This is a genomic window from Micromonospora sp. SD19 (assembly GCF_054462275.1).
In genome coordinates this window covers 166,347-223,131 of record NZ_JBTLMN010000011.1, presented here as the reverse complement: position 1 = coordinate 223,131, position 56,785 = coordinate 166,347, and the positions used below count along the sequence as shown (strand labels likewise).

At 71.5% G+C, this 56,785-nt stretch carries 55 protein-coding genes and 2 tRNA genes (2 of these 57 only partly in view); 44 read left to right on the top strand and 13 right to left on the bottom strand.

The genetic code is table 11. The features are described from left to right. The 12 genes from ACX27O_RS28765 to ACX27O_RS28710 all read left to right on the top strand — a co-directional run. Positions 1-533, top strand: partial view of an inositol-3-phosphate synthase gene (locus ACX27O_RS28765; RefSeq protein WP_030330406.1) — the 3' end only. Its footprint begins 631 nt before the window's first position; only the last 533 of its 1,164 coding nucleotides appear in the window; its start codon lies off the left edge, out of view; the stop codon is at positions 531-533. Beyond that, complete coding sequence (locus ACX27O_RS28760) at positions 517-1,494, top strand: SCO3242 family prenyltransferase (protein WP_210865387.1); 978 nt, start codon at positions 517-519, stop codon at positions 1,492-1,494. Before ACX27O_RS28765 ends, ACX27O_RS28760 begins: the two co-directional genes overlap by 17 nt. Then, positions 1,491-2,417: a sugar phosphate isomerase/epimerase family protein gene (locus tag ACX27O_RS28755; protein WP_210860189.1), complete on the top strand. Its 927-nt coding sequence runs from the start codon at positions 1,491-1,493 to the stop codon at positions 2,415-2,417. The genes ACX27O_RS28760 and ACX27O_RS28755 overlap by 4 nt, the downstream gene beginning before the upstream one ends. 20 nt (positions 2,418-2,437) lie before the next feature. After that, entirely contained in the window at positions 2,438-3,046 is a 609-nt protein-coding gene (locus ACX27O_RS28750; protein ID WP_210865388.1) for an EboA domain-containing protein, read from the top strand. A 1-nt stretch (position 3,047) separates the two neighbouring features. Next, positions 3,048-3,905, top strand: coding sequence for a TatD family hydrolase (locus ACX27O_RS28745; RefSeq protein WP_030330402.1), 858 nt, complete (start codon positions 3,048-3,050; stop codon positions 3,903-3,905). Further along, the gene (eboE, locus tag ACX27O_RS28740) at positions 3,905-5,104 is read left to right on the top strand and encodes a metabolite traffic protein EboE (RefSeq protein ID WP_458940403.1); all 1,200 of its coding nucleotides are present in this window, start codon (positions 3,905-3,907) and stop codon (positions 5,102-5,104) included. The genes ACX27O_RS28745 and eboE overlap by 1 nt, the downstream gene beginning before the upstream one ends. After that, entirely contained in the window at positions 5,101-6,516 is a 1,416-nt protein-coding gene (locus ACX27O_RS28735) for an alkaline phosphatase family protein (protein WP_030330400.1), read from the top strand. The genes eboE and ACX27O_RS28735 overlap by 4 nt, the downstream gene beginning before the upstream one ends. Next, the gene (locus ACX27O_RS28730; RefSeq protein ID WP_458940402.1) at positions 6,513-7,580 is read left to right on the top strand and encodes a polyprenyl synthetase family protein; all 1,068 of its coding nucleotides are present in this window, start codon (positions 6,513-6,515) and stop codon (positions 7,578-7,580) included. The genes ACX27O_RS28735 and ACX27O_RS28730 overlap by 4 nt, the downstream gene beginning before the upstream one ends. Before the next feature lie 223 nt (positions 7,581-7,803). After that, positions 7,804-10,656: a PQQ-dependent sugar dehydrogenase gene (locus ACX27O_RS28725; RefSeq protein WP_458940401.1), complete on the top strand. Its 2,853-nt coding sequence runs from the start codon at positions 7,804-7,806 to the stop codon at positions 10,654-10,656. Between the two features lie 75 nt (positions 10,657-10,731). Beyond that, on the top strand, positions 10,732-12,846 hold the full coding sequence (locus tag ACX27O_RS28720) for a ThuA domain-containing protein (protein ID WP_210865391.1): 2,115 nt from the start codon (positions 10,732-10,734) through the stop codon (positions 12,844-12,846). Positions 12,847-13,147: 301 nt separating this feature from the next. Continuing rightward, the gene (locus ACX27O_RS28715; RefSeq protein WP_210865392.1) at positions 13,148-13,651 is read left to right on the top strand and encodes a sensor histidine kinase; all 504 of its coding nucleotides are present in this window, start codon (positions 13,148-13,150) and stop codon (positions 13,649-13,651) included. Between the two features lie 212 nt (positions 13,652-13,863). Next, a complete protein-coding gene (locus tag ACX27O_RS28710) occupies positions 13,864-14,871 on the top strand; it encodes a sugar phosphate isomerase/epimerase family protein (RefSeq protein WP_210865393.1) in 1,008 nt (335 codons plus the stop codon). 64 nt (positions 14,872-14,935) lie between these two features. Here the strand turns inward: ACX27O_RS28710 and ACX27O_RS28705 are convergent, their stop codons facing one another. Beyond that, complete coding sequence (locus ACX27O_RS28705) at positions 14,936-15,340, bottom strand: hypothetical protein (RefSeq protein WP_030330394.1); 405 nt, start codon at positions 15,338-15,340, stop codon at positions 14,936-14,938. Positions 15,341-15,637: 297 nt separating this feature from the next. On the opposite strand from ACX27O_RS28705, the gene ACX27O_RS28700 reads away from it, so the two are divergent. Beyond that, positions 15,638-15,710 (top strand) — tRNA-Asn (locus ACX27O_RS28700). A gap of 158 nt (positions 15,711-15,868) precedes the next feature. Continuing rightward, positions 15,869-17,986 carry an MMPL family transporter gene (locus tag ACX27O_RS28695; RefSeq protein WP_458940400.1) on the top strand — a complete coding sequence of 706 codons (2,118 nt, stop codon included), beginning with the start codon at positions 15,869-15,871 and terminating at the stop codon, positions 17,984-17,986. A 21-nt stretch (positions 17,987-18,007) separates the two neighbouring features. Here the strand turns inward: ACX27O_RS28695 and ACX27O_RS28690 are convergent, their stop codons facing one another. Then, a complete protein-coding gene (locus tag ACX27O_RS28690) occupies positions 18,008-19,156 on the bottom strand; it encodes a class I SAM-dependent methyltransferase (RefSeq protein ID WP_458940399.1) in 1,149 nt (382 codons plus the stop codon). Positions 19,157-19,685: 529 nt separating this feature from the next. Between ACX27O_RS28690 and lxmK the strand changes: the two genes are divergently transcribed. The 18 genes from lxmK (at position 19,686) to ACX27O_RS28600 (ending at position 37,537) form a co-directional block, all read left to right on the top strand. Continuing rightward, positions 19,686-20,768 (top strand): class V lanthionine synthetase subunit LxmK, encoded by a 1,083-nt coding sequence (gene lxmK, locus ACX27O_RS28685; protein WP_030330391.1) that lies wholly within the window; start codon positions 19,686-19,688, stop codon positions 20,766-20,768. Then, entirely contained in the window at positions 20,765-21,724 is a 960-nt protein-coding gene (locus ACX27O_RS28680; protein ID WP_458940398.1) for a T3SS effector HopA1 family protein, read from the top strand. Before lxmK ends, ACX27O_RS28680 begins: the two co-directional genes overlap by 4 nt. A gap of 102 nt (positions 21,725-21,826) precedes the next feature. Continuing rightward, a complete protein-coding gene (locus tag ACX27O_RS28675) occupies positions 21,827-22,009 on the top strand; it encodes a hypothetical protein (protein WP_030330389.1) in 183 nt (60 codons plus the stop codon). Between the two features lie 71 nt (positions 22,010-22,080). Beyond that, positions 22,081-22,269 (top strand): LxmA leader domain family RiPP, encoded by a 189-nt coding sequence (locus tag ACX27O_RS28670; RefSeq protein WP_030330388.1) that lies wholly within the window; start codon positions 22,081-22,083, stop codon positions 22,267-22,269. A gap of 85 nt (positions 22,270-22,354) precedes the next feature. Continuing rightward, complete coding sequence (locus ACX27O_RS28665; protein WP_081883762.1) at positions 22,355-23,371, top strand: methyltransferase; 1,017 nt, start codon at positions 22,355-22,357, stop codon at positions 23,369-23,371. Between the two features lie 24 nt (positions 23,372-23,395). Beyond that, a complete protein-coding gene (locus ACX27O_RS28660) occupies positions 23,396-25,165 on the top strand; it encodes an ABC transporter ATP-binding protein (RefSeq protein WP_458940397.1) in 1,770 nt (589 codons plus the stop codon). Further along, complete coding sequence (locus ACX27O_RS28655; protein ID WP_030330385.1) at positions 25,162-26,127, top strand: LLM class flavin-dependent oxidoreductase; 966 nt, start codon at positions 25,162-25,164, stop codon at positions 26,125-26,127. The genes ACX27O_RS28660 and ACX27O_RS28655 overlap by 4 nt, the downstream gene beginning before the upstream one ends. Further along, complete coding sequence (locus ACX27O_RS28650) at positions 26,124-26,759, top strand: flavoprotein (RefSeq protein ID WP_051708268.1); 636 nt, start codon at positions 26,124-26,126, stop codon at positions 26,757-26,759. The genes ACX27O_RS28655 and ACX27O_RS28650 overlap by 4 nt, the downstream gene beginning before the upstream one ends. Further along, positions 26,756-27,652 carry an aminoglycoside phosphotransferase/kinase family protein gene (locus ACX27O_RS28645; RefSeq protein ID WP_210865397.1) on the top strand — a complete coding sequence of 299 codons (897 nt, stop codon included), beginning with the start codon at positions 26,756-26,758 and terminating at the stop codon, positions 27,650-27,652. The genes ACX27O_RS28650 and ACX27O_RS28645 overlap by 4 nt, the downstream gene beginning before the upstream one ends. 9 nt (positions 27,653-27,661) lie before the next feature. Further along, positions 27,662-30,253, top strand: coding sequence for a M16 family metallopeptidase (locus tag ACX27O_RS28640; RefSeq protein ID WP_358129538.1), 2,592 nt, complete (start codon positions 27,662-27,664; stop codon positions 30,251-30,253). 10 nt (positions 30,254-30,263) lie between these two features. Then, positions 30,264-30,740, top strand: coding sequence for a hypothetical protein (locus tag ACX27O_RS28635; RefSeq protein ID WP_156057406.1), 477 nt, complete (start codon positions 30,264-30,266; stop codon positions 30,738-30,740). Continuing rightward, a complete protein-coding gene (locus ACX27O_RS28630) occupies positions 30,737-31,048 on the top strand; it encodes a transcriptional regulator (RefSeq protein WP_030330380.1) in 312 nt (103 codons plus the stop codon). Before ACX27O_RS28635 ends, ACX27O_RS28630 begins: the two co-directional genes overlap by 4 nt. A 53-nt stretch (positions 31,049-31,101) precedes the next feature. Then, a complete protein-coding gene (locus tag ACX27O_RS28625) occupies positions 31,102-32,253 on the top strand; it encodes a nucleotide disphospho-sugar-binding domain-containing protein (RefSeq protein WP_458940396.1) in 1,152 nt (383 codons plus the stop codon). Beyond that, a complete protein-coding gene (locus ACX27O_RS28620) occupies positions 32,250-33,173 on the top strand; it encodes an ABC transporter ATP-binding protein (protein WP_358129533.1) in 924 nt (307 codons plus the stop codon). The genes ACX27O_RS28625 and ACX27O_RS28620 overlap by 4 nt, the downstream gene beginning before the upstream one ends. Continuing rightward, a complete protein-coding gene (locus tag ACX27O_RS28615; RefSeq protein WP_458940395.1) occupies positions 33,170-34,024 on the top strand; it encodes an ABC transporter permease in 855 nt (284 codons plus the stop codon). Before ACX27O_RS28620 ends, ACX27O_RS28615 begins: the two co-directional genes overlap by 4 nt. A gap of 56 nt (positions 34,025-34,080) precedes the next feature. After that, the gene (locus ACX27O_RS28610) at positions 34,081-34,716 is read left to right on the top strand and encodes a GOLPH3/VPS74 family protein (protein ID WP_210865400.1); all 636 of its coding nucleotides are present in this window, start codon (positions 34,081-34,083) and stop codon (positions 34,714-34,716) included. Between the two features lie 5 nt (positions 34,717-34,721). Continuing rightward, complete coding sequence (locus tag ACX27O_RS28605) at positions 34,722-35,933, top strand: glycosyltransferase (RefSeq protein ID WP_458940394.1); 1,212 nt, start codon at positions 34,722-34,724, stop codon at positions 35,931-35,933. A gap of 308 nt (positions 35,934-36,241) precedes the next feature. Continuing rightward, entirely contained in the window at positions 36,242-37,537 is a 1,296-nt protein-coding gene (locus ACX27O_RS28600) for a helix-turn-helix domain-containing protein (RefSeq protein ID WP_081883761.1), read from the top strand. 121 nt (positions 37,538-37,658) lie between these two features. Here the strand turns inward: ACX27O_RS28600 and ACX27O_RS28595 are convergent, their stop codons facing one another. After that, complete coding sequence (locus tag ACX27O_RS28595) at positions 37,659-37,865, bottom strand: hypothetical protein (protein WP_030330373.1); 207 nt, start codon at positions 37,863-37,865, stop codon at positions 37,659-37,661. A 283-nt stretch (positions 37,866-38,148) separates the two neighbouring features. Here ACX27O_RS28595 and ACX27O_RS28590 point away from each other — a divergent pair, with 283 nt between their 5' ends. The 4 genes from ACX27O_RS28590 (at position 38,149) to ACX27O_RS28575 (ending at position 40,781) form a co-directional block, all read left to right on the top strand. Further along, positions 38,149-38,571, top strand: coding sequence for a hypothetical protein (locus ACX27O_RS28590; RefSeq protein WP_458940393.1), 423 nt, complete (start codon positions 38,149-38,151; stop codon positions 38,569-38,571). A gap of 379 nt (positions 38,572-38,950) precedes the next feature. Beyond that, a complete protein-coding gene (locus ACX27O_RS28585) occupies positions 38,951-39,220 on the top strand; it encodes a LysR family transcriptional regulator (RefSeq protein WP_030330371.1) in 270 nt (89 codons plus the stop codon). A 124-nt stretch (positions 39,221-39,344) separates the two neighbouring features. Beyond that, a complete protein-coding gene (locus ACX27O_RS28580) occupies positions 39,345-40,583 on the top strand; it encodes an FAD-dependent oxidoreductase (protein ID WP_458940392.1) in 1,239 nt (412 codons plus the stop codon). A gap of 121 nt (positions 40,584-40,704) precedes the next feature. Further along, positions 40,705-40,781, top strand: a tRNA-Ile gene (locus ACX27O_RS28575). A 47-nt stretch (positions 40,782-40,828) separates the two neighbouring features. Here ACX27O_RS28575 and ACX27O_RS28570 read toward each other — a convergent pair. From ACX27O_RS28570 to ACX27O_RS28560, 3 genes are all read right to left on the bottom strand, one after another. Then, a complete protein-coding gene (locus ACX27O_RS28570; protein WP_458940391.1) occupies positions 40,829-41,389 on the bottom strand; it encodes an AAA family ATPase in 561 nt (186 codons plus the stop codon). 35 nt (positions 41,390-41,424) lie between these two features. Then, the gene (locus tag ACX27O_RS28565; RefSeq protein ID WP_458940390.1) at positions 41,425-42,216 is read right to left on the bottom strand and encodes an alpha/beta fold hydrolase; all 792 of its coding nucleotides are present in this window, start codon (positions 42,214-42,216) and stop codon (positions 41,425-41,427) included. A gap of 107 nt (positions 42,217-42,323) precedes the next feature. After that, positions 42,324-42,965: a hypothetical protein gene (locus ACX27O_RS28560; RefSeq protein WP_458940389.1), complete on the bottom strand. Its 642-nt coding sequence runs from the start codon at positions 42,963-42,965 to the stop codon at positions 42,324-42,326. Positions 42,966-43,069: 104 nt separating this feature from the next. Here ACX27O_RS28560 and ACX27O_RS28555 point away from each other — a divergent pair, with 104 nt between their 5' ends. Then, on the top strand, positions 43,070-43,777 hold the full coding sequence (locus ACX27O_RS28555; RefSeq protein WP_358134564.1) for a nucleoside/nucleotide kinase family protein: 708 nt from the start codon (positions 43,070-43,072) through the stop codon (positions 43,775-43,777). Positions 43,778-43,788: 11 nt separating this feature from the next. Here the strand turns inward: ACX27O_RS28555 and ACX27O_RS28550 are convergent, their stop codons facing one another. Continuing rightward, the gene (locus ACX27O_RS28550) at positions 43,789-44,220 is read right to left on the bottom strand and encodes a hypothetical protein (RefSeq protein ID WP_458940388.1); all 432 of its coding nucleotides are present in this window, start codon (positions 44,218-44,220) and stop codon (positions 43,789-43,791) included. Between the two features lie 117 nt (positions 44,221-44,337). Then, positions 44,338-44,958, bottom strand: coding sequence for a dihydrofolate reductase family protein (locus ACX27O_RS28545; protein ID WP_357636737.1), 621 nt, complete (start codon positions 44,956-44,958; stop codon positions 44,338-44,340). A gap of 147 nt (positions 44,959-45,105) precedes the next feature. On the opposite strand from ACX27O_RS28545, the gene ACX27O_RS28540 reads away from it, so the two are divergent. From ACX27O_RS28540 to ACX27O_RS28520, 5 genes are all read left to right on the top strand, one after another. Beyond that, positions 45,106-47,877: an AfsR/SARP family transcriptional regulator gene (locus ACX27O_RS28540; protein ID WP_210865459.1), complete on the top strand. Its 2,772-nt coding sequence runs from the start codon at positions 45,106-45,108 to the stop codon at positions 47,875-47,877. 94 nt (positions 47,878-47,971) lie between these two features. After that, positions 47,972-48,691, top strand: a complete 720-nt coding sequence (locus tag ACX27O_RS28535) for a hypothetical protein (RefSeq protein ID WP_210860838.1) — start codon at positions 47,972-47,974, stop codon at positions 48,689-48,691. Between the two features lie 40 nt (positions 48,692-48,731). Continuing rightward, on the top strand, positions 48,732-49,616 hold the full coding sequence (locus ACX27O_RS28530) for a hypothetical protein (protein ID WP_458940387.1): 885 nt from the start codon (positions 48,732-48,734) through the stop codon (positions 49,614-49,616). 152 nt (positions 49,617-49,768) lie between these two features. Continuing rightward, positions 49,769-50,077 (top strand): hypothetical protein, encoded by a 309-nt coding sequence (locus ACX27O_RS28525; RefSeq protein WP_030330360.1) that lies wholly within the window; start codon positions 49,769-49,771, stop codon positions 50,075-50,077. 78 nt (positions 50,078-50,155) lie between these two features. Then, entirely contained in the window at positions 50,156-50,677 is a 522-nt protein-coding gene (locus tag ACX27O_RS28520; RefSeq protein WP_358129503.1) for a hypothetical protein, read from the top strand. Positions 50,678-50,710: 33 nt separating this feature from the next. Here ACX27O_RS28520 and ACX27O_RS28515 read toward each other — a convergent pair whose 3' ends face one another. Together ACX27O_RS28515 and ACX27O_RS28510 are read right to left on the bottom strand one after the other, a co-directional pair. Beyond that, positions 50,711-51,898: an NAD(P)/FAD-dependent oxidoreductase gene (locus tag ACX27O_RS28515; RefSeq protein WP_458940386.1), complete on the bottom strand. Its 1,188-nt coding sequence runs from the start codon at positions 51,896-51,898 to the stop codon at positions 50,711-50,713. Between the two features lie 82 nt (positions 51,899-51,980). Continuing rightward, entirely contained in the window at positions 51,981-52,925 is a 945-nt protein-coding gene (locus ACX27O_RS28510; protein WP_358129498.1) for an RNA polymerase sigma-70 factor, read from the bottom strand. 125 nt (positions 52,926-53,050) lie between these two features. Between ACX27O_RS28510 and ACX27O_RS28505 the strand changes: the two genes are divergently transcribed. After that, positions 53,051-54,226: an epoxide hydrolase family protein gene (locus ACX27O_RS28505; protein WP_210865411.1), complete on the top strand. Its 1,176-nt coding sequence runs from the start codon at positions 53,051-53,053 to the stop codon at positions 54,224-54,226. A gap of 29 nt (positions 54,227-54,255) precedes the next feature. Continuing rightward, positions 54,256-54,849, top strand: coding sequence for an HD domain-containing protein (locus ACX27O_RS28500; RefSeq protein ID WP_458940385.1), 594 nt, complete (start codon positions 54,256-54,258; stop codon positions 54,847-54,849). A 6-nt stretch (positions 54,850-54,855) separates the two neighbouring features. On the opposite strand, the gene ACX27O_RS28495 is transcribed toward ACX27O_RS28500, so the two are convergent. The 3 genes from ACX27O_RS28495 to ACX27O_RS28485 all read right to left on the bottom strand — a co-directional run. Next, the gene (locus ACX27O_RS28495) at positions 54,856-56,079 is read right to left on the bottom strand and encodes an MFS transporter (RefSeq protein WP_210858026.1); all 1,224 of its coding nucleotides are present in this window, start codon (positions 56,077-56,079) and stop codon (positions 54,856-54,858) included. A gap of 75 nt (positions 56,080-56,154) precedes the next feature. Then, positions 56,155-56,634, bottom strand: coding sequence for a hypothetical protein (locus tag ACX27O_RS28490; protein ID WP_458940384.1), 480 nt, complete (start codon positions 56,632-56,634; stop codon positions 56,155-56,157). 9 nt (positions 56,635-56,643) lie between these two features. Then, on the bottom strand, positions 56,644-56,785 hold the 3' end of the coding sequence (locus tag ACX27O_RS28485; protein ID WP_458940383.1) for a GNAT family N-acetyltransferase. 326 nt of this gene lie beyond the right edge of the window; only the last 142 of its 468 coding nucleotides appear in the window; the start codon falls outside the window, past its right edge; its stop codon occupies positions 56,644-56,646.

Below are 56,785 nucleotides of genomic sequence, written 5' to 3'. Positions count from 1 at the left end.
GCAAGACCGGGGAAACCCTGGTCAAGTCGGTGCTCGCGCCGATGTTCGCGATGCGCAACCTGGCCGTGGGCTCCTGGTCCGGGGTCAACCTGCTCGGCGGCGGCGACGGCGCGACCCTCGCCGACCCGGCCGCGAACGCGGCGAAGGTGCAGAGCAAGCAGCGGGTGCTCGGTGAGACGTTGGGCTACGTCCCGCAGGGCGGCACCCGCATCGAGTTCGTCGAGGAGCTGGGCGACTTCAAGACCGCCTGGGATCTGATCACCTTCACCGGTTTCCTCGGCACCGGCATGCGGATGGAGTTCACCTGGCACGGCTGCGACTCGGCGCTGGCCGCGCCGCTGGTGCTCGACCTGGCCCGACTCACCGCCGCCGCGCACGCCGCCGGGCAGGTGGGACCGCTCGTCGACCTGGGCTTCTTCTTCAAGGACCCGCTGGGCGCGCCCACCCACTCGCTCGGCGAACAGTGGGCCCGGCTGACCGCCTTCACCCGGCAACTGCACGGCGAGGACGGTGCCCATGACAACGTTGGCTGATCTTGCCGAGCTGGTCCGCGCTCCGGCGGCGCTCTCGGTGCCCGGTGACGTGATCGCCGGGGCCGCGGCGGCCGGCGCGTTGAGCCCGCGTACCCCGGCTCTGGCCGGCGCCTCGGTGTTGCTCTACTGGGCCGGGATGGCCGCCAACGACTGGGCCGACCGACGCCTGGACGCCGAGGAGCGGCCCGAACGACCGATCCCGAGCGGGCGGGTCACCCCGGCCGCCGCGGTCGGTCTCGCGGCGGGCCTCACCGCCGCCGGCGTGGGCCTGGCCGCCGCCGTGGGCGGTCGCCGCGCCGCCGCGCTCGCCGTGCCGCTGGCCGCCACCATCTGGGGGTACGACCTGCTGGCCAAGAACACCGCCGCCGGCCCGGCGGTGATGGCCGCCTGCCGGGGCCTGGACGTGTTGCTCGGCGCGTCCGGCGGCCGGCTGACCCGGGCGTTGCCGGCGGCGGCGACAGTCGCCGCGCACACCTGGACGGTCACCGCGCTGTCCCGCCGGGAGGTCACCGGCGCCGACGCCACCCTGCCGATGCGCACCCTGGCCGGCACCGCGCTGGTCGCCGCCAGCGCCGCCGTCGCCGCGCCAGGGGCCCGACGCGCCGCCGCTCGTAGCGCTGAACAGGCCGGAGTCACCGACCGAGCCGGAGCCACCGACCGGGCCGAGGCCGTCGGCGAGATCGGGGTGAGCGCGGGCCGCGGCCGCGCGGCCGGGATCGCCGCGGTGCTGCCCGCCGTGCTGGCCGGCTGGTACGCCGCCCGGTACGGCGCGGCCCAGGCCCAGGTTGTCCGGGACCCGTCGGCCGGACGGGTCCGCGCCGCCGTCGGCGCCGGGATCACCGGGCTGCCGGCCCTCCAGGGTGCCCTCACCGCGCGGGGTGGAGCAGGGCTGCTCGGGGTGGCCGTCGCGGCGGCCGCGCCGCTGGGTCGACGGCTGGCCCGGAAGGTCTCCCCGACATGAGCGTCCCCGAGCCTCGACCGGGCGCGCCGGCCGCCGACGCCACGACGCTGCGCCTCGGGTACGGCACCAACGGTTTCGCCAACCACCGGCTCGACGACGCGCTCGCCGTCATCGCCGAACTCGGCTACGACGGGGTGGCGCTCACCCTGGACCACGACCACCTGGACCCGTTCGCGCCCGGGCTCACCCGTCGGGTCGCCGCCGTCGGTCGCCGGCTGGAATCGTTGGGCCTGGCCGTGGTCATCGAGACCGGGGCCCGCTACCTGCTCGACCCGTGGCAGAAGCACGCCCCCACGTTGCTGCACGACGACCCGACCCGGCGCATCGAGTTCCTGCGGCGGGCCGTGCGGATCGGTGCCGACCTGGGCGCGGAGGCGGTCTCGTTCTGGGCCGGCGTCCGACCCGAGGCGGTGCCGCAGCAGTGCGCCTGGGACCGGCTGGTGGCCGGGTGTGCCACGGTGGTCGACGCGGCCGACGCCGCCGGCGTCACAGTCGGGTTCGAACCGGAGCCGGGCATGCTGGTGCAGGACATCGCCGACTGGCGTCGGCTGTACGCCGCCCTCGGCAGCCCGGCCCGCTTCGGCATCACCCTCGACATCGGCCACTGCCGGTGCCTGGAGCCGTGGCCGGTGCCGCAGTGCGTCGCCGAGGTGGCCGATCACCTGGTCAACGTGCAGATCGACGACATGCGCCGGGGCGTGCACGAGCACCTGGAGTTCGGGGTCGGCGAGATCGACTTTCCGCCGGTGCTGGCCGCGCTGCGCGACGCCGGTTACCGCGGCCTGGTCGCCGTCGAGCTGCCCCGCGACTCGCACGCCGCACCCGCCGTGGCCGCCCGGTCGATCGAGTTCCTGCGTGCCGCCGCACTGGCCGGCGGCACGAAGGACGAACTGCCCGCAGACATTCCTGGGGTGCCTGCGTAGCAACAAGGGGAGGAGACGGGATGACACCGGATTCACTACGGGCCGCGCTGGGAGGCGTACCCGATCCCGACTGGCTGGACACGGCGTTGCGCCGGGTCACCACCGAGCCCACCGCGATCACCCGGCTCTTCCCCGCCGTCGGCCGCCGCTGCGGCCGGGCCGCGCTGCCCGACGCCCCCGGCTGGACCGCCGACGACGCGGCCCGGGTGCTGCTGCTGACCAGCCTGCCCGGCGAGCACGCGGAGTACGCCGAGCGCCTCTACCAGCACGGTGACGCGGCCGAGCGGCGAGCCGTGCTGCGGGCCCTGTCGCTGCTGCCGATCGGCGCCGCCGGCGTGCCGTTGCTGCACGACGCGATCCGGACCAACGACACCCGGCTGGTTGCCGCCGCGCTCGGCCCGTACGCCCGGCACCTCGACCCGGCCGCCTGGCGACAGGCGGTGCTCAAGTGCGTGTTCAGCGGCGTCCCCCTGGCCGCGGTGGCCGACCTGGACACCCGGGCCGACGGCGAACTGGCCGCGATGCTGGCCGCGCTCGCCGCCGAACGGCACGCCGCCGGCCGGGACCTGCCCGCCGACGCCACCGACCTGCTCCACCGGCTCACCGCCGCACTGCCCCGGGAGGCGTGACATGCGCATCTTCGACCCCCACATCCACATGACCTCACGCACCACCGACGACTACGAACGGATGGCCGCCGCCGGCGTGCGCGCGGTGGTGGAACCGGCGTTCTGGCTGGGGCAACCGCGCACCAGCGCGGCCTCGTTCACCGACTACTTCGACTCGCTGATCGGTTGGGAGCCGTTCCGGGCCGGGCAGTTCGGGGTGCGCCACTTCGCCACCATCGCGCTGAACCCCAAGGAGGCCAACGACCCGCGCTGCCGTCCGGTCCTCGACCTGCTGCCCCGCTACCTGGACAAGGACGCGGTGGTCGCGGTCGGCGAGATCGGGTACGACTCGATGACGCCCGAGGAGGACGAGGCGTTCGCCGCGCAGCTCGCCCTCGCTGTGGCGTACGACCTGCCGGCGCTGGTGCACACCCCGCACCGGGACAAGGCGCGCGGCTGCGAGCGGACCCTCGCCGTGGTCGCCGAGTCCGGCATCGACGCGGGTCGCGTGGTGGTCGACCACCTCAACGAGGTGACCGTCAAGCTCGTCAGGGACAGCGGCTGCTGGCTGGGCTTCTCGATCTACCCGGACACCAAGATGACCCCGCAGCGGATGGTGGAGCTGCTGCGCGAGTACGGCACGGACCGGATGCTCGTCAACTCGGCGGCCGACTGGGGGCGCTCCGACCCGCTGCTGACCCGGGCTACCGGCGAGGCGATGCTGGCGGCCGGCTTCAGCGACGACGACGTCGACACGGTGTTGTGGCGCAACCCGGTGGAGTTCTACGGGCAGTCGGGGCGGCTCGACCTCAGCGACCTGGACGTCAGTGCCGCCGTGGACCCGCAGACCGGCAACTCGATCCTGCGCGGCGGTAGCTGATGCGGCTGCGACACGCCGGCGGCGAGACCGTCCACCTCGGCTACTGCACCAACGTGCACCCCGCCGAGGACCTCGCCGGCATCCTCGGCCAACTGGACACCTACGCCCTGCCGGTGCGTCAGGCGCTCGGCAGTGACCTGCTCGGGCTCGGCCTGTGGCTGGCCGCCCCGGTCGCCGCCGAGCTGGCCGCCGACCCGACGCTGCGCCGCCGGCTCCGCGCCGAACTGGACGCGCGCGGTCTGGAGGTGGTCACCCTCAATGGCTTCCCGTACGCGGCCTTCCAGGCGCCGGTGGTGAAGCAGGACGTGTACCACCCGGACTGGACCACCGAGCAGCGTCTGACGTACACACTGGACCTGGCCCGGGTGCTCGCCGACCTGCTGCCCGACGACGCGGCCCGGGGTTCGATCTCCACCCTGCCGCTGGCCTGGCGGCAACCGTGGGACACCGGCCGCGCGGACGCGGCGCGACAGCGACTGGACCAGCTCGCCGCCGGCCTGGCCACGGTGCAGCGGGACACCGGCCGTGAGGTGCGCATCGCCGTCGAGCCGGAGCCCGGTTGTGTCGTGGAGAGCACCGCTCAGGCCGCCGCGTTGCTGTCCGGAATGGACACCGACCGGTTGGGTGTCTGTGTCGACCTGGCCCATCTGGCCTGCGCCTGGGAGGAGCCCGCCGAGGCGCTGGAACGGCTGCGGGCCGCCGGCCTTCCGGTGGTGAAGGTGCAGGTGTCGGCCGCCGTCGAGGCCGCCGACCCGGAGGGTGGGGCCGAGGCGCTGCGCCGCTGGGTGGAGCCCCGCTTCCTGCACCAGACCCGGGGCGCCGGTTGTGCCGGTCTTTCCGACCCGGCCGACCCGGCGTACGCGGCCGACGACCTGGACGAGGCGCTGGACCGGGCGCTCCCCGGCCCGTGGCGGGTGCACTACCACGTGCCCCTGCACGCCCCGCCCGAGGAACCGCTCGGCTCGACCCTGCCGGTGCTCCGCGCGGCCCTGAGAGCGCTCTTCGAGGGTCCGACCGCCGGCTGCGACCACCTCGACGTCGAGACGTACACCTGGGGGGTGCTGCCGGCCGCCCGACGGCCCGGCACCGATGCGGAGCTGGCCGCCGGTATCGCCGCGGAACTGGCCTTCGCCCGCGACGAACTGGTCGGCCTCGGCCTGACCGCGCAGCGATCCGTGAGTATGGGAGTGACGCGATGAGCCGGCGACTGGTGGTCCTCGACGTGGTGGGGTTGACGCCCCGACTACTGGCGCACATGCCGCGACTGCGGGGAGTCGCCGACGGCGGCTTCCGGGCCGAGCTGGGCACCGTGCTGCCCGCCGTGACCTGCTCGGTGCAGTCCACCTTCCTCACCGGCGAGCCGCCCAGCGGGCACGGGATCGTCGGCAACGGGTGGTACTTCCGGGAACTGGGCGAGGTGTTGCTGTGGCGGCAGCACAACGCGCTGGTCGGCGGGGACAAGCTCTGGCAGGCCGCCCGCCGGGCCGAACCCGGCTACACGGTGGCCAACGTCTGCTGGTGGTACGCCATGGGCGCCGACGTGAACTGGACCGTCACGCCCCGGCCGGTCTACTACGCCGACGGGCGCAAGGAGCCGGACTGCTACACCGACCCGCCGGAGCTGCACGACGCGCTCACCGGGCGGTTGGGCACGTTCCCGCTGTTCACCTACTGGGGGCCGACGGCCGGATTGCCGTCGTCACGGTGGATCTGCCAGGCGGCCGAGCAGATCCTCGCCGACGTGTCACCCGACCTGACGCTGGTCTACGTGCCGCACCTGGACTACGACCTGCAACGTTTCGGCCCCTCGTCGGCCGAGGCCGCCGCGGCGGCGGCCGAGCTGGACGCCGTCCTCGGCCCGCTGCTGGACGCCGCCCGGGCCCGGGACGCCACTGTGGTGGTGCTGTCGGAGTACGGCATCACCGACGTGTCCCGGCCGGTGGACGTCAACCGGTTACTGCGCGCCGAAGGGCTGTTACGGGTGCACACCCAGGCCGGCATGGAGTACCTCGATCCGTGGACGTCGAAGGCGTTCGCTGTCGCCGACCACCAGGTGGCGCACGTCTACGTCAAGGACCCGGCCGACGTCGCGGCGGTGGCGAAGCTCTGCGCCAACCTGCCCGGGGTGGCCGAGGTGCTCGACGCCGACGGCAAGGCCGCGCACGGGCTGGACCACCCGCGCGCCGGTGAGCTGGTGCTCGTGGCCGAACCGGACGCCTGGTTCACGTACTACTACTGGTTGGACGACGCCCGGGCGCCGGACTTCGCCCGGCTGGTGGAGATTCACCGCAAGCCGGGTTACGACCCGGCGGAGTTGTTCTTCGACCCGGCCAACCCCGGTGCCGCGAAGGCCCGGGCCGGGGTCGCGCTGGCTCGCAAGAAGCTCGGCATGCGCTACCTGATGAGCGCTGTCGGCCTGGACGCCGGCGCGCGGGCGGTGCGCGGTTCGCACGGGCGGCTGCCGGACGACCCGGCCGACGCCCCGGTGCTGCTCTGCTCCGACCCGACCGCGGCCCGCGACAAGATCGCGGCCACCGAGGTCAAGGCGCTGCTGCTGGAGCTGGCCGGATTAGGCGTCGACGGCGCGAGCGGTTCAGGGGAGCGGACATGACGGTGACCGTCGCGCCCACCGACACCAGCGGGCTGCGGGCACGCTTCGACGCGGAACTGGCCGGGTTCCTCGAGCGGCAGGGCCCGGACTGGCCCGACGGCGCACCGCGTGGCGTGTTCACCGCCCTGCAACGGTTCGTGCTGGCCGGTGGCAAGCGGTTGCGACCGCTCTTCTGCTACTGGGGCTGGCGTGGCGCGGGGGCGGCCGACGGCACCCCGATCGTGGTGGCGGCCGCCGCCCTGGAGCTGTTCCACGCGTTCGCGCTCATCCACGACGACATCCTGGACGGCAGCGACCGCCGCCGCGGTGAGCCGTCGGTGCACCGGCTCTTCGCCGACCTGCACGCCCGCTCGTCGTGGCGGGGTGACCCCGAGGCGTACGGCCGCAACACCGCGCTGCTCTGCGGGGACCTCTGCGCCGCGTGGTCGGATCAGATGTTCCACGAGTGCGGGCTGAGCACCGAGCAGGTGCACCGGGGTTACGGCGTGTTCGCGCTGATGCGTACCGAGGTGATCGCGGGGGAGTACCTGGACCTGGTCTCGGGCGTCGGGGACGGCTCGGTGGCCAGCGCGCTCACCGTGATCCGGATGAAGGCCGCCCGGTACACGGTCACCCGACCCTTGCAGATCGGCGCGGCCCTGGCCGGCGCGGGACCGGAGCTGATCGCCGCGCTGGGCGAGTTCGGTGACCCGCTGGGTGACGCTTTCCAGCTCCGTGACGACGTGCTGGGCGTCTTCGGTGATCCGGCGGTCACCGGGAAGTCGGTCCTGGACGACCTGCGTGAGGGCAAGCCGACGGTCATGATGGCGCTGGCCCGCAGCGCCGCCGACCGGTCGCAGACCGTCCGGCTGCGGGAGCTGTTCGGCAACCCGGCGTTGGACGCCGAGGGCGCGGCGGAGTTGCGCGAGATCATCGAGGCGACCGGCGCGCGGGAGCGGATCGAGCAGATGATCCGGGTCCGGACGGCGGCCGCGCTGTCCGCCCTACAGAGCGCGGTGGTGGCCGACGAGGCCCGCGTGGCCCTGGTCGAGCTGGCCGGGCAGGCGATCGACCGACGCGCCTGACCGGCGACTTTCGATCAAATCGACGAAAGTTGATGCTGAACCGCCGGAAGATATAGACACATCGACACATGGGACTTAGTGTCGTGACCAACACGACAATGTTTCGTCGAGGTGAACCGGCGGCGCGGTAACCCATCGACCCCCACCACCGCTACGGCATCCGGCGCGACGGCGCGCGCCCGGCCTGGCAGTCACTCGTCAGGAAGGGGCAGCACAGATGTCCATGAAGGACGTTTTCAGACAACGGTCCCGACGATGGTTCTCCGCCGGATCGGCACTGCTGCTCGCGGTCGCCGCCGGCACTGTCACACTCGCCGCCAGCTCGGCCCCCGCGCAGGCGCACACCATCGTCGCCAGCGACTTCCAGCAGGTCGAGTTGGCCCGCGGCGTGACCGACATGGGTGAGCCGATGTCCCTGGCGGTGTTGCCGGACCGCTCGGTCCTGCACACCGCCCGCAACGGCACCCTGCGCCGCACCGACGCGGGCGGCACCACCAGCGTGATCGGCACCCTGTCGGTCTACACCCACGACGAGGAGGGGTTGCAGGGCGTCGGGGTCGACCCGGGCTTCGCCAGCAACCGGTACATCTACCTCTACTACGCCCCGCCGCTCTCCACCCCCGGCGGTGACGCGCCGGCCACCGGCACCGACTTCTCGGCCTGGAACGGCGTCAACCGGCTCTCCCGGTTCACCCTCAACGCGGACTTCACGCTCAACCAGTCCAGCAAGGTCGACGTGCTCGACGTGCCGGCCAACCGGGGCCTGTGCTGCCACGTCGGTGGGGACATCGACTTCGACGCCGCCGGCAACCTCTACCTGTCCACCGGCGACGACACCAACCCGTTCGAGTCCGCCGGCTACTCGCCGCTGGACGAGCGGACCAACCGCAACCCCGCGTACGACGCGCAGCGCAGCGCCGGCAACACCAACGACCTGCGCGGCAAGATCCTGCGGATCAAGGTGAACGCCAACGGCACGTACTCCATCCCGTCGGGCAACCTGTTCGCCCCCGGCACGGCCAAGACCCGGCCGGAGATCTACGCGATGGGGTTCCGCAACCCGTTCCGGATCAGCGTGGACAAGGCCACCGGGGTGGTCTACGTCGGTGACTACGGGCCGGACGCCGGCTCCACCAGCTCCACCCGAGGGCCGTCCGGCCAGGTCGAGTTCAACCGGGTCGCCGCACCGGGCAACTACGGCTGGCCGTACTGCACCGGCACCAACACCAGCACCGAGACGTACAACGAGTGGGACTTCGCGACGAACACCAGCGGCGCGAAGTACAACTGCACCGGCGGGCCGACGAACAACTCGTTCCGCAACACCGGCCTGACCACCCTGCCGCCGGCCCAGCCGGCCTGGATCCGGTACGCCGGCGACGCCGGCACCCCGACCGAGTTCGGCGGTGGCTCCGAGTCGCCGATGGGCGGTCCGGTCTACCGGTACAACGCCTCGTCGACCTCCACCACCAAGTTCCCGCAGTCGTTCGACGGGCAGTTCTTCGCCACCGAGTTCGGCCGCGGCTGGATCAAGCCGATCCACGTCAACTCCGACGGCTCCCGGGGCGCCATCGACACCTTCCCCTGGGTCGGCAAGCAGGTGATGGACTCCGCGTTCGGCCCGGACGGCGCGTACTACGTGCTCGACTACGGCACCGGCTACTTCAACGGTGACGCCAACTCGGCGCTCTACCGCTTCGACTACGTCGGTGGCGGCAACCGGGCGCCCACCGCTAAGGCCAGCGCCAACCGCACGTCCGGGGCAGCCCCGCTCACCGTGGCGTTCTCCTCGGCCGGCTCGTCCGACCCCGAGGGCGGCGCGCTCACCTACTCGTGGGCGTTCGGTGACGGAACCACCTCCACCTCGGCGAACCCGTCGAAGACGTACAACGCCAACGGCACCTACACCGCCACGTTGACGGTGCGGGACCCGCAGGGCGCCACCGGCAGCAGCAGCGTGCAGATCAGTGTCGGCAACACCGCGCCCACGGTCACGATCAACAACCCGGGTAACGGTCAGCTGTTCAGCTTCGGGGACACCGTGCCGTACAGCATCACGGTGACCGACCCGGAGGACGGCACCATCGACTGCACCAAGGTCAAGATGACCTACGTGCTCGGGCACGACCAGCACGGGCACCAGATCACCTCGAAGACCGGTTGCTCGGGATCGATCACCATCCCGGTCGACGGCGAGCACGACGACGCGGCGAACATCTTCGCGATCTTCGACGCGGAGTACACCGACGCCGGTGGGCTGACCACGCACACCCAGCACACGCTGCCGCCGCGGCACCGTCAGGCCGAGTTCTACGCCACCTCGTCGGGGATCAACGTGTTCAGCAAGACCCCGGCCGAGGGTGGCAAGACCGTCGGTGACATCAACAACGGCGACTGGATCGCCTTCCAGCCGTACCGACTGGGCAACGTGACCTCGTTCAACGCCCGGGTCTCCTCGGCGGGTGCCGGTGGCACCCTCCAGGTCCGGGCCGGCTCGGCCACCGGCACGGTGCTCGGCTCGGCCACGGTCCCGGTCACCGGCGGCTGGGAAACCTTCACCACCGTCACCGGGACGATCAGCAATCCGCCGACCGGCACGACCACCCTCTACCTGACCTTCGCCGGGTCGGGCACCGGGGCGCTCTACGACCTGGACGCGTTCACCTTCGTCACCGGCACGCCGCCGGCCAGCGGGACCGGGCCGATCAAGGGCCTTGGCGGCAAGTGCCTGGACGTGCGGGGCGCCGCCACCGCCGACGGCACGCAGATCCAGATCTACACCTGCAACGGCAGCGCGGCGCAGACCTGGGCGGTCACCGCGAACTCGACGATCAAGTCGTTGGGCAAGTGCCTGGACGTCTCGGGTGCCGGCACCGCGGACGGCACCAAGATCCAGCTCTGGACCTGCAACGGCACGGCCGCGCAGAACTGGGCCGCCCAGGCCGACGGCACGCTCCGCAACCCGTCGTCCGGCAAGTGCCTCGATGTCTCCGGTAACAGCTCCGCCGACAGCACCGTGGTCCACCTGTGGACCTGTGTCAGCGGTGCCGCCAACCAAAAGTGGACCCTGCCCTGAGCTGGCGGGAGGGGCCCTTCGACAACGCCTAGTGTGGTGCGAGGGGCCCCTCCTAACCGCAATTAGGAGAGCGATATGCGCAGACGCCTGCGACCCGTCCTCGGTGCGGCAATGGCCGCACTCGCCGTCATCGCCTGTACCACCCCGGCCACCCCGGCCAGCGCCGCCGACGCCCCGTACGACGTGCTGGTGTTCTCCAAGACCGCCGGTTTCCGGCACGACGCGATCCCGGTCGGCATCCAGACCATCCGCGACCTGGGCGCGGCGAACAACTTCACCGTCACCGCGACCGAGGACGCCGCCGCGTTCACCACCAGCAACCTGAACCAGTACGAGGCGGTCGTCTTCCTCAACACCACCGGCGACGTGCTCAACGCCAGCCAGCAGACCGCCTTCGAGTCGTACATCGGCTCCGGTCGCGGGTACGTGGGTGTGCACGCCGCCGCCGACACCGAGTACGACTGGCCGTTCTACGGCAACCTGGTGGGCGCGTGGTTCGCCTCGCACCCGGCGATCCAGCAGGCCAACATGAAGGTGGAGGACCGGGGCCACGCGGCGACCGGGCATCTGCCGCAGACCTGGACCCGCACCGACGAGTGGTACAACTACCGCACCAACGCCCGGTCGACCGCGCACGTGCTGGCCACCCTTGACGAGTCGTCGTACTCCGGCGGCGGCATGGGTGCCGACCACCCGCTGAGCTGGTGCAAGAGCTACAGCGGCGGCCGGTCCTTCTACACCGGCGCGGGGCACACCCAGGCGTCGTACGCGGAGCCGGCGTTCCGCAACCACCTGCTCGGCGGCATCCGGTACGCCTCCGGTCGGAGCAAGGCCGACTGCCGGCCCGAGACCGGCTACACCCCGCTGTTCAACGGCTCGACGGCCGGTTGGTCACAGGCCGGCCCGGGCAGCTTCACCAACTCCGACGCCACCCTGACCTCGGTCGGCGGCATGGGGTTGTTCTGGTACAACGCCAAGCAGTTCACCAACTACTCTTTGAAGCTGGACTGGAAGCTGGCCGGTGACGACAACTCCGGCATCTTCATCGGTTTCCCACCGTCGAGTGACCCGTGGTCGGCGGTCGACAACGGTTACGAGATCCAGATCGACGCCACCGACGCGACCGACCGCACCACCGGCGCGGTCTACACCTTCAAGTCCGCCGACATCGCCGCTCGCGACGCGGCGTTGAACGCGCCGGGGGAGTGGAACACCTACGAACTGCTGGTCGAGGGGGAGCGGCTGCAGATCTTCCTGAACGGCGTGAAGATCAACGACTTCACCAACACCAACCCGGTCCGATCGCTGGCCGGCCACATCGGCATCCAGAACCACGGCACCGGTGACGACGCCTCGTTCCGCAACATCCGGATCAAGGAGTTGGGCACCACGCCGCCGCCGACCGGCAACACCACGATCCAGGCCGAGACGTTCAGCGCGGCCAACGGCGTCTCCGCGTTCACCAAGGCGGGCGCCAACGGCGGGCAGACCATCGGCTACATCGACCCGGGCGACTGGGCCGCCTACAACGGCGTCAACCTGACCGGGGTCACCTCGTTCACGTCCCGGGTCGTCTCCGGCGGCGCTGGCGGCACCATCCAGGTGCGCACCGGTTCGGCCACCGGCCCGGTGCTGGGCTCGGTCGCCGTGCCCAACACCGGCAGTTGGACGACCTTCGCCAACGTCACCACGGCGCTGTCCAACGTCCCGTCCGGCACCCAGAACCTGTATCTCACCTTCACCGGTAGCGGCACCGGGCTCTTCGACGTGGACGACTTCACACTGGTCAAGGGGAGCGGCGGCAGCACCGGGGTCGGCCCGATCAAGGGTCTCGCCGGCAAGTGCCTGGACGTGCGCAACGGTGCCACCGCCGACGGCACCCAGATCCAGATCTACACCTGCAACAGCAGCGCGGCGCAGACGTGGACGGTGACGCCGAACTCGACGATCAAGGCGCTCGGCAAGTGCCTGGACGTCAACGGCAGCGGCACCGCCGACGGCACCAAGATCCAGCTCTGGACGTGCAACGGCACCGGCGCGCAGAACTGGGCGGCGCAGTCCGACGGCACCCTGCGCAACCCGTCGTCGGGCAAGTGCCTGGACGTCTCCGGCAACAACTCCGCCGACAGCACGATCGTGCACCTCTGGACCTGCCTCAACGCCGCCAACCAGAAGTGGACCCTGCCCTGACCGACTGATCCCGGAGGGGCTGCGACCCGCGTCGTCGGCCCCTCCGCCTCGGCACAAGCGCGACGAGCGGTGTCGCCAACGAGCGTGATGCCTCTGAGTCATCCTGATGACTCAGAGGCATCACTGCTTCGCCCGCCGGCCCGCCATCACCGCTTCGCCCGGCCGCCGTGGGCGCGGGGTTGCGGGGGAGTCGGAGCCTCGGTGTGGGCTGATCCCCGCACCGCTGCCGGGGCATTCGGATGCGGCACATTGCGTGGACGCCGCCGACCGCTTCACAGCTGGCTGCCGTACCTTGACCAGCATGGGGTTGTTCGCGCAGTGGCGTGGGACGGTGCTGGCGCGAGGCCATCAGCTGCTCGGTGCGCTGGGCCGGGCGGAGGAGCCCGACGACCCGTCCGAGCCGACGCCCAGCCTGAACCGTCTCGACGCCTTGGTGGAGGGCTTCACCGCCGGCCAACCGGTGCGGTGGAGCATGGCCGGGCAACCCCGGCCGCTGCCCGGCCCGGTCGACGTGGTGGCGTACCGGATCATCGAGGAAGCGCTGACCAACGCCTGCCGGCACGCGCCGGGCGCTCCGGTCGGGGTCCGCCTGCGCTACGACGCCGCGGGCATCACCATCGAGATCCGCGACGAGGGCGCCGGGCCCGCCCCGGCAGGCGGCGGCAGCCAGGTCGCCGGGCGAGGTCTGCTCGGGGTACGCAGGCGCGCCGAGCGGCTCGGCGGCACCTTCTCCGCCGGCCCGCGCGCCGGAGGGGGCTTCACCGTACGGGCGGTCCTGCCCGCCCCCGAGGAAATGATCGGATGAACTGTCGACTCCAGGGCTTCCCCGATCGGGCACCTCGGAAATAGGCTGAGGGCGGCGACCGTGCTGGTGGCCGGTGACCCGGTGGGAGGCGCAACCCGCCGGGCCCAGGTGTGTTCCGCACCCACCGGTGACCGCGCGAACGCCGCGTACGTCCGGTCACCCCTCGCCCCGGTCCGCACAGGGAATCCCCATCACAACAGGGGAGAAGGACAATGGCGCGACCCATCACGCTCTTCACCGGCCAGTGGGCCGATCTTCCGTTCGAGGAGGTCTGCCGGCTCGCCTCCGAGTGGGGCTACGACGGTCTGGAGATCGCCTGCTGGGGCGACCACTTCGAGGTCGACAAGGCGCTCGCCGACGACTCGTACGTCGAGCGGAAGAAGGAGACCCTCGCGAAGTACAACCTCCAGGTCTTCACGATCTCCAACCACCTCGTCGGCCAGGCGGTCTGCGACCACCCGATCGACGAGCGGCACCAGGACATCCTGCCCGGCCGCATCTGGGGCGACGGAGAGCCCGAGGGGGTTCGCCAGCGGGCCGCCGAGGAGATCAAGGACACCGCGCGGGCGGCGGCGAAGCTCGGGGTGAAGACCGTTGTCGGCTTCACCGGTTCGTCGATCTGGCACACCCTGGCGATGTTCCCGCCGGTGCCGCCGGCGATGATCGAGCGCGGCTACCAGGACTTCGCCGACCGGTGGAACCCCATCCTCGACGTGTTCGACGAGGTGGGGGTGCGGTTCGCCCACGAGGTGCACCCCAGCGAGATCGCGTACGACTACTGGACGACGAAGCGGACGCTGGAGGCGATCGGCAACCGGCCCGCGTTCGGGCTGAACTGGGACCCGTCGCACTTCGTGTGGCAGGAGCTGGACCCGGTGAACTTCATCTTCGACTTCGCCGACCGCATCTACCACGTGGACTGCAAGGACGCGAAGGTGCGTACCGGGGACGGCCGGCGTGGCCGGCTCGCCTCGCACCTGCCCTGGGCGGACCTGCGCCGCGGGTGGGACTTCGTCTCCACCGGCCACGGCGACGTGCCCTGGGAGGACTGCTTCCGCGCGTTGAACGCGATCGGCTACACCGGCCCGATCTCGGTCGAGTGGGAAGACGCGGGGATGGACCGGCTGGTCGGCGCCCCGGAGGCGTTGCAGTTCGTCCGCCGGCTCGCCTTCGACGCACCGAGCGCCGCCTTCGACGCGGCGTTCAGCAGCAAGGACTGATCGCACCCCGGACCGACCACGGGCCGGTCGCCCTGCGGCGACCGGCCCGTGTACGTGCGTGTGGTCAGAGCGTGCTGGCGTTCGTGCCCGAGCCGGACGGCTTGGTGCGGGGGTTCGTGGACGACGGCGACCCGGAGGTCGTGCCGACCGTGCTGGTGCCCGCCTTGGCGCCCACGGTGGCGGGCGTGCCGGCGAACGCGTCGTCGGCGGCGGTCAGCTCCTGCTTGCCGGTGCTGCCGTTGCCGGTGCCCAGCTTCTCGGCCAGTTTGGTCTGGCCGAGCTTGTCCTTGCCCTCGCTGTAGAGCTTGTTGGCCTGGGCCTGCGCGACCCCGGCCGCCTCCTGGACGGTCGGGTGGTCGAGCACCTTGCGGCCCCGAACCACGAGCTCTTCGTACTTCTCCCGGCCGGCACGGGCGCCCAGGACGAATCCCGCAGCCAGCCCGCCAAGAAACATGATCTTTCCGCGCATGGCGGCTCCTTCCGTACCTGACGCGCCGTCATCCTCCCGGTGAGTTGCCCCGTCGGAAGGCGACCTGTTCGCGCCTGCGTCCTCTGTCCGCAGCTAACTACCCATCCTGCTCTCCGCTCAAGCATGTCTGGGCCGGGATGGCGATTTACCCTGTATGTCGATGTGTCGTGGCACCTGACCTGCGGATGTCGATCATCAGGTGTCCGGGTGTAACCCACTGGACCGCCACGGGGGAAAGTCCTGTACTCTTGTCCCGTCGCACGGCGTCGGCGAGATCCGATTCCGGGCGGTGCACGATCCCCTGTAGCTCAATTGGCAGAGCAGCCGGCTGTTAACCGGCAGGTTATTGGTTCGAGTCCAATCGGGGGAGCTTCTCCACCCAACGCCCGTCGGCCTGATGCCGACGGGCGTTTTCGTGTGTGTGACCCTGTTTCGCCCACCCTGGACCTGCCTGCCCGGCAGGATGGTCGATGTCGACTGAGGCTCCCGCTGCGTCGATTGATGCGTCGATCCTTGAGGTGAGTGCGGATGTCCGGACGAGGCGGCAGGGCCACGCTGATCGCGGTGGCGGTCGTGCTGGCCTGGTTGGTGATCGGCGGCGTGTCCGGCCCGTACGCAGGACGTCTGAGCGAGGTGGCCACCAACGACAACGCGGCCTTCCTGCCCACCGACGCCGAGGCGACCCGTGCCCAGGATCTCGCCGGCGAGTTCGTCGACCGGCAGACCACCCCGGCGCTGGTCGTCTACGAGCGGCGCTCCGGGATCACCGACGCGGACCGGCAACGGGTCAGCGCCGACATCGCCCGGTTCGCCCAGATCCCCGGCGTGGTCACCCCGCTGCCCCCGCCCATCCCGAGCGAGGACGGCCAGGCACTGCAGGTCGTCGTGCCGGTGGACGACGCCGAGGGCGAGGAGATCGGCGCGGTCGTCGAGCAACTGCGCGACATCACCGGCGGCGACCGGGACGGCCTCACCGTCGACGTCTCCGGCCCGGCCGGCCTGCTCGCCGACCTGATCGAGGTCTTCTCGGCGATCGACGGCCCACTGCTGCTGGTCACCCTGGTCGTGGTGCTGATCATCCTGCTGGTCATCTACCGCAGCCCGGTCCTCTGGATTTTCCCGCTGCTCGCCGCCGGCATGTCGTACGCCCTCGCCTCGGTCTTCGTCTACCTGCTCGCCGACGCGGACGTGCTCAAGCTCAACGGGCAGGCCCAGGGCATCCTCACCGTGCTGGTCTTCGGCGCCGGCACCGACTACGCGCTGCTGCTGATCGCCCGCTACCGGGAGGAGCTGCACCAGCACGACCGGCCCTGGGACGCCATGCGCGCCGCCTGGAAGGGTGCCGCGCCGGCCATCATCGCCTCCGGCGGCACCGTCATCGTCAGCCTGCTCTGCCTGCTGCTGTCCAGCCTCAACTCCAACCGGGCGCTCGGCCCGGTCGCCGCCATCGGCATCGGCGCCACCCTGCTGGTGATGCTCACCTTCCTGCCCGCGCTGCTGGTGCTCGGCGGGCGGTGGGCGTTCTGGCCCCGACGGCCCGAAGCCGACCAGGCCGACCCACGGGCCGAACACGGCATCTGGAGCCGCATCGCCGGCTTCGTCGCCCGGCACGCCCGGCCGATCTGGCTGAGCACCGCCGTGGTGCTGGCAGTGCTGACGCTCGGCCTCACCCAGCTCGGCGCCACCACCCTCGGCCAGTCCGACCTCTTCACCCAGCGCACCGACTCGGTGGACGGCCAGGAAGTGATCTCCCGGCACTACCCGGCCGGCACCGGCAGCCCGGCCACCATCTTCACCACCGAGCAGACCGCCCGGCAGGTCGCCCAGGTCGCGAAGGACGTCCCCGGCGTCGCCGACGTCCGCCCCCTCACCACCGGGCCGCAGACCGGCCCACCCGAGGCGAACGCCGCCCCGAAGGTCGTCGACGGGCGGGTGCAGTTGGAAGCCACGCTGGCCGACCCACCCGACAGCGACGGCGCCGAACGGGCCATCCGCGAGCTGCGGGTCGCCGTACACCAGGTGCCCGGCGCGGACGCGGTGGTCGGCGGCTTCACCGCGATCAACGTGGACACCTCGGACGCCGCGAAGCGCGACCAGAACGTCATCATCCCGGTGGTGCTGGTGGTCATCGCGGTCATCCTGGCCCTGCTGCTGCGCGCGCTGCTCGCTCCGGTGCTGCTGATCGCCACCGTGCTGCTCAGCTTCGCGGCGACCCTCGGTCTCTGCGCGCTGCTGTTCCGCCACGTCTTCGACTTCCCCGGCGTGGACTCGTCGTTCCCGCTGTTCGCGTTCGTCTTCCTGGTCGCGCTCGGCATCGACTACAACATCTTCCTGATGAGCCGGGTCCGCGAGGAGTCGGTGAAGCGCGGCACCCGCGCCGGGGTGCTCTCCGGTCTCGCCGTCACCGGCGGCGTGATCACCTCCGCCGGCATCGTGCTCGCCGCGACGTTCTCCGCCCTCGCCGTCCTGCCGCTTGTGGTGCTCGTCGAGCTGGGTACCGCTGTCGCGATCGGGGTGCTGATCGACACCATCGTCGTCCGCTCGCTGCTGGTGCCCGCGCTCGCGTACGACATCGGGCCGAAGATCTGGTGGCCGGGCCGGTTGTCCCGGGCGAACGGCGAGCGGGAGGCGCGCGACGCTGGTTGAGACGGCTCGCGCGCGCCGCTGTCAGTCCGACACGCCGGCGCGTTGCCGCACTCCCCGGGGAATCCAGGACGGCGCTCCGCCGTCCAGATTGCGCTCCTTCTCGACGAACGCCAGGTTGTGGTAGAAGTGCACGCCCCCGATGTCCGGGTCGGTGAAGGCAGGGGTCCGTCCGACGATCTCCTCGTGGTGCAGGCCGTCGACGAGCGTCTTGAGGAACCCGAGGCTCGTCGCCGGGTCGTCGTAGGTCCCGGCCCGACCGCCGAAGGTCGGCCAGTACGACGTCTGCAGGTCCTCCATGACGTACAGGCCGCCGTGGCGCAGGACGGGGAAGAGGGAGGCGAACGAGGCGAGCAGGTGGGCGCTGACGTGGCTGCCGTCGTCGATGACGATGTCCGGCCGGCCCATCACCTCCACCACCCGGGCCAGGTCGGCGGGGGACGACTGGTCGCCCTGCAGCACTGTGACCCGCTGGTCGGTGAGGTGCGACTTGTCGACGATGTCGAGCCCGTAGACGAGCGCCCGGGGAAAGTAGCGCCGCCAGACCTCCAGTGACGCCCCGCCGCGGTGCTGGTCACCGAACCCGCCCACCCCGATCTCCAGGATGGTCAGTGGCTGGTCGCGCAGCGGGCCGAAGTGCTGCTCGTACCGGCGGGGGTAGGTGTGGTGGCCCCACTTGTCGGAGCCGTAGCGGACGCAGAGTTCGGCCAGGCCGATGTCGTACGGCCGGTCGAGCGCGTCCACGAGTCGGCGGACCACGTCGTAGGCGGGCAGTGGGCGGTCGAACGCCGACGGGTCCTCCAGGTGCCCCCAGTGGACCACCCGGCTCGCGCTGGACTGCGCGCCGCGCGGCCCGAACAGGCTGCGGACCACCTCGGTGAGGTCCTGGGTCAGCGACGCGTCGGGCGTCCCGACGGGCTCGGGGAGGTGTGCGACCCCCGCCGACCCGACCTGGAGCCCGTACCGGATCGTCGCGTCGCCGTGCCGCAGTCCCATCTGGACGGCGACGTCGGGGCCCGCCGGCACGTCCGCCCGGTGCAGCAGCTCGCGGACCACGGTGGCGGCGACGGCGTCCGCCCCGAGGTCGTCGATCACCGCCGTGATGCCGTCGGCGCTGCCCCCGGCCGCGGAGATGAGTCTGCCGAGTCCCGTTCGATCCACAGTCGTCTGCATCAGAAGATCATAAATGTCTACAGCAGTGTTTCGGGGTACGTGGCAGACCCGGCGACCGGTCGCCCGGTGCTGTCGCGCGGACCGCTGGACGGGCCCTGACCAGCCACTTTGGCGCATCCGAGCGGGCCGTTGCGGCGGCCTCGCCGTCGCTGGGCCAGCGGATCGCCCAGTTGCGAAAGTTGGAACCCGGGAAATTCCGGGGTTTAACCCCCGTCGATCCGCGCTGACCTGGGGTTTCGCCGGCTGACCGGCCGTCCTGTCGGGTTCGGCCAACCGGTACATCGGACAAAATGCCGCGGCCCGTAGAAACGAATTTAATACGGCCCGACATCGATGCCTTGCCGGGTCCTACCCGGTCGTGATTATCTTCAACCACGCCGCTCGCCGGTACGACAGAAAGACAGTCGCAAAGGCAGGCGGAAGACCGGGTCCGGCACCCTCGCCGGAATATTCAACTGAACGTTGGCTGCGCCTTGGCGTGCCCGTCCGAGAATTGTTGGAGGTGGCGACGGTGGTCACGAAACACGTGATGCCGATCGACTTGGACTCGGTCCCCGAGGTTGACGAAGTGCTGGTGGAGCTGGGTGTCGGCCCGTTCGTACGGGACACTGTCTCTGCTCCAATCGGCCGTAACGACGCCTGGTCGGGAGTCACCGAAAGCGGTCGGGACGTTTTCGTCAAGCGCCTCACCGGACAGGTCGAAGACACCAAGAACAGAATGCGCAGGCTGCTCGACTTCGAAGCCTACGCCGCGAAGGCCAATTTCGAGAATGTGCACTGGCCGCAGTTCATCGGCAGCCACCCCGACCACCGGATCGTCGTTTTCGAACGAATCAACGACGCGGTGAACGGTGCCGCGCTGATGGTCGACGAGACCTTCAGCCTGGCCCACGCGCAGCAGGTCGGCCGGGCGATCGGCCACCTGCACGCGACCCCGCCACCGGAGGGCCTGCGCCTCGACGAGTCGCCGCCCGGGTTCCCGCCGGTCACGTTCCTGCAGGGCCTGCCGCTCTCGGTGTTCCTCAAGTCGAGTGCCGGCGAGATCGAGGCCTGGCGGCTGTTGCAGAACGACCCCGAGCTGATCGCCGCGGTGCAGCGCCTGCGCGACGCCGAACGGGACGCTCCCCGCGTCCCCTCGCACTGCGACCTGCGGGTGGACCAGTTCCTGGTCGCCGAGGACGGGTTGTTCCTCACCGACTGGGAGGAGTTCCGACTGGCCGACCCGGCCCGTGACGTCGGCGCGTTCGCCGGGGAGTGGGTCTACCGGTCGGTGCTCGACCTGGTCACCAATCGGGGCGACGAGGCGTTCGTCGACACCGAGTTCACCCACGAGCTGGTCCTGCAACGCGGTGTCGAGAAGATGCGCCGACTGCTGCCGCTGGTGCACGAGTTCTGGCGGGCGTACACCGACGTCCGGCCGGACATCGATGCGGGCCTCGCGGTCCGCGCGACCGCCTTCGCCGGCTGGCACCTGCTGGACCGGCTGGTCGCTGGCGCCCTGTCCTCGTCGCGGCTGTCCGCCATCCAGCGCGCCGCCGCCGGCGTCGGCCGCGCCGCGCTGGTCAACCCCGAGAAGTTCGCCACCACCCTCGGCTTTGGAGGTGCCCGATGACGTTGCAAGCCCAACCACTGGCCGGGGAACTGGCCCCCGCGATCCGGGACGCGGTCCGTCAGATCCGGGTCTCCCCGGACCGGACCACTGCCGTGATCGGTGGTCGCGAGGTCGTCGCCGACTTCCCCCGCGAGCTTCGCCGGTTGCTCGCCGAATCGATCTACAACGTGCTGCACTCCGGCCAGCCGGACGGCAAGGTGCCGACCCGGTTGCGGGAGGACGCACTCGAGGAACGCTTCACCGCGGCCGTGCCGCACCGGCAGATCCAGGTCGGGGCGGTCGTCCGGTCCACCGTCCAGCGCGACGCCGCCGGACGCGGACGGATCCTCGTCGAACGTGAGGGCCTGCGGATCTGGGCGCCGATCGATGCGATCACCACGACCGGGTACGCCCCGGGCGAGCCGGTGCGGTTGGCCGTACCGCCGTGGCGGGCCGCGCTGTCACCGGGCTTCTTCCTGGTCGACGGTTCCCGGCAACGGGACACCTCCCGGGGTGTGCTGCGGGTCTACCTCAACGTCCTCGACGTGGATCACGCGGTCGAGGCCTGGCGCGAGGTGCTCACGTTCCTCGAGGAGCGCCAGGTGCCGTACCGGGCGAAGGTGCTCTCGGCCCGGGAGCTCTATCCCCGACGCGACGCGATAGTGGTCTACCTGGGCAGCGACTGGCAGCACGTCGCCGCCGACCTGGCGGAGCTGGCCCAGGGCCTGCGCGGCACCGGCCCCGAGACGTCGGTGTTCGTCGAGCGGATCGCCCCCGGCGTCGGCACGGCCTGGGAACCGGTCGACGGCAGGTCCGGCAGGCAGGGGCTGAGCTTCGGCCAGCACCGCGCCACCGTCCTGGCCGCGGCACTGGTGGAGGCCGCCGACGACCTCCAGCGGGTCGACTCGCTGATCGTCTCGCGCTTCCGGGAGGCCGGCATCGACCCGACCAACCCGGCCCGCAACACCACCGTCTGAAACCGACCGACAACACATCGCCAAGACCTGAGCTCGCTTGCTGGGAGGGTCAACAGGGGCGTTCCCAGTTTGGAGCTCAGTGCTTCCCCGAAGGAGAGAGAAGTGAACACGGACATCACCAAGAGCGACAACATCATGGAGCTCGTGTCCAGCTACGAGACCTACCTCGAGGCGGACGACGACCTGGGTGTCTCCGCCGTCGCGGACGCCCCGGCGACCACCTGGTACTGCGCGAGCGCCGCGGTCAGCTTCCTCACCGCCGCCACCTACGAGGCGACCTGCTGACCAGCTCTTCCCCGATCCCGTCCGCGCTCAGGCGGACGTCAGGTAACACCACGCACACAGAGGAGAGGTACATGCAGGAGAAGGCGAACAACATCGAGGAGCTGCTGGCGGGCTACGAGACCTACAGCACCGCCGAGGACATCGACCTCTCGGCCGTCTCGGACGCTCCCGCCACGACTCCCGGCTGCGCCATCGTCAGCGCCGGCGTCAGCTGGATGAGCGGCCAGGTGGTCTCGAAGACCATCGACGACGGCTGCTGAAACGAGTACCAGGTCCGGAGCGGCGGGCCGGAATCCCGCCGGCCCGCCGCTCGGACCCTGCCGACCCCTAGCGAGGTGCACCGCGATGACTGAGATCCCGCCCTTCCAGCAACTGTTGACCATGACCGACCTTCTGGTCCCGGCCGCCGTCCGCGCGGCCGCCACGCTCGGCATCGCGGACCACATCGCGGCCGGCGCCACCACCGCTGCCGAGATCGCCCACCGCGCCGGCAGCGCCCCCGACGTGACCGGGACGCTGCTGCGCTACCTGGTCGAGATCAAGATCCTGGAGAGCGGCCCCGACGGGGAGTACGCACTGACCCCGCTGGGCGATCCGCTGCGCTCGGACCATCCGCAGAGCGTGCGTCAGGTCCTGCGCAACGACGGCATGATCGGCAGCATCACGCTGAGCCTGCTGCGCCTCGACCACACGGTGCGTACCGGCCGGCCGGGCTACGCCGCCGAGTTCGGCCGGGACTACTGGGACGCGGTGAACACCGACCCGGCCTTCGTCGCCGAGTGGCGCGAGCAGGGCGAGGCCGCCGACGAGCTCGACAAGCAGGTGCTCCGCTGGGACGCCGGAAAGATCATTTCCGAGTACGACTGGAGCGGCGTCGACAGTTTCATCGACGTCGGCGGTCACCTGGGCAGCCTGACCATGGCCCTGGCCCGGGCCCACCCGCACCTGCACGGCACCCTGCTCGACCTGCGGAACGTGTCGGCGGAGGCCGGTCGACGCTTCGCGCGCAGCGACGTCGCGGACCGGGTGACGGCGGTGCAGGGCAGCTTCTTCGACCCGCTGCCGCCCGGCAAGGACGTGTACCTGCTCTCCGCCATCCTCGCGGACTGGTCCGACGACGAGGCGGTCCTGATCCTGAAGCGCTGCCGGGAGGCGGCCGGAGCCACCGGCCGGGTGCTGGTCGCCGACATCGCCATGCCGGTCTCCGGCCCCGGCTCGGAACTTCAGCTGCGGTCGATGATGCCGGCGCCCACGCGGACGGTCGAGGACATCGAGCGGCTCGGCGCCGAGGCCGGCCTCCAGGTCTCCTGGCGCGGCCCCGCGACGGCGGTCCGGACCCTGATCGAGTTCACCGCCCACTAGCACAGCTGCCGAACGGAGAATCCCATGCGACACCATCCGCCGGAGGCGCGGCAACAAGCGGACCGGCCGCTGCGCATCCTGCGCGACCTGGCCACCGGGCACCCGGGCACGATGCTGCTGATCGGTCTGCTCGCCCTGGCGTCCACCGCCGGCACCCTGGCGCTGCCCTGGGCGGTCGGTCGGCTCATCGCCACGCTGGGCGACGGCGCCGCCGACCGTTGGACGGTCTGGCTGATCGTCTTCGGGCTCGGCGCGGCACTGGCCAACACGCTCGCCACCTTCCTGCTCTCCCGGCTGGGCCAGCGGATGATCTGCCGGCTGCGGGTCCGCACCATGGGCCACGCGCTGCGTCTGCCGCTCGCCGACGTACGACGCGAGGGCAGCGGCAACCTGGTCACCCGGATCACCGCTGACACCTCGCGGGTCAAGAAGCTGATCGACGTCGGCCCGATCCAGCTCCCGATCGCCGGTCTCACCGCCATCGGCACGTTGGTGATCATGGGCTTCCTGGACTGGCTCCTGCTGGCCGTGACGGTGGGCGCGTTCGCGGTCGCCGGCGGCCTGATCACCCTGGTGGTCAAGCGACTGCGGCGCAGTTACGTCGCGGTGCAGGAGTCCACCGGCCTGCTGGCCCAGCGGTTCGTCGCGGCCGTCGACGCCGTCAAGGTGATCAAGGCGTACCGGGCCGAGGAGTCGGTGAGCGCGGACCTGGCCACCCACGCCGAGACCGTCGCCCGCCGCGAGATCGACGCCGCCCGGATGGAGGCCCTGATGACCCCGGTGGTCAACCTGGGCCAGCAGATCGCACTGGTCGCGGTGATCACCGGGGGCGGCGCGCGGTTGGTCGCCGGCACCCTGTCGCTGGCCGACTTCGTGGCGTTCCTGCTCTACCTGCTTCAGCTCACCGGCCCGTTCATGATGATCGCGGCGGGTGTCACGGCACTGAAGATGGGCACTGTCGCCCGGGAACGCTTCACCGGCCTCTTCGAGAAGCCCCAGGAGTCCGGCGGCGAGACCGCGCAGCCGGTCACCGTTCCGGCCGGTCCGGTGCCGGCGGTGCAGTTCGACCACGTCGACTTCAGCTACGGCAGCACGCCGGTGCTGCGGGACGTCTCCTTCGAGGTGCCGGCCCGGGGGTTGACCGCCATCGTCGGCCTCTCCGGAGCGGGGAAGAGCACCGCGGTGGAGCTGATCCAGCGCTTCGCCGACGTCACCTCGGGCAGCATCCGGGTGCAGGGCCGGGACACCCGCAACTGGCCACTCGCCGACCTGCGCGCCCAGGTGGCCTACGTGGACCAGGCGGCCAGCTCGGTGCAGGACACCGTGCGCCGCAACCTCACCCTGGGCCGTGGCGAGGCGGCGTTCTCCGACGGGGAGCTGTACGCGGTGCTGCACCGCGTCGGCCTGGCCGACGAGATCCGCCGCAAGCCGCAGGGCCTGGACACCGTCCTGGCCGGCGACGTGGACCTCTCCGGCGGTCAGCGTCAGCGGCTCGCCATCGCCCGGGCCATGCTGACCGACGCCCCACTGGTGCTCCTCGACGAACCGTCGTCGCACCTGGACAGCATCAACGAGCAGAAGCTCCGTGACCTGGTCGACGACCTGGCCGCGACCCGCGCCGTGCTGGTCGTGGCGCATCGGATCTCCACGATCCAGCACGCCGACCACGTGGTCATCCTCCAGTCGGGCGAGGTCGTCGGTCAGGGGCCGCACGACGAGCTTCTGCGCAACTGCTCGAACTACACCGATCTGGTCCGTGGCCAGATGCTGGTCGGAACAGGAGCCCTGGCATGACGCACTACTCGATCATGATGCCGTTCGCGCCGCGCCGCCCCGAGCAGCTGCTGCCGTTCGCCGCGCTCACCCAGTGGAGCGAGGCATCCTGCCTCTGGCAGGGGCAGGGCAACGTCGGCGACACCCACATCAGCTTCTCGTACGCCGCGGCCAGCGGTTTCCGGGTCCCGATGGGTACCTCGGTCAACCTCATGCCGTTCCTGCACCCGTACGACGCCGCGCTGCGCGCCCAGACCCTGGCGGTGGCCACCGGGCACCGCGTGGTGGCCGGCTTCGGCCCCGGTGGCGCGTCGTTGCAGCGCGGCACGCTCGGTGCCCCGTACCGCAGCCAGCTCGGCGCGGTCCGCGAGTACGTGACGATCGTCCGGTCCCTGTTGGAGACCGGCAAGGTCAACCACCAGGGCGAGTTCTTCTCCTGCGGCATGGAACTGGGCACGTTCCCCCGCCCGGCCATCGAGATCGGGCTGGGCGTGCTGCGGCCCCGGATGGCGGAGTTGGCGGGTGAGGTCGCGGACGTGGCGATCACCTGGCTGACGCCGGCCTCGTACCTGCGCGACACCGTGGTGCCCGCGCTGCGCCGGGGTGCGGAGCGGGCCGGGCGGCCGATGCCGCGCGTGGTCGCGATCGTGCCGATGGCGCTGCGCACGCCCGACCGCGACCCGGTCGACCTCGCCCTGAACAGCAACTCCGGGCACATGCGCCTGCCGCACTACATCGACATGTTGAGCCGCTCGGGCATCGACGTGGACATGGCCGACGACCCGCGGGCCAGCGGTCGGGCCCTCGTCGAGGGTGGCGCCTTCCTCTACGGCGACCAGGAGGAGCTGACGCAGGGCATCAAGGAGTTCAGCGCCGCGGGCGCCGACGAGGTGGCGTTCAACCTGGCCGGGGTCTGCGTGACCTACGGGGCCAAGACCACGCTGGGCGAGCTGGAGACCATCCTCGGGAACGTGGCGCGATGAGTGCCGGGCCACCGCTGGAGTTCCTGGAGACACCGGAGCTGGAGCTGAGGCGGCTGCTGCTGGTGATCACCGGCTCGGCCGCGGCCAGCAACGTGCCGACCTGGCTGAACTGGCTCCGGGAGACGTACCCCCGGCTGGAGGTGGCAGTGGTCGCCACCCCCAGCGCCCTGCGGTTCGTGACCCGGCAGGCGCTGAGCCTGCGGACCGACCACGAGGTGCTCGTCGACACCTGGGAGGACTGCGAGCGGGCTCGGCACGTCGAGCACGTCGAGTGGGCGGACGCCATGCTGGTCTACCCGGCGACGTTCCACTTCGTCGCCCGGCTCGCCCTCGGGCTCGCCGACAGCCCGGCGCTGCTGGCGATGCAGTGCACCTCCGCGCCGGTCGGCCTGTCACCGGCGCTGCCGCCCGGTGGCCTGGACAGCCCGGCGTTCCAGCGGCACTGGGCGACGCTGGCCGAGCGGCGCAACGTGGCCCTGATCCCTCCGCTGCCCGCACGCAGCCTCACCACCGGCCGTGACGACGGCTGGGTGAGTCCACCACTGCCGGAGGCGCTGCGCAGGCTGGAGGCCCGCCGTCGCGAGCTGGCCGAGGTGGACGTGCCGGTCCTGACCGGGGGAGCGACCCGATGACCACCGCCACAGTGACCGCGCCGGCCGGCCGGGACTTCGGCACCGGCCTGCTGGTCACCGCGGTACGCCCGGAACCCGCCGGTGGCTACCGGTGGCGGCGCGCCCCCGGGCCGCTGGCGCCCGCGCCGTTCGTGCCGACCGGCACCGCACCGCGCCGGCTCGGCACCGCACGACCGGGCGCGACGTCGGTGCACTGGGTCGTGGGTGAGCCCGACGGCGACGCCCGCACCTACCGGGTACGGGGCGCGACCTCGGTGGCCGCCGTCCTGTTGGGCAACGGCCCCGAGCCGGCGATGGCGTCGCTGTTGCACGGGCTCGGCCAGGCGCTGCGGGAGCTGCACGCGCAACCGCTCCCGCCCGGTGTCGCGGCAGGGGGAGCGCCGCGCGGGCTGGTCCGGTTCACCCGCTGGCTCAACGGGCGCTCACCGCACCCGCGTGGCGCGTACGCCGAATCCCTGCTGCGCTCCCGGCTCGGCGGCGCGGCCCTGGCCCGGGTGCGGGAGCACACCGCCCAGATCGCCGCCGCCGACGAGCGTGTCCTGTGCCACGGTGCGCCCGGTCTGGGCTCGCTCATTCCGGCGGAGGGGGAGTCGGCGGCCGCCGACGCGCTCATCGGCGAGGACGTGTGCGCCGCGCCCTGGTACTACGACCTCGGCTGGGTCCTCGGTGAGCTCGTCGAGTTGCAGTGGTATCTCGGCGGCGACCGGCCGGCGTGGCAACTGTTGATCAACGCGTTGCTCGACGGTTACGGCCGCGAACTCGACGACCGGTGGCGCGAGACCGTCGCGTTCCGGGTGCTGCTGCACGTGCACGACTACATCAGCTACGTCGGCTGGGAGCCGAAGGTCTTCGACAAATACACCGGGTTCGCCCGGCACCTGCTGTCCTCCTGAGGAAAACCCATGACTGTCCCGGTTGGGTCACGGCCCGCTCATCCGCTGCACCGGCGCACGCTGCCGAACGGCCTGCGCGTGGTGCTCCTGCCCCACTGGCCGACCCCCCGGTGCGCGGTGAGCGTCCACTACGGCACCGGCTTCCGGGCCGAGTCGCCGGGCAGCGAGGGGATCGCCCACCTCGTCGAGCACCTGATGTTCCGGGGCAGCGAGAGCCTGCCGGACGGGCGGTTCTACGACGACCTGCACCCGCTCGGCGGTACGGCCAACGGCACCACGCACGCCGACTACACCGACTACTTCCAGGTGGTGCCGGCCGCGGCGCTGGAACAGGCGCTGTTCCGGGAGGCGGACCGGATGCGCGCGCCGCGGTTCACCGACGCCGAGCTGGCCAGCCAGCTCGTCGAGGTGGGCCGCGAGATCGAGAGCATGCGGGACAGTCGGCTGTACGGCAAGCTGCCGTGGCCGGGCCTGCCCGAGGTGATGTTCCGGTCGTTCGCCAACGCCCACGACGGGTACGGCGACGTGGCCAGGCTGCGGACGTTGACGGTCGACGACTGCGCCGCCTTCTTCGACGCGCACTACGTACCCGCGAACGCGGTTCTCACGATCGTGACCCCGCACCCGGCGGCGGCGGTCTGGCCGCTGGTGGAGCGGCACTTCGCGGGCGTGCCCGCCCGGCCGGCGGACCCGCCGCCGTGGATCGCCGAGCCACCGCCGGACTCCGACCGGCAGGTCCGTCAGCGGGTCCCCGACGCGACGCGGACCGCGCTGGCACTCGGCTACCGACTGCCTGATCCGCTGCGGGAGCTGCCGGACTACGTGGCGTGCATGGTGCTGGGCTGGATGACCACCCGGTGGCGGCCGCCGCGCTCCGGCGTACGCGCCAGCGCCGGCTGCGGCTTCTTCGGGCCGCTCGACGCGTTGGCACCGGATGCCTTCGTGGTGACCGCCGTGCTGCCGGACGACGTGACGCCGGACGGCTTCGTCGCCGACCTGGCGGCCGAGTGGTCGGGCCTCGGCGATCCGGCGCGGGCCGGGGCCGGAGTGCGACGGGCGGTTGCCGAACTGGCCGGGCAGCACCGCCGGCGGCATGCCCGGCTGGAGGAGCGCTGCCGCGCGCTGGGCCGCTTCGAGCTGCTGTTCGGTCGGGCGGAGCTGGTCGACGACCTGCCCCGCCTGATCGCGGACACCTCGGCTGAGCGGGTGTCCCGGGCCGCTGCGGCGCTTGCCGCCGCGCCGAGCGCGCTGCTCGTCGCCGGCCCGCACGGGGAGGATCGGCCCATCCGGCGGCCGGACTCCGCAGCGGTCGGGGCGCCGGGCCGGCGTCCGGGCCGGGCCCGGCGCACCGCCGCGCAGCTCGGTTCCAGCCCCGGCGGGCCGCGCCAGCTGCCCGAGCTGGGCGCGGCCGTCCCGCCGACGCTGACCGGGGCGCGGGAGATCAGCCTCGGCAACGGTCTGCGGGTCATCGCGATCCCCGATCGCCGGGCCGAGCTGGTGGAGCTGCGGTTGCGGCTACCGCTCGGGCCGGACGGCTGGCGTGATCCGCGGCGGGCCGCCGAGCTGCTGCGGGTCCTCGGCGCGCACACCGACGCGGCCCGGCGGGTCGCCGCCATCGGCGGTGAGGTGCAGCTGGCGCAGGACGGCCAGTGGGCCGACCTGAGCGCGTGGGCGCCGGTCGCGCAGTTGCCGGCGCTGCTGCGCGTGGTGGCCGACGTGCTGGTTCCCGGGCCGCTGCCCGAGTGGCGACCGCTGCCGCCGGCCCGGCCCGCGCCGGTCGCCCCACAGCAGCGGATGGACGAGGCGCTGCGCCGGCACTGGGCCGGTCGGACCGGGCCGGCACCGGTCGACCCGAGCGCGCTGCACCGGCGGGTGTTCCGACCGCAGCACGCCACGCTGGTCATCGTCGGCGCCGCCGACGCCGAGGTGCTCCTCGCCCCGGTCGCCGACGTCCTGGGCAGCTGGCCGGCTGGGCCCGCTGCCCGACCGGCACCGGACGACCCCGGGCCGCAGCTGCTGCTGTTGCGGGAGGCGGCCGGCGACACCGTCCATCTCACGCTCTCCGGGCGTGAGCCCGAGGTCGGGTCGGCGGAGCCCGCCCGGTATCTGACCACCGCGCTGCTGGGCGGGCACACCTCCGCCCGGCTGGCCGAGCGGTGTCGTCGCCTGGGCCACGCCGATGTCATGGTGGCGCGTCGCGACGTGCTGGCCGGGTACCGGCGGGCGTCCGTGCGGCTGGCAGTGCCGCGGGACCGGATCGACGAGGCGGTGGCGGGGGTCCGTGCGGAGGTTGCCGCGCTGATCGCCGAGCCGCCGTCGCAGGAGGAGCTGGCGGCCGTGCGCCGGTACTGCTCGGCGCAGTTGCTGTCGGCCTTCGACTCACCGGCGGGGCTGGCGGACGCGCTGCGGCACACCACGGCCTCGGGGCGCGGACTGGACTGGGTGGTGCGACGGCCCGAGCTGCTGCGTACGCCGCGACCCGTGGACGTGTCCGCCGCCGCCCGGGACCTCTTCGGCGCGCTGAGTCACACCGTCGTGCTGGGTGACCCGCCCGCCGACTTTTCGACCTATCGACTTGCCGCTGTGGAAAGTCGAGCCTAGACTTTCCATTATGGAAACAGGAGGAATCATGAACCGGATAGGCCCGCAGGAAGCGCGCCAGGCACTGGTCCAGGTCGCCGGTGGCCGCGAGATCATCGCCGACCGGGCCGTCGCGCCCTGGTGGTACCACCTGGGTATCGGCCTGTCCCTGCTGTGGGCGTTCGCGGCGGTCTCCATCGGCTGGGCGTGGATCCCGTACGGCGTGATCATCGGTCTGCTGGTCGGGCCACTGCTGTTCAACCTCGCGGCCAACCACGTCACCGGCATCTCACTGGACCGCTACCACGCGACCCCCGGCGCCCGCCGGATCAGCGTCCGCGCCGGTGCCGCGCTGCCCGCGCTGATCGTGCTCGGGCTCGCCCTCGAATGGGGTGCCGACCTGCGCGGCAGCATGGCGGTCTGCGGCGTCGTCATGCTCGTCATCACGATCGTCGCCGGCCGTCGCATCGACGCGGCGCTCGTACGTGACCTGGGCCGGCGGGCATGAGGTCCGGCTTCGACGAGGTCATCCACCCACTCAACCGACTGCAGATCTGCGCCATGCTCAGCCGCGTCGAGTCGCTGTCGTTCTCGACCATCCGCGACGCCCTGGCGGTCAGCGACTCCGTGCTCAGCAAGCAGCTCAAAGTGTTGCAGGAAGCCGGTTACGTGACAGTGCGCAAGGAGTCATTCAATTCTCGAATCCACGCTTGGGTGGCGCTCACACCGCTCGGTAGAACTGTCTTCACCGCGCACATGGCCGAGCTTCGCCGAGTCGCCGACAGCGTGGTGACCGACGACCGCCCCCGTCCGTAGCGACCCGATCGTTCGCACCGGCGGCGGCCAACCTGGAAGAGGGGGGAACAACCGTGACGCCAGCCCACTCGCCGCCCGGAGCCCACATCGCCTTCATGTCCGTGCCGCTGCACGGTCACGTGAACCCCATGCTCGGCGTGGTGGCGGAGCTCGTCGGCCGGGGGCACCGCGTCACCTTCGCCACCGCACCCGCCTTCGGTGCGCTGGTCGAGGAGGCGGGCGCCACACTGGTGCCGTACACCTCGACGTTCCCGTCGCCCGGCACCCCTGGGCGCGGATGGCTCGCCACCGACGACGACGGCCGGCAGGCCGCCGCGGTCTTCGCCCGCGAACGCGACGTCGCGCTGCCGCAGGTCGCGGCGGCGTACCAGGGCGACCGCCCGGACCTGATCGTGTACGACACTGTCACCGCCCACGCACCGCTGCTGGCGAGGCACTGGCGGGTGCCGGAGGTGCAGTTCTCACCGACCCACGTCTTCTACTCCGGCAGCGAGGAGCAGATCGGCGCCCCCGTGCGGGTCGCCCCCGACGTCAAGCCGTGCGTGGTGGCGATGCCGCGATCGTTGCAGGTCAACGCCGCGCAGGTGGACGACTCGTACCTCTTCGTCGGCCCGGTGCCGTGGCGTCGACGCACCGACGGTGACTGGACCGCCCCGCCGGGCCGCCCGGTGGCCCTGGTCTCGCTCGGCACCACGTACAACACCCGGCCCGGTGTCTTCGCCGACTGCGCGGCGGCATTGGCCGGCGACGGCTGGCACGTGGTGATCGCCACCGGCACCACAGTCGATCCGGCCGCGCTGGGCGACCTCCCGGCCGGCGTCGAGGTGCACCGCTGGGTGCCGCAGGTGCGGGTGCTGGAACAGGCCGGCGTCTTCGTGACCGCCGGCGGCACCGGAAGCGTCCTCGAAGGGCTCACCCAGGGCGTGCCGCTGGTGGTGGTCCCGCAGGGCGTCGAGCAGTTCGTGACCGCCGCCCGCGTCGAGGCCCTGGGCGTCGGCCGGGTCGTCCCGCCCCGGGCCTTCGCCGCGGAAGCCGTGCGCGACGCGGTGCGGGCCGTCACGACCAGCCCCGAAACCCGGGTACGGCTCGACGAACTGCGCGCCGAGATCGCCACCGCCGGTGGTGCCCGCGCCGCCGCCGACCACATCGAACTGCACCTGCCCCTGGCCGGGGCGACCCCTGTCGAGAAAGGACGCGCGGCATGACGAGCACTCTCACCGCACCGGATCCGGTCCGGACCGCCCCCGCGGAGCCGCCGCCCGTGGTGCGGGTAAGCGGGCTGCGGATGAGCTACGGCACCCAGCAGGTGCTGCGTGGCATCGACTTCACCATCACCCAAGGCCAGATCGTCGCCCTGCTCGGGCCCAACGGCGCCGGCAAGAGCACCACCATCGAGATCCTGGAAGGCTTCCGGCTCCGGTCCGCCGGTGAGGTCAGCGTGCTCGGCGTCGACCCCGCCCGTGGCGACGAGGCGTGGCGGGCCCGGCTCGGCATCGTCCTGCAGTCCTGGCGTGACCACGGCAAGTGGCGGGTCCGGGAGCTGCTGTCGCACTTCGGCTCCTTCTACCGGCCGTACGCGACCGACGGCGTGACCCGGCCCTGGGATGTCGACGAGCTGCTGGCCGCCGTCGGGCTGACCGAGCAGGCCGACAAGCCGATCGCCGCGCTCTCCGGCGGGCAGCGCCGCCGCCTCGACATCGCCGTCGGCATCGTCGGCCGGCCCGAGGTCCTCTTCCTGGACGAGCCCACCGTCGGCTTCGACCCGCAGGCTCGGCAGGAGTTCCACGAGTTGCTCCGAAACCTGGCCGACGCCCGGATGACGATCCTGCTGACCACCCACGACCTGCACGAGGCCGAGAAGTTGGCCGACCAGGTGCTGATCCTGGCCGGCGGTCGGATCGCCGCCCGGGGGACCGTCGCCGAGCTGGCCCGCGAGTTCGGCGGGGAGGCCGAGGTGACCTGGACCAGCGGCGGCCGGGCGCACAGCGCCCGTACCGCCGATGTCTCCGCGTTCGTGCGGCAGCTGATCCAGGATGGCGCAGAGGTCGACGACCTGCGGGTGCACCGGGCCGGTCTGGAGGAGATCTACCTGTCCATGGTGGCGGGCGAGGAGGCGAAACGATGAACGTGACGAGCAACGCCGTACGGCAGGGCCTGAGTCGTGGCGGCACCGAGCTGCGCCAGGTGCTCAGCAACGGCCAGGACCTCGGCAGCAACCTGGTGTGGCTGATCGGCCTGCTGGCACCGATCTACTTCCTGCGCGACAACATGCTCGCCGGCACCGACGTGTCGGTGGCGGCCTTCGTCCTGCCCAGCCTGCTCAGCATGTGCATCGGCTTCAACGGCCTGCTCAACCTGGCGCAGCAACTCGTCGTCGAACGCGAGGACGGCACGCTGCTGCGACTCAAGGCGCTGCCGCACGGGATGGTGTCGTACCTGATCGGCAAGGTGCTGCTGGTCGCCGGCATGGTCCTGGTCGCCTGGGTCGCGGTGCTCGGCACCGGCGCGCTGCTCGTCGACGGTCTGCACCTCGGCGAGGCCGGGCGGTGGCTCATCCTGCTCTGGCTGCTGCCGTTGGGCCTGCTGGCGATGCTGCCCCTCGGCGCGGTCTTCGGCTCGCTGATCGAGAGCCCGCGCAGCATCGGTCTGATCATGCTGCCGGTCTTCGCCCTCGCCACCATCTCCGGCATCTTCCACCCGATCGCCGGTTTCCCGACCTGGTTGCAGGTCGTCGCGCAGGTGTTCCCGCTGTACTGGCTGGGGTTGGCGGCCCGGTCCGCGCTGCTGCCGGAGAGCGCCCTCGCCGCCGAGATCGGCGAGTCGTGGCGGCACTGGGAGACGGTGGCGGTGCTCGGCGGCTGGGCGGTGCTGGGCATGCTGGCCGCGCCGGTGGTGCTGCGCCTGATGGCCCGCCGCGAGTCCGGTTCCACGATGGCCGCCCGCCGCGACCGCGCCCTGAGCCGCCGCGCGGCCTGACCCTGATCCACCCGTAGCTGTTCGATGTTCATCCGATCCCACCGAGGAGAGTGCTCATGTCCCGACTGGCCGAAGACCTTGTCCTGCTGCTGCTCGACGACGAGAGCGGGCGCAGCACCGTCGACCTCGGCCGCCGGTACCGGGCGGTCGGCAGTGCCGTGCTGCTCGACCTGGTGCGGGCCGGTCGCATCTCGATCCCCGCGTCGGACGACGCCCGGGAGGCCCGGGTGGTGGTCTCCGACGGCACCCCGACCGGCGACCCCGCCCTGGACACCGCGCTGGCGAAGCTGGGGGAGAAGCCGACCAAGGTCGGCTGGGCCGCCGAGAACCTCGGGCACGACTGCTGGAAGCCGCTGCTGGAGCTGCTCACCGCCGACGGCGCGATCCGGGTCGAGGAGAATCGCGTGCTCGGCCTGGTGAAGACCCGCAGCTTCCCGACCGCTGACGGTTCGCGGGAGCGGGAGATCCGGGCCGGGATCGACGCGGCCCTCAACGGCGCGCGGCCCGACGAGGAGACCGCCGTGCTGATCACGATCCTGCACGGCATCGGCGCGGTCCCCGGTGCCCGGGACGAGGCGACCCGGCAGCGGGCCGCCGAGATCGCCCGGACCGCCTGGGCGTCCGGCCCGCTGCGGGACGCCTTCCACGGGCTGGACACGGCACAGCTCCTGATTCTGTTCGCCGCGAGCTGACCGCCGTGTCACCCGCCGCCGACCTGGTCCTCGTCGTCGACCACCAGCTGCCGACACCCGACCGCGACTCCGGTTCGTTGCGCCTGCAACGCGTCATCGACGAGCTGCTCGCCCTCGGGCGTCAGGTCGTGTTCCTTCCGCAGAACGGGACGGCCGAGCGGCAGTACGCGGACCGGTTGCGGGCGGCCGGCGTCGGTGTCATCACCGACCGGAGGCAGCAGGTCCGGTTCCTCGCCGACCAGGGGCACCGGATCGGCCTGGCGCTGCTCTGCCGGCCCGAGCCGGCGGTGCAGATGCTGGCGCGGGTGCGCGACGCCGCGCCGGGCTGCCTCGTCGCGTACGACACGGTCGATGTGCACTTTCGTCGACTCGACCGGCAGGCGGCGCTGGCCGCCGCGCAGAACAGCCCGGACCGGTACGCGCTGCGGGCCCGAGCCGACAGCATGCGGGCGGTGGAGTTGCTGCTGACCCGGGAATGCGACGTGACGCTGGTGGTCTCCGACGAGGAGCGTCACCTGCTGCGGGAATTGGTGCCCGACGCGTGGGTCGAGGTGCTGTCGAACATCCACCGGCCGGCGCGGACCACTGCGCAGCGGGCGTCGACGCCGAGGGTGCTCTTCGTCGGCAACTATCTGCACGAGCCGAACGTCGACGCGGCCCGCTGGCTGTGTACCGAGATCATGCCGCTGGTCTGGGCCGAGATGCCGGAGGTGACGGTAGATCTGGTCGGTGACGCGGCGCCGCCGGCGGTCAGGGCCATGGCCGGTGACCGGGTCACCGTGCACGGCTGGGTGCCCGATCTGGCACCGATGTACCGGCAGGCCCGGGTGGCGGTCGCACCGCTGCGCTACGGCGCCGGCGTCAAGGGCAAGGTGGGTGAGGCGATCGAGTACGGCGTACCGGTGGTGGGCACACCGATCGCCTTCGAGGGCATGGGGCTGGTGGCTGGCGTCGACGTCCTGGGCGGGGAGACCGCCGCGGAGCTGGCCGGCGAGTTGGTCCGGTTGCTCCGCGACGACGAGCTGGCCGGACGCCTCGTCGCGACGGCCGGAGCGGGGCTGTCGGCCCGGTTCGACGCCCGGGTGGCCCGGGGGGTGCTGGACCGGTTGCTGAACCGCTCACCTGCCGGTGCCGGACCACGCCAGGCGTCGTCGCCCGGTGTCGATTCGAAATCTTCAATAGCGACTTGTCGGACTGCGTCGGTTTCGGTGGGATAGAGGGGAGCAGGCGCGACCCGCCCGGAGGTGTCCAGTCGGACCCCGTCGGGCAGGTAGCCGGGGCCAGTCATATACCGGAGTCATCACCTCCGGGCCGTGACGGGTCCCGGCCCCCGCGAGCACCTTCCCCCGGGGTTGCTCGCGGGGGCGTTCACCGCCCCCGCTCCGTACCCCGGTATGGTCCCGGCAGAATTCAGCGCGGGCCATTCGGCGGAGGCGATGCGTCGGCGTGCTCGGCGTATTCTGCTCCCTGGTCCAGCGTCGGACCGCGTCGTATTGGATTACGGAAAGGCACACGAGGTAGTCGCATGGCCACGCAGATTGCTCAGCCCGACTTCGGGCGACGGCTGCGACGCCTCCGCACCGAACGCGGAATGTCCCAACGGGACCTTGCCGTGGGTGCGGTCAACCAGTCCTACATCTCGCTGCTCGAGTCCGGCACCCGGGTGCCGACGCTGGAGGTCGTCGCCCACCTGGTCGGTGTCCTCGGCGTACCGATGGCGGCCCTGGTCGACGACGCCGCCCTGGACCCGGCGCCCGCGCCGACGCCGGGGCCGCGACCGTCCGACGACGGTGCGCGACCGCCAGTGGAGGCCGCCCGGCTCGCCCAGGAACTGGTCACCAGCAGCGCCATCGAACAGGGCGATCTGGTCCGCGCCGAGCAGGGGCTGACCAGCGCCTACCGTGCCGCCCGGGAAGCCGGCGAGGCGGCGTCGATGCTGAGCCACGGCCTGGCCCTGGAACGAATCCTGGAGCAGCGCAACGACCGGGTCGCCCGACACGCGCTGCTTGAGGAACTCGTCGAGGTCGCCGAGAAGACCGGCGTCCCGGAGGCGCTCGTGCGCGCCCGCATCGCGCTGATCGGGGCGGCCCGTGACGTGGGCCGCCTCGACGAGGCCTTCACCCACATCGAGCTCGCCGAGCAGGAGATCACCAGCACCGCGTTCGTCCGTGGCAGCGAGCACATTCGCCTGTACGCGGTGCACATCTCGGTGCTGAGCGACGCCGGCGGCGGGGCCGAGGTGATCCGGATCGTCGAGCGGATGATGGCGATGGCGCTGGAGCTGGACAGCCCCGCCATCACCGGTCGCGCGCACTGGGTGGCGAGCATCGCGATGGCCCGGATGGGCGAGGTCGAGCGGTCGCTGGAGCACCTGCGCTCGGCACGGGAGATGCTGGCCAACCCCACCACCTCGCTGCGCGACTGGGCGCGGTTCGCCGCCGCGGCGGTGTCCGCGCTGATGGACGCCGAAGCCGACCTGTCGGAGATCACCGCGCACATGGTCGCCGCCCGCGCCGCCATGTCCGCCGCCGATCTCGCCACCTCACCGTCCGCCGCCGCCAGCCTGGAGGTCCGGTACGCGGTGGCTGTCGGCGAACCGGAGCGGGCGCTGGAGATCGCCAGCACCGTCGACGAGGCCGACCTGTCGGCCATCGAGCGGGTGCGTTTCGTCCTGGCGGTCGGCCGGGCCCAGCGCCGCTGCGGGCGGTCCGAGGAGGCCGCCGGCTCGTTGCGCCGGGCGGCTCAGCTCGCCGAGGCGGCTTCGGCGTACCGGCGGGCGGTCCAGATCTGGCGTGAGGTGGATGACGCCCCGGCGTCCTGAGCCGGGTCCGTGAACAAGCGGTGGGCACATGAAGAAGCCCTCCAGCACCGTCAGGTGATGGAGGGCGCGAAGCCGGCCGCGGCTCCCTCGCTGCCGCGACCGGCTGATCGAGCGTCGTCGTTCACCAGGGCCAGTCGGCCGACGCCGGGGCCGCGAGCTCCGGCGCGTCGGCGACCGCGACGACGCCGGTCTGAGACGTGTCGGTAGCGGCCTCGTCGGTGGCCTCCGAGCCGGCGAGCGCGATCGCGGCGAACGCGATCGCCGGCATCACCAGGCGGCGAACGAGGCGGGAGTCGTCAGTGGCGGCGGCTGCGGTGTGCTTCGTCATGCCTCTATGTCTAGTGGCTCGCGTCGCGCCGGTGGAGTCTGGTTCGAATTTTTTGGAGCCAGGCTGATCGGGGGTGGCGTAAGGCAGCCGGCTGCCCTTAAAATCGCGCGCCGCCCCGCCTGCGGCTGGGCTGCTCTTTCAAGAGTTCGATATGGCGTTGCCCGCCCCGTCACCCGATGGCTGAGATTGCTTCGGCGAGAGCACGGCAATGTGATCGGTAACCTGCCGCATCATTTCCGCCGCGCCGCTTCCCGAACCATCGATCGGTATTCGGAGGCAATTCATGTCCCTGTCAGGAAAAGTCCGCCGGGTGGTCACCGCGACCGTACTGATGACTGCCGCCGCGGTCTCCGTCGCCGCGCCCGCGCTCGCCCGCCCGTCCGCCACCACGTCCGTGCTGCCGCTGGCGTGGCAGGTGACCTATGACGGTGCCACGGCGAGCGGCACCCAGACCGTCCAGCAGGACCCGCTGGGCGTCGGCCAGAAGCGTACGGTCAAGGGCATCATCACGACCGGCACCGCCACCGGCTGCTTCCACGTGCAGATCCAGCACGGCGGCACCACCTGGGAGTCGCCGGTGACGTGCGCCGGCGAGAGCCCGCAGTCGTTCGTCACGACCTTCCAGACCTTCCTGATCGGTCGGCCCTCCGCCACCGCCCGGCTGTGCGCGGGCACCGCCTGCGGCGCTTCGACGACGCTCTGGTGACCAGTGCCGGGTGCGCCGCCGCGGCCCGCAGGTCGAGGTCGGGTGTGGGCGGCACCGACAAGCGGTAATCACGAGGACCTCCGGTCGAGGTGGACCTGCCACCTGCGACGGAGGTCCTCGTCGTCGTGCGGGACGACCGACCGCCAACGGCGACCCTCGTCCGATCCAGTCATCGAGTATGACTCACTCTCCTGTAGCGCATGACTCTGATGGAGTCACCACAAGTTGGCTGTGTACTTCCTGAAAGCTGCTCTGACCGGGCACGATGCGGCTGGGACTTCCGCCGGACGGTATTGACCGGCATGACGAAAGTCATTACTCTGATGACTGCCTGGTGATGACAAGCCAAGCGGAGCCAGACGATATTCGGGGGTATCAGGTGAACGAGCGCGAACTACAGGCCTTCGTCGCGGTGGCCGAGCACGGACGGATGGACATGGCGGCCCGGGCCCTGGGCTACTCGCAGCCCGCAGTGAGTTACCAGATCAAGTGCCTGGAGATGACCCTCGGCACGAAGCTGTTCGTCCGTACTTCCGCCGGCGTCACGCTGACCCGCTCCGGCGCGTTGATGCTGCCGTCCGTCCAGGCCGTCCTCACGCTCATGCGCGGCATCAAGGCCACAACCGCCGATCTGGCGCTCGCCGGTTGACGTTCCCTCCCGAACCCCGGGGCCTCGGACCTGCCGAGAACCCGGGGTTCGTTCGCGTCCACGTACTCCTCGCCGTCCGTGGCAACCACCGAGGTCGCGCGGCTGATCGGCTTAGGATGACGGCATGGGCGCTGAGGTCGACGTCGTCATCATCGGCGGCGGCCTGGCCGGCCTCGCCGCCGCCCGCCGACTGCACCGCGCCGGCGTGCCCTGGCGGCTGGTGGAGGCCAGCGGCCGACTCGGCGGCCGAGTCGCCACCGACGTGATCGACGGTCACCTCATCGACCGGGGTTTCCAGGTGCTCAACACCGCCTACCACCGGCTCGGCACGCTGCTCGACACCGGCCAGCTCAACCTCGGCTACTTCACCTCCGGTGTGCTGGTCCGCAAGGGCGACAACCTGCTGCGGCTGGTCAACCCAGTGCGCGAACCGACAGGCGGGCCCGGCACCGCGCTCGCCGGGGTCGGCTCGCTGCTCGACCGGCTGCGCTTCGCCGCGCTCGCCACCGGCTGCGCCACCCTGCCCACGTCCCGGCTGCTCGCCGCGCCGGAGACCAGCACCGAGACGGCGTTACGCCGCGCCGGCCTCTCCGACGCCTTCATCGAGGAACTGCTGCGACCGTTCCTCTCCGGTGTCTTCATCGACCGGGAGCTGTCCACCTCCAGCCGCGTACTGGCGATGGTGCTGCGCTCCTTCGCCCGCGGCCGGATCGGCCTGCCCGCCGAAGGGATGGCCGCGCTGCCACTGGCCATCGCCGCGCCGCTACCCGCCGACCTGCTCGACCTGGACACCCCCGTCGCGGAGGTCGCTCCGGGCCGGGTCCGCACCCAGGCCGGCGACATCCGCTGCCGGGCCGTCGTGGTCGCCGTCGACCCACCCGCCGCGTCCGCGCTGCTGCCGACCCTGGCGACGGTACGCATGCACAGCTACACCACCTACTACCACAGCGCGCCCGAGCCGCCCCTCACCGAGCCGATCCTGCTCGTCGACGGCGGCCGGCGCGAACTCGTCGCCAACACCGTGGTGCTCAGCAACGCCGCCCCCACATACGCGCCGACCGGACGACACCTGATCGCCACCTCGGTGGTCGGCCCGACGGCCCCACCCGAGCCGACCATCCGGGCCGAGCTGACCCGGCTGTACGGCCGCTCCACCGCCGACTGGACCCACCTCACCACCGTCGCCGTCCCCGAGGCGCTACCCGCCGCACCACCACCGCAGGGCCAACTGCGCAAGCCGGTGGCGTTGGGGGAGGGCCTGTTCGTGGCCGGTGACCACCGGGACAGCCCATCGATCCAGGGCGCTCTCACCAGCGGCTGGCGCGCCGCCGGCGCGGTGCTGGACGAGCTGCGTGCCGGCTGACAGGCGTACCTGAGCACGCTGTTATATTCCTGTTGCCCATCGTGCTGGCGCAGGCGTGGGCGCCGGCCGGCGCGGTGCTGGCTGCTGACCGCCGAGCGGGATAAGATCCGGCGCGGTGTTCGGGGCGGTAGCTCAGCCGGTTAGAGCAGGGGACTCATAATCCCTCGGTCGCGGGTTCGAGTCCCGCCCGCCCCACCAGCCGTCCCCCCGGTCAGCCATGCTGCCGACGACCCGGACAACGACCGTCAGTGCCGGCCTTCAGGTCTCGCCAGGAGCGTGCCCGCGATCCCCCCGGTGGCCCGGAGAACGATTTGCTGGGCTGCCTGCGCGGGCGTGAGGTGCGTGGTGTCAACGACCTCGGCTTCGGCATGCAGCCAGGTGCGGGCCGCCTCGGCGTAGGGCGCAAGGTATTTGAGACGGAACGGGGAGGGGACGGGGTGTTCCCCCTCGATACGCCTGCGGAGGGTGTCCTGGTCGGCGTGGAGGACGAAGTGCCTCACCGGTATGGCGTGCTGGGCGAGGCCTCCGCTGATCTCGCGCCAGTACTGCTCCACCAGGACGGTCATGGGCATCACCAGAGTGCCGCCGGTGTAGTCGAGCACGCGGTGGGCGGTCTCGACGACGAGCTGCCGCCACGGCGGCCAGTGCTGGAAGTTGTCCGTCTCGGGCAGCCCCGGCGTGATGTCCATGAGTGTCTCGCCGACCTTCTCGGCGTCGAACACCCGTGAATTCGGGACCAGTTGTTGCACGAGCGCGCTGGTCGTCGTCTTGCCCGCGCCGTGGGTGCCGTTGATCCATACGATCACGGCGCACCCTAACGCGCATGAGCAACCGGGCGGCGTTATGGACGCGATCCTGAGTCGGGACGATTCCCGAGTTCGGACAGAAAGGCGCGAACGGCGGCGGCGAACTCTGCCTGAGCGTCGTGATGCACCACGTGACCGGCGGGCAGCTCGGCAAGACGAGCCTGGCCGGCGCGACGGGCGATCATCTCGCGAGCGTGGTCCGCCGCCAGTTCATCGCTGCGCGTACCACGGATCAGGAGAGTAGGGCAGCTCACCGAAACCCAGTCCTTCCAGTGGTCACCGCTGAGTGCCTGCTGGGACGCGACCGTGTCGCCGATGTCGAATGAGAAGCCCCATCCGTCCGTGAACTGGCGGAAGGAACACTCCAGGTAGGGCGCCGCCGCGCCCAGTGCCGAGGTCAGCGCATCGCGCGACGGCGCGTGGCGGGGGAGGCTGGTCGTGAACGACCAGTCAACGTCCACGTCCGCGCCGATGTCCTCGACGATCAGCGCGGTGACCCGGTCCGCGTACCGCCCGGCGTACTGGTAGGCGTTGACTCCGCCAAGTGAGTGGCCCAGCACCGCCACGGGGCCGACCTGCAGGTGCCGGTGGAACGCGGCGAGGTCGGCGACATAATCGTCACGCGCATAGCTCTCGGCACGGTCCGACGCTCCGTGCCCGCGCTGATCGAGCGCGATCACCCGCCACTGCGGTGCCAACGCCTCAGCCAGCGGCGCGAATGCCGACGCCTCGTTGTAGTGCCCGTGAAGAGCCAGGAAGGGAGCACCCGGGCCACCGAAGTCCAGATAGGAAAGAGTCCGACTCCCAACGGTGAAGAACCTACGCATGACCTGGGATGTTAGACCCGTGGTTCCCCGCGCGTCGGGAGCGGTGTGGGGGTCCGAGTCCCGCCCGCCCCACCACGGAATCGCCCAGACCAGTCGACCCTCCAGCGTCAGCGCGTCCGGTTGACGGAGGAGACCCTCGGGTCCACGGAGTAGCCGCGGACGACGTCGGCGGCGTCGCCAGCGGTGGCACCGGGATCGAACAGCACCTCCAGGCACGGTACCTGCGGCCCTTCGGACCCGAAGCCTGCTACCACGCCGTCGGGGTCGAAGCGGTGGCTCTCGCGCACCAGTTCGTCAGCGGATTCCCCCTGCCGCACGCACACCACCGCCTCGGGCTGACCACCACCCCAGGCCAGTGCCGGAGCTGACACGCCGACGGTGAGCACCACTGCCGACCCCACGCCGATCACTGTCATCCGGCCAAGCCCCGGCCGGCTGGTCGGCGAGACCACCGCCACCAGTGCGGACAGCACGTACACCCAGAGCGCCCGCTTGTCGGCCGAGTCGTGCAGACCCAACGCGACGACGCCGGCTCCGACGGTCTGTGCGGCCAGGCTGACCAGCCGGAACCTCGGCGAGTCGACCAGCGCCGCCGGTATCGCGGCAAGCGCACCAAGCAGCAGGAGAAGCACGACAAGCCCGTACGCACTCCATTCACGGCGCGCGTCCAGGGCGAGCAACACCAGTGCCACCACGTGTCCGCAGACGACAAGCGGGGGGCGGAGGTACGCCAGCAACCGTGCGACCATCGGACGACCATACGTGATGTGACCCACTGTGACAGGGATTCGCATCCAGTTCGCGGGCCGTCGACGGACGGTGGGGGAGCGATGTGAGACGAGAACCAGCAGACCTGGCCCACGGCACCCGCGACGACCTGATCCACCGCCTGGCTGAGGCGGTCGGGTCCGTGACCGTCGCGCACCCGACGCGGGTCGCCGTCGACGGACCACCCGCCGCTGGTAAGACCACCCTCGCCGACGAACTGGCCGTCGTCCTGCGCGACCAGGGCCGCGACGTCATCCGCGCCTCGATCGACGATTTCCTCTTCCCCCGAGCACAACGCTATCCGCGCGGCGAGTACTCGGCCGAAGGCTGCTACCACGACACCCACGACAACGACGCGCTGAAAAGGGTCCTGCTCGACCCGCTCGGGCCGGGCGGAGATCGGCGCTTCCAACACGCGGTCTACGACCGCGCCGCGGACGCTGTGCTGTCCCCGCCGGTCACGACCGCCCCACCCGACGCCGTGCTCGTCTTCGACGGCGTCTTCCTCCTGCGCGCGGAGTTGGTCGATCGGTGGGACCTGCGCATCTTCGTGTCCACGGCACTGGAGAAGACAGTGGATCGTGCCGTCATCCGGGAGCGGCTGGTGTCACCTCGGGCCGACGTCGAACGACGCTGGCGCGAGCGTTACATCCCTTCTCAGCAGCTCTACTTCGCTACGGCCTGCCCGACCCAGCACGCCGACATCGTCGTGCACAACGACGAGCCGCAGCGACCGGTCTGGGAGACCGCCCGCCGAGAAGATCCGTTCACCGAAACCCCGGGCGGCCGGTGAGGGAGTCGCGGCTACGAGTGATCCGAGGCCGGGTGCTCCACGTAGTCGCCAAACGGCTCGACGGACCCATCCCACCCGTTCCCACCTCGCTGGGTCACCTGCCCGTCCGCGTAGGTGTACGACCAGCGGGCCCCGTCCTCACCCTCGATCTCCACGGTGCCCTCGCTAACGAACGGTGCAATCGCGACGTAGAAGGCGGTTGCCCGGTCCGACCACTTGGGATCGCCCTCGTCGTCGTGCCCGAACTCGATCCAGTCCCCGTCGCGGACGATGGAGGCGCGGGCCGCCTCCGCGAGGTCGACCAGCGTGCCATCGGACGGAAACCCGTCCGGCCCGTACCAGTCACCTCGTTCAGCCAGCGCGGCCTGGACGGCGATGGCCGCGGCGGCGTCCTCCGACTCCGGGAGGTGCAGACGGCCTGACGGTGACACTGTGTATCCCACGGCGGGCACCCTACAACGGTCGATGCACACCACGCCGCAGGCGTTCGCTGCCGTCGATGCGACCGACGCGCGCCACCGTCACCACCCCCGGAGCAATTCACGCGGTGGCGCACGGCTTCACTTCAGCACGCGGTAGGTCACGTGCAGCACCGAACTCGCCGCCCGCGCCGTCACCTGTTCGAGGTTCAGTGGCGGAACACCCTCGAACAGCCGTACGCCGGTGCCGAGGGTGAGCGGCGCGATGTGCAGCCGCAGCTCGTCGACCAGACCGGCGGCGAGGTACTGGTTGATGGTGGTCGAGCCGCCGTGGATCAGGACGTCGCCGTCGCCGGCCGCCGCGCGCGCCTGCGCGAGCGCCGACTCGATCCCGTCCGTGACGAAGTGGAAGGTGGTGCCGCCCTCCATCGGCTGCGGCTCACGCGCGTGATGGGTGAGCACGAACACCGGCTTGTGGAACGGCGGATCGTCACCCCACCAGCCGTTCCACTGCCGGTCCCACGCGCCGCGCACCGGGCCGAACATGTTGCGCCCCATGATGACCGCTGAGGCGGCTCTGGTCTGGTCGAGTTCGGCCCGGTTCTCGTCGGCGGCGTCGAACATCCAGGAGTGCAGCCCCGCGCCCCAGCCGTCACCGCCGTCGTCGCCGAACGGGCGTTCCTCGGTCTGGTTGTGACCGGCCGAGTACCCGTCGGCGGAGATGGTCTGGTCGGCGATCACCTTGCCGCTGCGTGTGGTCACTGCGCTCTCCATCGACGACTCAGGGGCGAGTGGTCAGCCTACGACGCGTGGGCCGAGTGCTGCCGGGCTCGACAGCGGATCGTGTCCAGTGCGCGACGAACAGACCGAGCTCGCTGGGCTCAGGAATAGCCTGACCTGGTGATCTCAATGGCTGGCACTGGCGTGCGCGTCAGGCTGCTCGGGCCGGTGGAGGTGGTCGTCGCCGGCAGTCCGCAGGCGGTGAACGGCCTGCGCCGCAAGGCGGTGCTGGCGACGTTGGCGCTGCACGTGGGCCGGGTGGTCAGCGTCGACCGGCTCATCGATGTGGTCTGGGGCGACCACCTGCCGGCCACCGCGGCGAACACGTTGCAGCGTCACGTCTCCTATCTGCGCGGGGTGCTCGGCGAGCCGGGATCGATCGTGGCGCGCCAGCCCGGTTACCTGCTCGACACCGGGCCGGACTCCACCGACGTGCAGGTCGCCGAACGCCTCATCGAGCTGGCCCGGCGGTCGACGGACGGCCACGAGCAGGTGAAGCACCTGACGGCGGCGGTGGCGCTGTGGCGGGGTCCACCGTTGGCCGACGTGGCCGGGTCGGCGTGGCTTGAGGAGCAGGCGGAACACCTGGCACGCCTGCGGTTGGAGGCCGAACGGTCGCTCGTCGAGGCCCGGTTGTCCGTCGGCGAGCACGCGGGGCTCCTTCCCGGGTTGGAACGGCTCGTCCGACAGCACCCCTTCGACGAGCACCTGCACGCTCAGCTGATGCTCGCCCTGTACCGCGACGGCCGGCAGGGCGAGGCGGTCGCCGCGTACCGACGGCTGCGCGACAACCTGCGGGAGCACCTCGGCATCGACCCGGGTCCGCGACTGCGGGACCTGGAGTGCGCCATCCTGCGCCAGGACACCGCCATCGCCGCGCCCGCACCCGCCGCTGCCGCTGTGGCGCCGGTGGCGGCGCAGCTGCCTCCTCCCGTACCGACGTTCACCGGGCGCACCGCGGAGCTGGCCGCCCTCGACGCGCTCGTCGAGCGGGGCGGTGCCGTCGTGGTCTCCGGGACCGCCGGCGTCGGCAAGACAGCGCTCGCCGTGCACTGGGCGCACCGCGCGGCCACACGCTTTCCCGACGGGCAGCTCTACGTCAACCTGCGGGGTTTCGACCCGGCGGCCACACCGACCGACCCGGCGCGGGCGTTGCACGGCTTCCTGGAGGCGCTCGGTGTTCCGGCGGCACGGATGCCCGGCGACCCGGACGCGATGGTGAGCTTGTACCGCACGACGCTCGCGGGCAAGCGCCTGTTGGTGGTGTTGGACAACGCGCGCGACGCCGAACAGGTCCGGCCGCTGCTGCCCGGCTCACCGCACTGCCTCGCGATCGTCACCAGCCGCGACCAGCTCATCCCGCTGGTCGTCACCGAAAGCGCCCAGCCGGTGCCCCTCGATCTGCTGAGCCCTGGCGAGGCCCGCGACATGCTGGTCCGTCGGCTCGGCGAGCGTCAGGTCGCCGCCGAACCCGCGGCGGCTGACGACATCGCCGACCGCTGCGCGCGGCTACCCATCGCCCTGGCCATCGTGGCGGCCAGAGCCGCCACCAACCGGCAGTTCTCGTTGGCCGCCGTCGCCGGTGAGCTGGGCGACCTGGACGCCTTCCACGCGGGTGACGAGGCCACCGACGTCCGGGCGGTCTTCTCCTGGTCGTGCCGGACGCTCAGCCCACCCGCTGCCCGACTGTTCCGGTTGCTGAGCCTGCATCCCGGCCCGGACGTGTCCGCCCCGGCCGTGGCAAGCCTGGCCGGCGCTGACGGGCCGGCGATCGGTCCGCTGCTCACCGAGCTGACCCGGGCGAATCTCTTCACCGAGCACACGTACGGGCGTTACGCGTTCCACGACCTGCTGCGCGCGTACGCGGCCAGCCTCGCCGACGAGGCGGAGCCGCCGGCCGAGCAGCGGGCCGCCGTGCACCGGCTGCTCGACCACTGCCTGCACACCGCGCACGCCGCCGACCTCGCACTGCACCCGCACTTCAGCGCGATCAGTCTCCCGCCGCCCCGCGCGGGCGTGCTGCCGGAACGACCCCGGAACCGGTCGGCCGCCGGGGCGTGGTTCAGCACCGAGGTTCCCGTCCTGCTCGCCGCGGTGCCGCTCGCGGCGCGGTCCGGGTTCGAGGGGCACGCCTGGCGGCTCGCCTGGGCCATGGCCGGCTTCCTGCACCGGCAGGGGCACTGGCAGGACTGGCTGGGCACGCAACGGATCGCGCTGGCCGCCGCGTCCCGCATCGGGGATCAGGCCGGGCAGGGCCACGCGCACCGCAGCCTTGGTCTCGCCTGCTCCCGGCTCCGACGGTACGACGAGGCCGACGACCACCTGCGGCGGGCGCTCGACCTGTTCACCGACGTCGGCGACGACGCCGGACGAGCACACACCTGCCTGAACCTTGGTCAGCTGGCGGAGCGGCAGGGCCAGCACCAGCAGGCTCTCACCCACTCCCGGCGGGCGCTGGCCCTGTTCCGGTCGGCGGGGAACCGGGCGGGTCAGGGCTACACCCTCAACGCGGTCGGTTGGCAGGAGGCGCTGCTCGGCAACTACCACAGCGCCCTTGCCTCGTGCGGTGAGGCGCTGCGGATGTTGCAGGAGGTGGACGACGTCCAGGGGCAGGCCGACACCTGGGACAGCCTCGGCCACGCCCACCACCAGCTCGGTGACGACCGGCGGGCGATCGCCTGCTACGAGCACGCCCTCGAACTCTTCACGCAGGTCCACGACCGGTACGCCGAGGCGAGCACGTACGTCAACCTCGGCGGCAGCCACCGGGCGCTCGGTGACCTCGGTGCCACCCGTGCCGCCTGGCGGCGGGCCCTGACCATCCTCGACGAACTCGGCGATGCCGACGCCGACTCGATCCGCGCCAACCTCGACCAGCTCGACGCGAGTCGACTGCACTGACGTACCCCGCTTTCAGCGCCGTTTCCGGGCCGCTTCAGCGCGGCCCGGCACTCTTCGGACACCAGTTTCTTCCGCACCAGGAATGGAGCGTTCGATGAGTCTTTTGGCACACCGCCTCGCGGTGATCGGGGTGGCCAGCGCGACGGTGCTGGCCATGTCCTCCGCCGCCGTGGCCCAGACCGTCAAGCCGCCGCGGAAGGGCGCCGACTGCGTGGTCCAGCACGTCGACGAACGCGGCGGAACCGTCCGTACCGAGACAGCGCCCGAAGGCAAGGAGTACGGCGCGTTCCGCTGCGTCGGCGGACTGTGGACGTTCGGCTGGGCGCCCTTCGCGGCCGACGACATGATCACGGCCGGTGAGATTCAGGTCGACCCGGCCGGTGCCGTGTCGGTCCGGCGGTTCACCGGCCCGGCGCTTGGCAACGACCTCACAGTGGGCGAGATCGCCGGCATCGCCCAGGCCGTCAGCGGCAGCCGGGAGGTGTTCGTCGACCGCGCGATCGTGGCGGTCGACGACGGCAAGCAGCGGACCCCGGAGCAGGTCGCGGCGCTGCTGGCGGGCAAGGACGACACCGGCGTACGGGTGCTGGACATCGTCGAGAAGCCGGACGCCGCCATGTCGACGAAGGAGATCATCGACGAGGCCGGCGGCACACCCGAGACGACAGTCGTCTACTTCAGCCTCTGGGGAGCGATCAAGTCGGTGTTCGCCTGGATCGTCGACACGATCGGCGAGATCGGTGAGTGGATCGACGACCACTGCGACTGGGGATCCCCCAACGATGTCGGCGACATCGTCACGTGCCGCTGGTAGCCCGACCGACAGTGCTCATCGAGACAGTGAGGGGAAGAAGATGACAACTCTGCGGGACATCACCAGGCGCGTCACCGTCGTCACGACCGCCCTGATCGTCGGGCTGACCGCCTCGTACGCGCCGTTGCAGGCCGACGACGGTGCGGCCCGGACGACGATCACCGACCATCCCGGTGCGCCGGGGACGATGCTGCAACGGTTCGAGGAGCTGACCGGCCGGCCCGTCGGCGACCTGGACAAGGTGCTGGCCGTCGACACCGGCGGGCGGAACCTCACCGGCGACGAGCTCGAAGCGCTGGCCACCGGCAAGGAGGTCGACGGTGTCACTGTCGTCGGCACGATTGCGGGCAGCCGGGGCGTCCTCGGCACGACCATGGCCGACCTCGCCGACGGGACGTACGACGGCACCGGCGACAGCCCGACGGCGACCTCACTGCTCTTCGCGTCGTCCGCCCCCGACGGCCGGGAGTGGTGCCTGACGATGTGCGTCGCGTCGGGCAAGTCCATCTGGGAATGCCTGCTGTCGCGCCGGACGGGCGACCTGATCCTCACCCTCGACCTGGCCGGCGGCACCACGATCGGCGAGACGAAGGCTGCCTTCGAGAAGGCCAACGGCGTCGCCGTCGACGGCCCGGACACCGTGGAGACCCTGGTCGGCGAGGGTGAGCCGTCGGCGGATGAGATCAAGGCACTGCTCGACGGCAAGGACGTCGAGTCCTTGCGGCGGGTGGCGACAGTGGACGGGCCGGATCCCGGGTGGGCGCTTGCGGACATCGCGGAGAAGTCCGGTGTCGTGTACGCGAAGACCAAGGGGCACCTTTTCACCCTCAACCTGCCGATCCTCGGCAAGATCCTGGTGTTCTGCGTTTCGCAGGATGGCGGGAAGACCTGGAAATGCTCGGCCCGGCAATGGGGCGGGTTCTGACGGGTAGGCCGTCGGACGGTCCCGCTCCGGATCGACCCCACCGGTCGAGGCGGAGCGGGACCGCATGCCCGCGGCTGCTGGTCACCGGCGACAGCGCCAGCGCGTGTCCGGCAGGGACAGCCGCGAACCGGGCGTGCCCCGATACTCCTCAAGTGATCAGCAGCGACCCTCGCGTCCCGTGGCCGTCCCGCTCGTCCCACCCGGCGGACAGTTCGACACTGCCGCTCTACATGGTCCTCTTCTTCGTGCTGGGCCTGATTGCCTTCGCCGCGCACGGGGCGGGCGACGGCCGGGAAGCACTCATCATCGCGAGCATCGTCTCGGGGGTGTTCTTCGCGTGTTTCCTGATCCTCTTCGCGGTCTACTGGATCGGATACCTGCTCAAGGAGCACGCCGTCTGGCTGGCCGGGCGCCAGGCTGAGTCCGGTGGGGCAGCCACGGATCAACAGCCGGAGGAGTGAGTCGCCGGCTCGCGCCGGCGGACCAGAAGCTCCGGTCAATGTCCGGAGATCGACACTGCTGGGGACAGGATCCCGACGATGTCGGACGCTGACAGAATGTCGCATCTGGATGAAGAGCAGCGAGAGCGCGCCGTCTTCATCGCTGAAGCCGAGTTGCTCGAACAGCGGCACGACAGCTGGGCTGTGCTGCAGCGGAAACAGGCCGCATGGTGGCAACGCTGGAACACCCTGACCACCGTCTTGTCGGCGGTGATCGCGGGTGCTTCGGGGGCTGCCGGGCTGGCCTCGGCTGAGCTGGGCACGGTAGCCGCGATCGCCGCTCTGGTGGCCGCCGGCCTGGCCTCGATCGCGAGTAGTTCCGGCGCGGCGCACCGCAGCGAGGTGGCATTCGTCTCCGCTGCGACCAACCAGGCCCTGGCCGACCAGGCCAGGGCCTTTCGGACGATCTGGGCACCACACCAACCGCTGACCGATGTGCGCGCCCGGTTCGCCGAGCTCTCCCTGCAACGGGACCAGGCGGTCACCAACGCGGCGTTGAAGTTGGGTCGGCGGCCGTTGGCGCGGTATCTCCGCAGGACCGCGCGTTCGGCCAGCCACTGACGGTGACCGGCCGAGCCGCAGTCCGCGGCCAGGTCAGGACACGCCGGTGCGGATCTCCGATCGGGTCGCGACGACGCGGTGGCGGCGCACCGGGTACAGCACCGGGTGGGACATGCTCCAGGCGGCGCCCGCGCAGACGATCTCCTTGTAGCGGGCCGCCAGCTTCCCGGTGAGCAGAGCCGGCTTGGCCCGGTCGTCGGCGGTGACGTACTGGATGATGCCGTCGCGGCGGCCGAGGCTGATGCATTGGTTGAAGTAGCGCAGCGGGGCCTTGGGGAACTTCGTCCGACCGGTGAGCCGCGCGGCGATGGCGTCGGCAGCCTGCCAGGCCATCGGGATGCCCGAGGCGCACGACATCCGCAGCGGCTTGCCGCCCGGTCCCGCCGCGATCGCGGCGTCGCCCACCGCGTACACCTCGGGGTGGGAGACCGACCGCATGCTGTCGTCGACGATGATCTGCCCGGTCTCCGCGACCGCCAGGGTCGTGGCGGCGGCGATCGGGTGCACGGCGAAGCCGGTCGTCCAGATTGTCACCTGGGCCGGGATCTCCCGACCGTCGCGGGTGAGCGCGCCGGTCGCCTCGACCCGCGCGATGTCGGCGTGCTCGTGCACGGTGATGCCGAGCCGGTCGCAGACGCCGCGCAGGTGCTGCTGCGCCCTGCCGTTGAGCCAATCACCGAGACCACCGCGGGCGGCGAGCGCGACACGGAGGTCCGGCCGGGCCTCCGCGATCTCGGTGACCGCTTCGAGGCCGGTGAGGCCGCCGCCGACGATGAGCACGGTCCCGCCGGCCGCGAGGTGGGCGAGGCGGTCGCGCAACCGCAGCGCCGACGGCCTGCCGGCGATGTCGTACGCGTGCTCGGCGACCCCGGGGACGCCATGGTCGGCGGCGGTGCTGCCGAGGGCGTAGACGAGCGTGTCGTAGGCGATCTCGTCGGTGCCGTGGTCGTCGGCGAGCGCGACGGTCCTGCGGTCGGCGTCGACGGCGGTGACCCGCGCCAACCGGAGCGTGACGCCGGTGCCGGCGTAGATCTCGCTCAGCGGTCGGGGTTTGAGGTCCTGCCCGATGGCGAGTTGGTGCATGCGGACCCGCTCGACGAAATCCGCGTCGGCGTTGACGACGGTGATCTCGGTGTCGCCGGGGTGCAACCGCTTGGCGAGGCGTCCAGCGGCCGTGACTCCGGCGTAGCCCGCTCCGAGGACGACGATGCGGTGCTTCATGGTGGCACTCCTGTCTCGGTGGTGGTCGCTTCCTGAACCGGACAGCGCCCCGATTCCTGACAGGAGCCGGCTATGAGCTGGATCACCAGACGTGCAGGGCGGGCTCCTCGTGCTCCGAGGCGGACCACTGCCGGCTGGCGCGGCCGAGTTTGTCGGGGTTGACCTGGTTGTGGATGGCAGTGACCCCCTCGGGCGTCACCTGCAGCGACATCACGCCGATGACCCGGTCGTCGACCACGACCACCACCGCCGGAGCGCCGTTGGCGGTGGCGACGTGCAGGGCGGGGCTGCCGCCGACCAGGTCCCGTTTGACGTCGGCGGGCTTGAACAGGCCGCGCAGGAACTTCGCCACCGCCAGTGCGCCGACGATCGGCGCGGACCGGGCCGGGATCTTGCCGCCGCCGTCGGCGGTGCTCGTCACGTTGTCGGTCAGCAACGCGACCAGCCGCTGGATCTCGCCGTTGTTCGCCGCCGTGAGGAACTCCGCGACGATCTTCCGGGCGGTGGCCCGGTCGACCTCCGCGCGGGCCCGCTCGGCGCTGACGTGTTGCTTGGCGCGCCGGTAGGTCTGTTGGCAGTTCGACTCGGTGATGCCGAGGATCTCGGCGATCTCACCGTGCGAGTAGCCGAACGCCTCCCGCAGCACGTACACCGCGCGCTCGTTGGGCGACAACCGCTCCAGCAGGGTGAGCACCGCCATCGAGACCGATTCGCGTTGCTCGGCGGTGTCGAGGGGGCCGAGCATCCGGTCCCCGGCGAGGACCGGTTCGGGCAGCCAGGTGCCCACGTAGGTCTCCCGCCGGGCCCGCGCCGAGGTGAGCTGGTTGAGGCACACGTTGGTGAGGACCTTCGTCAGCCACGCCTCGGGCGTCTCGACGTGCTCCCGCTCGGCGGCCTGCCAGCGCAGGAACGTGTCCTGGACGGCGTCCTCCGCGTCGCTGGCCGAGCCCAGCAGGCGATAGGCGATCGCCTCCAGGCGGGCCCTGGAGCGCTCGAACAGCTCCACCTCGTCCGGACTGAGCGGCATGGTTCGATAGTCAACCACGCCCGCGACCTCGCCGGCCGATCGACGGCGTACCCGACAGCGTCGATCATGGAAGACTGAGGACTTCCGGTGTCGCCGTCAGCACCGCTCGGCAGCTAAGGACCCGCATGCCCGTCGACGTCGAGCCCTATCGAATTTACGTGCCGGAGTCGGAGCTGACTGACCTGCGTGTTCGGCTGGCGCGTACGCGTTGGCCCGAGGCGGCGACGGCGTCCGGCTGGACACACGGCATACCCCTGCACGAGGTGCGGAGCCTCTGCGGGTACTGGGCAGAGTCATACGACTGGCGGGCCGCCGAGGCGCGGCTCAACGCGGTCCCGCAGTACCTCGTCACCGTCGACAGCTTGACGATCCATGTGCTGCACGCCCGGTCGTCGTACCCGGGCGCGATGCCGCTGGTGCTGACCCACGGCTGGCCTGGCTCGGTGCTGGAGCTGGTCGACCTGGTCGAGCCGCTCACCGACCCACTGAGCCATGGCGGCACCGCCGAGGACGCCTTCGACGTAGTGATCCCGTCGCTGCCCGGGTACGGCTTCAGTGGCAAACCCATCCGCCCTGGGTGGGGCATCGAACGGATAGCCGCCGCGTGGGCGGAGATCATGGCGGCGTTCGGCTACACCCGGTACGGAGCCGCCGGCAGCGACTGGGGCACCAGCGTCTCCAGCCTCCTCGGGGCACTGGACGGCGAGCACGTGGCCGGCGTTCACCTCGTACCGCCGCTCGCGGGACCGGACCCGGCCGCCGCCGAGGACCTCACCGATGCCGAGCGCCAAGCGTTGGCTCACCTGCGTCGACGCGGCGTGTCCAGCTCGGCGTACTCGGAAGCCCACCGCACCGCGCCGCAGACCGTCGGGTACGCCCTGCTGGACTCGCCGGCCGGCCTGTGCGCCTGGATGGGCGAGAAGTTGATCAGCTGGACCGACCCCGCTGGCCCTTCCGCCGGCCTCACGCGGGACCAGATCCTGGACCAGGTCACGCTGTACTGGTTGACCGGGACGGCGGCATCGTCAGCACGCCTGTACGCGGAGAGCATCGACCGGGTGTCCGGGTGGATCAGCGGCGAAGACGCCACTCAGGTCCGCGTACCCGTCGGTGCCTCGATCTTTCCCGCCGAGCTGCCCCGGCCGTCCCGGCGCTGGGTGACCCGCCGCTATCCGGACCTCCGGTACTGGAAGGAGCACGATCGCGGTGGGCACTTTCCCGCGCTCGAGGTGCCGGAGCTGCTGATCGCCGACCTGCGCGCCTTCTTCCGGCCGCTGCGCGCAGGTGCTGCGATCACGTGATCGAGCGTGCTGGTCGTACCCTTGCTGCGGTGACGTCCGATTCGCTGCGCCGTGCCCTCACCGCACCCGCGGACCCGCCGCTGCGGCCCCTGCCCGAGCAGGTCGTCGCCCTGCTGGAGACCCTGCACGCGCCGCCGCGTCTCGCCGCGCACCTGCGGGCCGTGCACGAGGTCGCCGCGCAGCTCACCGACGCGGTGGCGGTCCGGTTCCCGCAGCTCCCGTTCGACCGGGAGGCGGTGCTCTTCGGGGCCGCCACCCACGACGTCGGCAAGGTCCGGCACCCGGAGGAGTTGTCCGGTCCCGGGTCCGCGCACGAGCCCGCCGGCTACGAGCTGCTGCTCCAGCACGGTGTGGCCGAGTCGTCGGCCCGGTTCGCGCGCGACCACGCGTCCTGGCACCGCGACGGCATCGACGTCGAGGACCTGCTGGTCAGCGTGGCCGACAAGGTGTGGAAGGGAAAGCGGGTCACCGACCTGGAGGAGTTGCTCGTCGATCGCCTGGCCGACGTCACCGGCCGCGAACGCTGGTCGGTCTTCCTCGACCTGGACGACATCCTCGACCGGATCGCCGCCGACGCGGACCTTCGGCTCGCGTTCCAGGCAACCCATCCGGTACGCGGGTGACAGCGGTCAGCGGCTCGCCGGGCTCGTTCCGGCCTTCCGGTGCGGCGGGGCGGGCATGGTCGGCGTCTGGCCGCGCGCCGTCGACCGACGGGTGACCGTGGCGGCCACCGCTGCTGTCAGGCAGATCGCCGTGGCGACGATGAGCGGCGGGCGGGCGCCCAGGTGCACGGCTGCGGAGCCGAGGGGGATCGCCGCGACGAGCGGTCCGAACATCGCGGTGTTGGCCGTCGCGGCGACCCGTCCCAGCAGCGCCGCCGGCGTGTGGGTCTGCACGGCGGTGACGGCCGCGACCAGGGTCGCGGGCAGGCCCACGCCGGCCACCACCGCCCCGAGGACGGTCGCCGGCCACCACGGCAGGCAACGTGCCAGGCAGCCGAGCGCGAACAGCGCCGTGCCGGCGACACCGACGGCAACGGCACCCCTGGCCGCGATGAGCCGGCCGACGACGAGGCCACCGAGAATCGAACCGGCCCCCTGCGCGCTGGCCAGCACACCGAGGAACGTCGTCGGCAGCCGCAGCTCGGTCACGACGATCGCGTAGATCCCCGCCGTCGTGAAGCCGGACATGGCGATGGACACCGCGGCGAGCACGACCGGCAGACGTGTCGCCCGCTCTCCGAACAGGACCACCAATCCGGTACGCAGGCCGCCGCCGGTTTCGATCCGCTGGTCGGCGAGCGTCCGGCGCAGCCGGAGCACCGCGTACAGGACGGCGACCAGGATCGGCATCGCGGCGCTGAGCACGGCGACGGCGGGACCGCCCTGCCACGCGTAGAGGCCGGCCCCGGCGAGGGGAGCGACGAGCTTCATGCCCTCCTGCGCGCTGGAGCGCCACCCGTTGACGTCGCCGAGGTCCGTGGCCGCGAGCGCCGACGGCAGCAGCGCCGTCTCGCCGGCGTCGATCAGCACGTAGCTGACGCCGTACGCGCACGAGACGGTGAAGATGAGCCAGGTCTGCCCCGGCCCCCGCACGGTGAGCAGGGTCAGCAGGGCGGCTGCCAACAGGAGGTTGACGGCGATGACCAGCGGTCGCCGGGGCACCCGGTCGAGCAGGCCGCCCAGCCAGGGCCCGGCGAGCACCGGGGCGTACACGCAGAGCCCGGCGAGGGCGGCGAGGCCGGTGGAGCCGGTGAGGTCCAGGATCCAGATGCCGTTGACCAGTGACATCGCGCTGCTGCCGAAGCCGGACAGCAGGGAGATCGCCACGAACAGGCTCGCGTTGCGACGCATGAGCGCTCCGAGTTGAGTCGAGGTGACTCACATCCTCAGGCGTGAGCTAGATGCACGCAATGCGGTTCGACGCTGTCAACGCTGCGTTGACAGCGCGGCGTTGATCGTGATTGCGGCGGTTCGGGCGGGCGCGGGCAGTCGCTCGCCCGCTTCGGTGAGGTCGGTGGCGAGGTGCACCGCAAGCGCGTACAGCGAGCCCGGGGCGGCATCCAACGCGGCCTCCACAGTGCTCCGGACCAGAGCCGCGCCGCGAAATCGACTGTCCCACCGCTGGTCGGCGCCGATCCACCGGGCAAGGTCGGCGACCGCCGTCCGCAGTGCCGCGACCTGCGGAGGCAGCCGGAGGTCGAGCTGCTGCCGCCGCGACCACCGCGCCGCCACCAGCCGCTGTCGCCGCTGCTCGGCGGCCTGTCGACTGCCGAGGCCGAGGGCTGTCGCGATCTGCGCCCAGGTCGCACCGTCGTGGCGCGCCCGATCGATGATCTCTAGCTCCTGCTCGTCCAGGCGAGCGCGGGTGGCGCGAACCTCCGCCAGCCGATCCAGCTCCGACGTCATCTGTCAACGTTACATTGACAAGCCCTCGTCGCTGATCATCCTGGGCGCGCGGACCAGGAAGACGTCCACCGGATCCTCGGCGTCGACGGTGAAACCGTGCCGCTCGTACAGTCGTCGGGCCGGGCTGCCCCGCAGCACGTTCAGGCGAACC

Coding starts and splice junctions, on each gene's coding strand:
- ACX27O_RS28560 (WP_458940389.1), bottom strand. CDS start 42,965: ATGGTCGCACGGTTGCTGGCGTACCTCCGCCCCCCGCTTGTCGTCTGC.
- ACX27O_RS28510 (WP_358129498.1), bottom strand. CDS start 52,925: ATGCCGCTCAGTCCGGACGAGGTGGAGCTGTTCGAGCGCTCCAGGGCC.
- ACX27O_RS28755 (WP_210860189.1), top strand. CDS start 1,491: ATGAGCGTCCCCGAGCCTCGACCGGGCGCGCCGGCCGCCGACGCCACG.
- ACX27O_RS28505 (WP_210865411.1), top strand. CDS start 53,051: ATGCCCGTCGACGTCGAGCCCTATCGAATTTACGTGCCGGAGTCGGAG.
- ACX27O_RS28630 (WP_030330380.1), top strand. CDS start 30,737: ATGAGGTCCGGCTTCGACGAGGTCATCCACCCACTCAACCGACTGCAG.
- ACX27O_RS28540 (WP_210865459.1), top strand. CDS start 45,106: ATGGCTGGCACTGGCGTGCGCGTCAGGCTGCTCGGGCCGGTGGAGGTG.
- ACX27O_RS28515 (WP_458940386.1), bottom strand. CDS start 51,898: ATGAAGCACCGCATCGTCGTCCTCGGAGCGGGCTACGCCGGAGTCACG.
- ACX27O_RS28635 (WP_156057406.1), top strand. CDS start 30,264: ATGGAAACAGGAGGAATCATGAACCGGATAGGCCCGCAGGAAGCGCGC.
- ACX27O_RS28750 (WP_210865388.1), top strand. CDS start 2,438: ATGACACCGGATTCACTACGGGCCGCGCTGGGAGGCGTACCCGATCCC.
- ACX27O_RS28520 (WP_358129503.1), top strand. CDS start 50,156: ATGTCGGACGCTGACAGAATGTCGCATCTGGATGAAGAGCAGCGAGAG.
- ACX27O_RS28610 (WP_210865400.1), top strand. CDS start 34,081: ATGTCCCGACTGGCCGAAGACCTTGTCCTGCTGCTGCTCGACGACGAG.
- ACX27O_RS28655 (WP_030330385.1), top strand. CDS start 25,162: ATGACGCACTACTCGATCATGATGCCGTTCGCGCCGCGCCGCCCCGAG.
- ACX27O_RS28720 (WP_210865391.1), top strand. CDS start 10,732: ATGCGCAGACGCCTGCGACCCGTCCTCGGTGCGGCAATGGCCGCACTC.
- eboE (WP_458940403.1), top strand. CDS start 3,905: ATGCGGCTGCGACACGCCGGCGGCGAGACCGTCCACCTCGGCTACTGC.
- ACX27O_RS28595 (WP_030330373.1), bottom strand. CDS start 37,865: ATGACGAAGCACACCGCAGCCGCCGCCACTGACGACTCCCGCCTCGTT.
- ACX27O_RS28695 (WP_458940400.1), top strand. CDS start 15,869: ATGTCCGGACGAGGCGGCAGGGCCACGCTGATCGCGGTGGCGGTCGTG.
- ACX27O_RS28600 (WP_081883761.1), top strand. CDS start 36,242: ATGGCCACGCAGATTGCTCAGCCCGACTTCGGGCGACGGCTGCGACGC.
- ACX27O_RS28690 (WP_458940399.1), bottom strand. CDS start 19,156: ATGCAGACGACTGTGGATCGAACGGGACTCGGCAGACTCATCTCCGCG.
- ACX27O_RS28725 (WP_458940401.1), top strand. CDS start 7,804: ATGAAGGACGTTTTCAGACAACGGTCCCGACGATGGTTCTCCGCCGGA.
- ACX27O_RS28680 (WP_458940398.1), top strand. CDS start 20,765: ATGACGTTGCAAGCCCAACCACTGGCCGGGGAACTGGCCCCCGCGATC.
- ACX27O_RS28760 (WP_210865387.1), top strand. CDS start 517: ATGACAACGTTGGCTGATCTTGCCGAGCTGGTCCGCGCTCCGGCGGCG.
- ACX27O_RS28615 (WP_458940395.1), top strand. CDS start 33,170: ATGAACGTGACGAGCAACGCCGTACGGCAGGGCCTGAGTCGTGGCGGC.
- ACX27O_RS28565 (WP_458940390.1), bottom strand. CDS start 42,216: ATGCGTAGGTTCTTCACCGTTGGGAGTCGGACTCTTTCCTATCTGGAC.
- ACX27O_RS28710 (WP_210865393.1), top strand. CDS start 13,864: ATGGCGCGACCCATCACGCTCTTCACCGGCCAGTGGGCCGATCTTCCG.
- ACX27O_RS28590 (WP_458940393.1), top strand. CDS start 38,149: ATGTCCCTGTCAGGAAAAGTCCGCCGGGTGGTCACCGCGACCGTACTG.
- lxmK (WP_030330391.1), top strand. CDS start 19,686: ATGCCGATCGACTTGGACTCGGTCCCCGAGGTTGACGAAGTGCTGGTG.
- ACX27O_RS28530 (WP_458940387.1), top strand. CDS start 48,732: ATGACAACTCTGCGGGACATCACCAGGCGCGTCACCGTCGTCACGACC.
- ACX27O_RS28670 (WP_030330388.1), top strand. CDS start 22,081: ATGCAGGAGAAGGCGAACAACATCGAGGAGCTGCTGGCGGGCTACGAG.
- ACX27O_RS28705 (WP_030330394.1), bottom strand. CDS start 15,340: ATGCGCGGAAAGATCATGTTTCTTGGCGGGCTGGCTGCGGGATTCGTC.
- ACX27O_RS28620 (WP_358129533.1), top strand. CDS start 32,250: ATGACGAGCACTCTCACCGCACCGGATCCGGTCCGGACCGCCCCCGCG.
- ACX27O_RS28735 (WP_030330400.1), top strand. CDS start 5,101: ATGAGCCGGCGACTGGTGGTCCTCGACGTGGTGGGGTTGACGCCCCGA.
- ACX27O_RS28650 (WP_051708268.1), top strand. CDS start 26,124: ATGAGTGCCGGGCCACCGCTGGAGTTCCTGGAGACACCGGAGCTGGAG.
- ACX27O_RS28640 (WP_358129538.1), top strand. CDS start 27,662: ATGACTGTCCCGGTTGGGTCACGGCCCGCTCATCCGCTGCACCGGCGC.
- ACX27O_RS28490 (WP_458940384.1), bottom strand. CDS start 56,634: ATGACGTCGGAGCTGGATCGGCTGGCGGAGGTTCGCGCCACCCGCGCT.
- ACX27O_RS28535 (WP_210860838.1), top strand. CDS start 47,972: ATGAGTCTTTTGGCACACCGCCTCGCGGTGATCGGGGTGGCCAGCGCG.
- ACX27O_RS28660 (WP_458940397.1), top strand. CDS start 23,396: ATGCGACACCATCCGCCGGAGGCGCGGCAACAAGCGGACCGGCCGCTG.
- ACX27O_RS28645 (WP_210865397.1), top strand. CDS start 26,756: ATGACCACCGCCACAGTGACCGCGCCGGCCGGCCGGGACTTCGGCACC.
- ACX27O_RS28580 (WP_458940392.1), top strand. CDS start 39,345: ATGGGCGCTGAGGTCGACGTCGTCATCATCGGCGGCGGCCTGGCCGGC.
- ACX27O_RS28495 (WP_210858026.1), bottom strand. CDS start 56,079: ATGCGTCGCAACGCGAGCCTGTTCGTGGCGATCTCCCTGCTGTCCGGC.
- ACX27O_RS28715 (WP_210865392.1), top strand. CDS start 13,148: ATGGGGTTGTTCGCGCAGTGGCGTGGGACGGTGCTGGCGCGAGGCCAT.
- ACX27O_RS28745 (WP_030330402.1), top strand. CDS start 3,048: ATGCGCATCTTCGACCCCCACATCCACATGACCTCACGCACCACCGAC.
- ACX27O_RS28665 (WP_081883762.1), top strand. CDS start 22,355: ATGACTGAGATCCCGCCCTTCCAGCAACTGTTGACCATGACCGACCTT.
- ACX27O_RS28730 (WP_458940402.1), top strand. CDS start 6,513: ATGACGGTGACCGTCGCGCCCACCGACACCAGCGGGCTGCGGGCACGC.